General features: G+C 60.0%; 40 protein-coding genes (1 of these 40 running past the window's edge). 24 read left to right on the top strand and 16 right to left on the bottom strand.

What is annotated here, in order from left to right:
- Window positions 1-1377: the 3' portion of a multiheme c-type cytochrome gene (locus H1B37_RS20585; RefSeq protein WP_182868533.1), read on the top strand. It extends 408 nt beyond the left edge of the window; the window shows 1377 of its 1785 coding nt (coding positions 409-1785); the start codon falls outside the window, past its left edge; it ends in the stop codon at window positions 1375-1377.
- Window positions 1378-1395: 18 nt separating this feature from the next.
- On the opposite strand, the gene H1B37_RS20580 is transcribed toward H1B37_RS20585, so the two are convergent.
- The 4 genes from H1B37_RS20580 to H1B37_RS20565 form a co-directional block, all read right to left on the bottom strand.
- On the bottom strand, window positions 1396-3156 hold the full coding sequence (locus H1B37_RS20580) for a hypothetical protein (protein ID WP_182868532.1): 1761 nt from the start codon (window positions 3154-3156) through the stop codon (window positions 1396-1398).
- A complete protein-coding gene (locus H1B37_RS20575) occupies window positions 3156-4364 on the bottom strand; it encodes a WD40 repeat domain-containing protein (protein ID WP_182868531.1) in 1209 nt (402 codons plus the stop codon). Before H1B37_RS20575 ends, H1B37_RS20580 begins: the two co-directional genes overlap by 1 nt.
- On the bottom strand, window positions 4343-4834 hold the full coding sequence (locus H1B37_RS20570; protein ID WP_182868530.1) for a hypothetical protein: 492 nt from the start codon (window positions 4832-4834) through the stop codon (window positions 4343-4345). The genes H1B37_RS20575 and H1B37_RS20570 overlap by 22 nt, the downstream gene beginning before the upstream one ends.
- Window positions 4835-5019: 185 nt before the next feature.
- Window positions 5020-6099 carry a Gfo/Idh/MocA family protein gene (locus H1B37_RS20565; protein WP_182868529.1) on the bottom strand — a complete coding sequence of 360 codons (1080 nt, stop codon included), beginning with the start codon at window positions 6097-6099 and terminating at the stop codon, window positions 5020-5022.
- Between the two features lie 192 nt (window positions 6100-6291).
- Between H1B37_RS20565 and H1B37_RS20560 the strand changes: the two genes are divergently transcribed.
- The 6 genes from H1B37_RS20560 to H1B37_RS20535 all read left to right on the top strand — a co-directional run bounded on the left by H1B37_RS20560 (window position 6292) and on the right by H1B37_RS20535 (window position 14498).
- Window positions 6292-6750, top strand: coding sequence for a MarR family winged helix-turn-helix transcriptional regulator (locus tag H1B37_RS20560; protein ID WP_182868528.1), 459 nt, complete (start codon window positions 6292-6294; stop codon window positions 6748-6750).
- 171 nt (window positions 6751-6921) lie between these two features.
- Complete coding sequence (locus H1B37_RS20555; RefSeq protein WP_182868527.1) at window positions 6922-8241, top strand: efflux RND transporter periplasmic adaptor subunit; 1320 nt, start codon at window positions 6922-6924, stop codon at window positions 8239-8241.
- The gene (locus H1B37_RS20550) at window positions 8228-11947 is read left to right on the top strand and encodes an efflux RND transporter permease subunit (RefSeq protein WP_182868526.1); all 3720 of its coding nucleotides are present in this window, start codon (window positions 8228-8230) and stop codon (window positions 11945-11947) included. The genes H1B37_RS20555 and H1B37_RS20550 overlap by 14 nt, the downstream gene beginning before the upstream one ends.
- 20 nt (window positions 11948-11967) lie before the next feature.
- Window positions 11968-12822: a lysophospholipid acyltransferase family protein gene (locus tag H1B37_RS20545; protein WP_182868525.1), complete on the top strand. Its 855-nt coding sequence runs from the start codon at window positions 11968-11970 to the stop codon at window positions 12820-12822.
- 574 nt (window positions 12823-13396) lie between these two features.
- The gene (locus tag H1B37_RS20540; RefSeq protein WP_182868524.1) at window positions 13397-13699 is read left to right on the top strand and encodes a hypothetical protein; all 303 of its coding nucleotides are present in this window, start codon (window positions 13397-13399) and stop codon (window positions 13697-13699) included.
- 112 nt (window positions 13700-13811) lie between these two features.
- A complete protein-coding gene (locus H1B37_RS20535; protein WP_182868523.1) occupies window positions 13812-14498 on the top strand; it encodes a lysophospholipid acyltransferase family protein in 687 nt (228 codons plus the stop codon).
- 176 nt (window positions 14499-14674) lie between these two features.
- On the opposite strand, the gene H1B37_RS20530 is transcribed toward H1B37_RS20535, so the two are convergent.
- Complete coding sequence (locus H1B37_RS20530; RefSeq protein ID WP_286177957.1) at window positions 14675-15601, bottom strand: TraB/GumN family protein; 927 nt, start codon at window positions 15599-15601, stop codon at window positions 14675-14677.
- Window positions 15602-15824: 223 nt separating this feature from the next.
- Between H1B37_RS20530 and H1B37_RS20525 the strand changes: the two genes are divergently transcribed.
- The gene (locus H1B37_RS20525) at window positions 15825-16052 is read left to right on the top strand and encodes a hypothetical protein (protein ID WP_147870208.1); all 228 of its coding nucleotides are present in this window, start codon (window positions 15825-15827) and stop codon (window positions 16050-16052) included.
- A gap of 127 nt (window positions 16053-16179) precedes the next feature.
- Here the strand turns inward: H1B37_RS20525 and H1B37_RS20520 are convergent, their stop codons facing one another.
- The gene (locus tag H1B37_RS20520) at window positions 16180-16953 is read right to left on the bottom strand and encodes a (5-formylfuran-3-yl)methyl phosphate synthase (protein WP_182868522.1); all 774 of its coding nucleotides are present in this window, start codon (window positions 16951-16953) and stop codon (window positions 16180-16182) included.
- 127 nt (window positions 16954-17080) lie between these two features.
- Between H1B37_RS20520 and H1B37_RS20515 the strand changes: the two genes are divergently transcribed.
- The gene (locus tag H1B37_RS20515; RefSeq protein WP_182868521.1) at window positions 17081-18259 is read left to right on the top strand and encodes a ribonuclease D; all 1179 of its coding nucleotides are present in this window, start codon (window positions 17081-17083) and stop codon (window positions 18257-18259) included.
- Complete coding sequence (locus tag H1B37_RS20510) at window positions 18256-18963, top strand: CPBP family intramembrane glutamic endopeptidase (protein ID WP_182868520.1); 708 nt, start codon at window positions 18256-18258, stop codon at window positions 18961-18963. Before H1B37_RS20515 ends, H1B37_RS20510 begins: the two co-directional genes overlap by 4 nt.
- A 12-nt stretch (window positions 18964-18975) precedes the next feature.
- On the opposite strand, the gene H1B37_RS20505 is transcribed toward H1B37_RS20510, so the two are convergent.
- The 5 genes from H1B37_RS20505 to H1B37_RS20485 form a co-directional block, all read right to left on the bottom strand.
- On the bottom strand, window positions 18976-19380 hold the full coding sequence (locus H1B37_RS20505; protein WP_182868519.1) for a DUF2784 domain-containing protein: 405 nt from the start codon (window positions 19378-19380) through the stop codon (window positions 18976-18978).
- Between the two features lie 389 nt (window positions 19381-19769).
- Window positions 19770-21206 carry a tetratricopeptide repeat protein gene (locus tag H1B37_RS20500; protein WP_182868518.1) on the bottom strand — a complete coding sequence of 479 codons (1437 nt, stop codon included), beginning with the start codon at window positions 21204-21206 and terminating at the stop codon, window positions 19770-19772.
- Window positions 21203-22354 (bottom strand): multiheme c-type cytochrome, encoded by a 1152-nt coding sequence (locus H1B37_RS20495; protein ID WP_182868517.1) that lies wholly within the window; start codon window positions 22352-22354, stop codon window positions 21203-21205. Before H1B37_RS20495 ends, H1B37_RS20500 begins: the two co-directional genes overlap by 4 nt.
- 125 nt (window positions 22355-22479) lie before the next feature.
- Window positions 22480-22662 carry a hypothetical protein gene (locus tag H1B37_RS20490; RefSeq protein ID WP_182868573.1) on the bottom strand — a complete coding sequence of 61 codons (183 nt, stop codon included), beginning with the start codon at window positions 22660-22662 and terminating at the stop codon, window positions 22480-22482.
- Window positions 22663-22840: 178 nt separating this feature from the next.
- On the bottom strand, window positions 22841-24109 hold the full coding sequence (locus H1B37_RS20485) for a DUF1559 domain-containing protein (RefSeq protein ID WP_182868516.1): 1269 nt from the start codon (window positions 24107-24109) through the stop codon (window positions 22841-22843).
- Between the two features lie 514 nt (window positions 24110-24623).
- Between H1B37_RS20485 and H1B37_RS20480 the strand changes: the two genes are divergently transcribed.
- The 3 genes from H1B37_RS20480 to H1B37_RS20470 all read left to right on the top strand — a co-directional run bounded on the left by H1B37_RS20480 (window position 24624) and on the right by H1B37_RS20470 (window position 30951).
- Window positions 24624-27623 carry an FG-GAP-like repeat-containing protein gene (locus H1B37_RS20480; protein WP_182868515.1) on the top strand — a complete coding sequence of 1000 codons (3000 nt, stop codon included), beginning with the start codon at window positions 24624-24626 and terminating at the stop codon, window positions 27621-27623.
- Between the two features lie 8 nt (window positions 27624-27631).
- Window positions 27632-29911, top strand: a complete 2280-nt coding sequence (locus H1B37_RS20475) for a CRTAC1 family protein (RefSeq protein ID WP_182868514.1) — start codon at window positions 27632-27634, stop codon at window positions 29909-29911.
- A gap of 176 nt (window positions 29912-30087) precedes the next feature.
- The gene (locus H1B37_RS20470) at window positions 30088-30951 is read left to right on the top strand and encodes a hypothetical protein (protein WP_182868513.1); all 864 of its coding nucleotides are present in this window, start codon (window positions 30088-30090) and stop codon (window positions 30949-30951) included.
- 338 nt (window positions 30952-31289) lie between these two features.
- Here H1B37_RS20470 and H1B37_RS20465 read toward each other — a convergent pair whose 3' ends face one another.
- Complete coding sequence (locus tag H1B37_RS20465; protein ID WP_286177956.1) at window positions 31290-33785, bottom strand: DNA gyrase subunit B; 2496 nt, start codon at window positions 33783-33785, stop codon at window positions 31290-31292.
- Window positions 33691-34326, bottom strand: coding sequence for a thymidine kinase (locus H1B37_RS34780; RefSeq protein ID WP_286177955.1), 636 nt, complete (start codon window positions 34324-34326; stop codon window positions 33691-33693). Before H1B37_RS34780 ends, H1B37_RS20465 begins: the two co-directional genes overlap by 95 nt.
- 119 nt (window positions 34327-34445) lie before the next feature.
- On the opposite strand from H1B37_RS34780, the gene leuS reads away from it, so the two are divergent.
- Window positions 34446-37277: a leucine--tRNA ligase gene (gene leuS, locus H1B37_RS20455; RefSeq protein WP_182868511.1), complete on the top strand. Its 2832-nt coding sequence runs from the start codon at window positions 34446-34448 to the stop codon at window positions 37275-37277.
- 609 nt (window positions 37278-37886) lie between these two features.
- Here the strand turns inward: leuS and H1B37_RS20450 are convergent.
- Window positions 37887-38660: a gamma-glutamyl-gamma-aminobutyrate hydrolase family protein gene (locus tag H1B37_RS20450; protein WP_286177954.1), complete on the bottom strand. Its 774-nt coding sequence runs from the start codon at window positions 38658-38660 to the stop codon at window positions 37887-37889.
- Between the two features lie 1233 nt (window positions 38661-39893).
- Between H1B37_RS20450 and H1B37_RS20445 the strand changes: the two genes are divergently transcribed.
- From H1B37_RS20445 to H1B37_RS20420, 6 genes are all read left to right on the top strand, one after another.
- On the top strand, window positions 39894-41006 hold the full coding sequence (locus tag H1B37_RS20445) for a 3-oxoacyl-ACP synthase III (RefSeq protein WP_182868510.1): 1113 nt from the start codon (window positions 39894-39896) through the stop codon (window positions 41004-41006).
- Between the two features lie 195 nt (window positions 41007-41201).
- Window positions 41202-41810: a 30S ribosomal protein S4 gene (gene rpsD, locus H1B37_RS20440; RefSeq protein ID WP_147870255.1), complete on the top strand. Its 609-nt coding sequence runs from the start codon at window positions 41202-41204 to the stop codon at window positions 41808-41810.
- A 330-nt stretch (window positions 41811-42140) separates the two neighbouring features.
- Window positions 42141-43583: a dihydrolipoyl dehydrogenase gene (gene lpdA, locus H1B37_RS20435; protein ID WP_182868509.1), complete on the top strand. Its 1443-nt coding sequence runs from the start codon at window positions 42141-42143 to the stop codon at window positions 43581-43583.
- 3 nt (window positions 43584-43586) lie between these two features.
- Complete coding sequence (gene miaB, locus H1B37_RS20430; RefSeq protein WP_182868508.1) at window positions 43587-44996, top strand: tRNA (N6-isopentenyl adenosine(37)-C2)-methylthiotransferase MiaB; 1410 nt, start codon at window positions 43587-43589, stop codon at window positions 44994-44996.
- 400 nt (window positions 44997-45396) lie between these two features.
- Window positions 45397-46674 carry a M16 family metallopeptidase gene (locus H1B37_RS20425; protein ID WP_182868507.1) on the top strand — a complete coding sequence of 426 codons (1278 nt, stop codon included), beginning with the start codon at window positions 45397-45399 and terminating at the stop codon, window positions 46672-46674.
- A 101-nt stretch (window positions 46675-46775) separates the two neighbouring features.
- Window positions 46776-48008 (top strand): M16 family metallopeptidase, encoded by a 1233-nt coding sequence (locus tag H1B37_RS20420; protein ID WP_182868506.1) that lies wholly within the window; start codon window positions 46776-46778, stop codon window positions 48006-48008.
- A 186-nt stretch (window positions 48009-48194) separates the two neighbouring features.
- On the opposite strand, the gene H1B37_RS20415 is transcribed toward H1B37_RS20420, so the two are convergent.
- Both H1B37_RS20415 and hrpA read right to left on the bottom strand, forming a co-directional pair.
- On the bottom strand, window positions 48195-48404 hold the full coding sequence (locus H1B37_RS20415; RefSeq protein ID WP_182868505.1) for a hypothetical protein: 210 nt from the start codon (window positions 48402-48404) through the stop codon (window positions 48195-48197).
- A gap of 482 nt (window positions 48405-48886) precedes the next feature.
- Window positions 48887-53068, bottom strand: a complete 4182-nt coding sequence (hrpA, locus tag H1B37_RS20410) for an ATP-dependent RNA helicase HrpA (RefSeq protein WP_286177953.1) — start codon at window positions 53066-53068, stop codon at window positions 48887-48889.
- A 430-nt stretch (window positions 53069-53498) separates the two neighbouring features.
- Here hrpA and H1B37_RS20405 point away from each other — a divergent pair, with 430 nt between their 5' ends.
- The 4 genes from H1B37_RS20405 to H1B37_RS20390 are packed head-to-tail and all read left to right on the top strand — an operon-like array spanning window position 53499 to window position 57660.
- A complete protein-coding gene (locus tag H1B37_RS20405) occupies window positions 53499-54005 on the top strand; it encodes a sigma-70 family RNA polymerase sigma factor (RefSeq protein ID WP_182868504.1) in 507 nt (168 codons plus the stop codon).
- On the top strand, window positions 54002-54661 hold the full coding sequence (locus H1B37_RS20400) for a hypothetical protein (protein ID WP_182868503.1): 660 nt from the start codon (window positions 54002-54004) through the stop codon (window positions 54659-54661). The genes H1B37_RS20405 and H1B37_RS20400 overlap by 4 nt, the downstream gene beginning before the upstream one ends.
- Window positions 54658-56151 carry a hypothetical protein gene (locus H1B37_RS20395; RefSeq protein ID WP_182868502.1) on the top strand — a complete coding sequence of 498 codons (1494 nt, stop codon included), beginning with the start codon at window positions 54658-54660 and terminating at the stop codon, window positions 56149-56151. The genes H1B37_RS20400 and H1B37_RS20395 overlap by 4 nt, the downstream gene beginning before the upstream one ends.
- Window positions 56152-57660, top strand: coding sequence for a DUF1559 family PulG-like putative transporter (locus tag H1B37_RS20390; protein ID WP_182868501.1), 1509 nt, complete (start codon window positions 56152-56154; stop codon window positions 57658-57660).
- Window positions 57661-57671 lie beyond the last annotated feature (11 nt).

Genomic DNA, 57671 nt, shown 5'->3' with positions numbered 1-57671 from the left:
TCACCGTTGTCGTGGTATGAAGACACCGGGAAATGGTCGATGTCGCCCGGCTATGACGTGCCGTTTCATCCCGGTTTTGGACGCAAACTCAGTACGGAATGTTTTTTCTGTCACGTCGGCGCCGTCGATCGAAAACGTGGCAACCCGAATGAGTTTTCGATTCTGGAAGAAAAGATCGGCTGCGAACGCTGCCACGGTCCGGGTGAAAAACACGTTGCCCGTTACCGCGAAAACCCCAAGTTCACCGGAGCGGACCACACGATCGTCAATCCATCCAAACTTTCCCGCGAACTTTCCGAAGCCATTTGCCAACAATGCCACTTGCAGGCCGCCGGCAAAGCGATGCGGGCGAACCAAGACGAATGGGATTATCGGCCGGGCCTGCCGCTGACCGACTTTCGGATCGACTACCAATATCGCCTCGGTGATGACACGATGCGAGTGGTCGGACATGTCGAACAGTTGCACCAGAGCAAGTGTTATCAACAGACCGAATCGCTGACCTGCATCACCTGTCACAATCCACACCAGACCGTCTCGGCGGCAGCGACGATCGACCACTATCGCAAGATTTGCTTGTCCTGTCACACCGATGACTCCTGCGGCAAACCACACGCCGATCGGATTGCGGAAGCACAAAACGACTGCAGCCATTGTCACATGCCGGCCCAAGGGACGGAGGTTCCCCACACGGCGTTTCATCACCACCGCATCGGCATCCACAGCGAGGCGGCAACCGAGAGTGAGCCTGCGGTCGGGCTGAGCCCCGTCTTGGATGTCGCCCGGTTGCCCGAGACGGTGCGAAAACGCTGCGAAGCACTCGCCAAGTTCCAGGTCGCCCAAGAAAATCCGGGCAACGCAAATTTTCGAGACTACGGCATCGAGGCGGCCAAGGCGTTGATCGAAGTCAAAAACACTGGCAAGTCCGATCCCGATGCGACAACCATCCTGGCCATGTTGGCGCGTTCCCAAGGCCAGGCTTCGATCGCCGCAGACCTTGCCGGAGAAGTGTTGGCGAGAGAATTGATCCCCTCGCGCCCGCGACTCGAATCGCTTCGTCTACTCGCCGGCCTGGCCTACCAACGCCGCGAATTTGCCAAAGCCGCCGAGTATTACCGCGAAGTCACCCAGCTCCAATCCGAGCCGTTTGACTACTTTCAACTCGGCGTCGCCGAACAGAACTCCGGCAACACGGAGGCGTCGATCAACGCCCTAAAAAAGACGGTCGAATTGGCACCCCACCACGTCAATGCGCACCGTTTCCTGGCTGCGATCTATCAATCACAGGGACGTGCCGACGAAGCCGCCCGCCACTCGCAACTGGCCCAGGCACATGCGATGCGTCTGCAGCAACTGCAGCAACAGACGCTGAAATGATCGGTCGCTCGAAGGTCCCTAAAGGCGTCTCAAGAAATTCCGTCCGAACCGCCCGTAATCCTGGCCATCCACGTCGCCATCGCCGTCTGAATCCAACGGTGCATTGAAGCCGTCGGAGCCGAAGGTCGACAGGAACGCCAGACCGAAACGTCCATAGTCCTGGCCGTCGACATCGCGATCACCATCACTGTCGCCATAGAGGCGAAAGAGACGGTCGGCCGCCTGATCACCGAACACTTCGTCCTCACGCATTTCCAATCCGCGTGTCGAACGGATCTTGGACGCTTCGATGTGCAATCGGTAATCCCCGTCGGCCAACGAGTTCCCGAGGGTTCCGGTGCCGGCCCGAGCCACGGTGCTGTCGCCGTCGAACGTCACCTTCACCACCGTCGTCCCCGCCATGACGCTGGCAGCCACATCGACCACACCGACGGGCGTTGCGGTCGTCGTGTTGACAAGGGTGAACGCCGATTGCAAGGGTGCGACCTCCAACGTTTGGCCAAACGTCACCTCGATCGAAGTGACTTGCGATCGACTGCTGGCCCCACCGTTGACGACGACTTGGTGGACCGTCGGATTGGCGGTGACCAACGTCACCCTGGCATCGTCATCCAACGCAACCGCATCCGGCGGAACCACTTCGTCCTCGCCGAAAAGCAGCAGCGGGTCGACACCTTCGCTCGGGTTGACGTCGACCACCAACGGCGACCGCAAGTCATCGGCCAGGAAGACTTCGATCCGAAACACGTCAAACGGTTCGATGAATTGCCCGTTCTGGCTCAGCCCCGGAATCCCTCCGGACGCCGCCGGGATCAGCCCCGTGCCGCCGACATCGATGAACCCTGCCGACAGGTCATAGCTGCCACGATTCAAGAGCGAATAGAAGCGTTGATTGTCATTGAAGGTTCGGCTGCGCGTGTCCAGATTGAAACGCAACGCGTCGCCGTTGGGCGTCACGCCATCGGCCAGGAACGGGCTGAATTCTTCGACGGCCGCGGGGACATCAACGTCCAAGTTTGTAGCGACGATGAAGTTTGGCAAATCCAGATTGCCCAGCGAGGGGTCGACAAAACGAATTTCCAACCTGAGATCATCCGACGTCAATCCCGCGACCTGGTATTGCGACCGTTGGTATCCGAAGTGATCGAGTGCGGCTTGGATTTCGCTGATCGGTTCTGTGGCAAAATCCGCCAGATCGGCGATGTAGGTTCGCGACAGTCCTTGCATGCCAAAGGTGATCGAACCCGAGGTGGCGTTGTAGATCTGCTCGCCAAAAACGATGTGCTGGGTTTCACGCAACACGGGGCGAAGCAGATTCGGCTGGCTGAGCCCCAGGTCCACATGAACGCTGAATGCCCCGATGTCGTCGCCGAAAGTGCGCAAATCCGAATACGCGACTTCCAGAAAGAAGGCGTTTTCAATCCCGACACCGACTTCCACCGTGCCGTCGACCACCGGCAGCGGCTGGTCCTCCGAATCGCGTGCCGTCAGAAAATACTCCGCCATCGGTGCGGCGGTGGAGGCCAGAACGAGCCGGTGTTCCAAGGCTTCGCAACCCAAGCGGCGTGGCCTGACTTTCGGATGCCAGCTGTTGCCGGTCACTCGAGACGACGTTCGCTGCCCGCCGCCGCGTCCAGCCTTGTTCGAGCGGTTTGCCCGTTTGCGATCCTGTTGCGTCAAACTTCCCAATCCTCGGTTTCGTACGATGTCCCGCAAATCCTGCGAGGATTGTAGCGTCAACGCGATGCTTCCGCACACGTCGATGACGCTCGCGGGCATCAGTTGCGGATGCGGTTGGGATCGAGCGAATCGAGCACCCACTGGAGCATGGAAAACGTGTAGGCGCGTTGCATGGTGTCGATGTCCCATTCATAAATCGAGCCACCGGAATCCCATGAATACAGCGTCTGGCCGGACGACGCGAACCCCACGATCGGGCACTCATGGCCGGCGAACACCCCTCGTTCCCGCCCGGTTTGGACGTCACGGATGATGATCACGTGTGTTTCGTTGCGATACACGGCCGTCGCCGCCCAGGAGCCCTGCCCGCCGACGGCCACCACCGGAACGGAGACGCGTTGTGTCCAGAGGCGAGCGTCTGGGTGGCGTGGGTCGGCGGAAAAGGCATGCAGCGAAACCTCGTGCGGCGTCCCGTTGGTCGCGACGGCCAGCAATCGATCTTCCTCCGACAGGTCGGCTTCAAACAGAGAGCGTTCATCGGACAAGCCTCGCTTGAGGACCTTTCCCGAATCGAGATCACGAATCGCGATCCCACCGTTGCTATCGGCGGCGATGATGCACTGCGAATCTCGGGTGAACGCGAGCACCTTGTGAATACCGTGTTTGGCGCTGCCGCGATGTTCGTGATGTCCGTGATGATGCTGGTGCAACAGTCGGTTTTCCGACAAGCTCCAGACCCAAACGGATTGTTCATTGAGCGCCGCCAGCTTGTCACCATCGGGCGAGAACAGCATACGGGTGGGGTGATCAAATCGGGCGTCATCAATCGTTTCGATTTCGGCCATCAACTTGGCCGTCGACATCGGCGTCACATCCTTAATCAAGCGGACGGCGGCGTCGTCGCCGATCACCGCGACCGTCGACGCGTCTGGAGAGAGCGCCACGGCGATCGGATTCAGGTGAGAGGCGTCCAGGGACATCGTTCGACGCGTGACCAAATCCATCAGCACGATATCGGATTTGACACCCTCGGCGAGCGCGTTCTGTCGGAAACAGACCACGGCGGCCGCCATGCGTTTTGATCGCTGGAATGACAGGTCGTCAAACCAAACCGATCGTGTTTGCGTATCGGGTTGGTAGCGAAACCCGCTGCCCCAAATCACAACGGCTTCCGCACCGGCGAGCAGGAAGATTCCGCCGAGCAGCAACCCCCACAACGCGAAGAAGTCGGTGACCTGCTTCCAAACCTTCCAACGCCTCGGTGATCGCAGCAGTTCCAACACGATCACGCGACCGTTAAATAACACAACAGCGAAAGCTGGAAGCAAACCAGGCTGGCCGCCACCGTCATCGCGATGCGTCGTTGGTGCTTGTACAACGTGATCAGCACGGCACAAACCAACGCCGTACTGACCAGTTTGACCGTGACAAACAACCAGACCTGACCGTCTTGCAGATCAAGCAGCCAGACCCCGATCGGATTCTGTTCCACTTCATGAATCACTTCATGATTCGTGACGACCAATGCCGCATCGTGCACCGAGACGAACGCGATCAGCAGGCAACAGACCCCGAGGGTGACGGGGCCGCAGCCGCGTAGTCGCTGGACGATCGCGGGCAAGGGATTGAGCCACACATCGGCGATCACCGCCCCCTGGCTGATTCGCCCCTGGCTGACCCGCCATCGCTTTGGCAGAAGGATTTCCATTGCTACGGTCTTCTCTTGCGTTTGAAGATTGATTCCGCCTCGTTCGTAGATCGCTCTACGTTTCAACACGATTTAAATCGCGTTGGTAGATCAAAACAATGCGGGAATCGTGCCGTTTCGGGGACCGGCGGAATAACCGCCGTCAGTCAAAGATTGCGGGCCGTGCCTGACGTGGAATCCCTGGGAAATAGGCCTTTATGAAGATCAGTCGAGCATTGTTGCATGTCCGCCAAAGTGTCCAAACCGACCGCCCCTCACTGCAACAGCGGCACCGTTCGCTGCTCCCTCGCACTCCGCACGGCCGCATCGACGATCTGTTGCCCGATGCGACTGATATGGGTGGAGAGCGGACCGTCGATCTGGCGGTCGTTCTGAATCACGTCCACCATGTATTGGATCGGGTTCTCTAGCGGCGGTGCCAGGGGGGTCGGCTGGATCTGCCGCCCCTCGGGACAATCACGCGTTTGAATTCGCATCGACGTTTCATAGTCGTAGCTGGAAATCGTGCCCTCGGTGCCGACCAGCACAAACCCGCATTTGGGTTGCGGTTGATGGGTCCACGGATCGGTGAACGTGCCCCAGCGGGTTTCAAATTTGGACAGACCGGTTTCATAACGCGCCACCACGATGCTGTGTTCATCGACCTCCAATCCGTCCGGCCGATCGACCATCGCGGTCACTTCGATCGGCCGTCGTCCGTCCATGTACCACGTCCCCAGTGTCGTGCCGTAACCGAGATAGTCCAACAAAGATCCGCCGCCGTGACTTTGTTTGTAGAACCAGCTGGTCGGTTTCTCTCGCTGCACTTCTTCGGCAGTCCGTTCCACCTTGTCGGCCACGTGCCACAGCGGTCCGCGGTTTCCGCCGTAGTAGTGCACTTCGATGCATTGACCGATCTGGCCATCGTCGACCAAACGCTTGGCCATGCGATGCGACGCCACCCAGGCCAACGGCCAGTTGATCGCCAATCGCACGCCGGCGCTGCGAGCGGCCGCGATCATCCGATCGGCTTCGGCCAACGACCCGGCAAACGGTTTTTCGACCAACAAGTCTGATCCGAACGGGGCGATCCGCTCGACCCAATCACCATGCTTGGACGCGGCCGGACACAGGATCGCCAAATCAGCCGAAGTCGAATCGAACAATGATTGCGGATCGGTGTGCACCCTGTCGGCCGGAATCCCAAAGGCGTTGATCGCATCCTGCATTCGGTTCGGATCTTGGTCACAGATCCCGACCAGATCCACCGCGGGATGCTCGTGCGCCATTCGCAACAGATCGCCCATGTGAAAATGATCAAAATTGATGCCGACAACCTTCAAGCGATCGCCCATCTCCCTGCTCCTTGTTGAATTCGGAATGTTGTTTGGGGCAGGATTGTAACGCACCGCATCATCCCTCAGGCGACCGAGCCCCTGGATCGATCCGGGTCAACGCGATCGGGGAAAGACTTGACAAGCGATTGCCCCCCAACGCTAATGGTTAGTGGGCTAACGAATTGTGTTGTTCCCCGGAGAGGACGGCTCGTGCTGGACTATGACTTTGACGAGAGCATCGGCTATTGGCTGACCATCACCACGCAGCGATACCATCGTGCCTTCAACGATGAACTGGTGCCCTATGGCATCACGTTTCGGCAATCTCAGGTGCTCGGATGGTTGGCGCTCGAGGGCGATCTTTCGCAATCCGAGTTGGCCGGCAAGATGATGATCGAACCGCCGACACTGGTGCGGATTCTTGACCGCATGCAGCGTGACGGATTGATCACCCGCCGCCCCTGTCCCGAGGATCGTCGGCGAAAGTTAATCCGCGCGACCGCCAAGAGCAAACCGGTGTGGGGCAAGATCATCCAGTGTGCCAAACGGATTCGCGCGCGGGCCACCGACGGATTGACCGACCGGCAACAAGCCACCCTCAAAACGCTGCTCGGCCGCGTCCACGAAAACTTGATGCCCGACATCGCGACCGCACCGTCGGACCACTAGCCGCTCCACTCCTCCACTCCTCCACTCCTCCACTCCTCCACTCCTCCACTCCTCCACTCCTCCACTCCTTCACTCCTTCACTCCTCCACTCCTCCACTCCTCCACTCCTCCACTCCTTCACTCCTCCACTCCTTCACTCCTTCCCCCCTGACGTCGCACCGGACTTGCCCCATGAACCAACCGACCATTCGCCCAACCCGATGTGTGTTGCCGTTGATCGTCGCGACGGTCTGCGTGTCGACCACACAGGCTCAGCAACAACCGCCGGCCCCGGTCGCCGTCGCCGAAACGGTCCAGATGGACGTCGCCGCCGGCCAGACCTTTGTCGCCACCGTGATGCCGCTCAAACGCGCCGTCGTGGGCAGCGCGGTGGACGGCCGGGTGGTGGAGTTGGTGGTTCACGAAGGTGAACGCGTCGCCCAGGGGGGGACGCTGGCCAAGCTGTTGACCGCGACAATTGAATTGGAACTCGCCGCCGCCCAGGCCGAACTGGACCTGCGGAATCAAGAACTCGCCGAACTCGAAGCGGGGTCGCGGCCGAACGAAATCGAACAAGCCAAGGCGAAGATGCTCGCTGCCAAAGCCGAGATGGAATTCGGTCAGGCGCAACTGCTCCGATTGCAGCAACTCCGCAAGTCGAACTCTGCATCCCCCGAAGAATTCGAATTGGTCAAGTCACAAGCGAGCCAGAGGGAACAGGTCTATCTGGAATTGAAGGCGGCGTACGACTTAATGGTCGAAGGTCCGCGAACCGAACGGATCGCCCAGGCGCGCGCCCAGGTTGCGTTTCAACAAGCGATGGTCGATCGCATCCAGGACCGGATCAAGAAGTACACGATCATGTCGCGGTTTGACGGCTATGTCGTCACCGAACACGTTGACGAGGGAACGTGGGTCCAGAGCGGCGATCCGGTGATGGAGGTGGTGGCGCTTGACGAAGTCGAAGTCTACGCGTATGTCGTCGAACAACATGCCGCGCACATCACGCCCGGCATGACGGTTCGCGTCGATGTCCCCGCCCTGCCCGACGAACTGTTCACCGGCCAGATCACCACCGTGATCCCGCAAGCCGACGCCAAGGCGCGGACCTTTCCCGTCAAGATCCGCGTGCCCAACACGATCACCGATTCGGGGCCGCTGCTCAAAGCGGGGATGTACGCCCGCGTCCAACTGCCCGTCGGCCCGCCACAACGAGCCGTGATGGTGCCCAAGAATGCGTTGGTCTTGGGTGGTCCCCAGCCGTTGGTCTACGTCGTCGAAAACGGCGAGGGCAACAGCCACAGCGTCCGCCCGGTCCCGATCCGAGTCGGGGTTGCGATGCCGAATCTGATCCAAGCCATCGGTCCGCTGGAAGCAGGCCAACTGGTCGTCGTGGAAGGCAACGAACGTCTGCGGCCCGGACAAAGTGTCCGGATCTCCCGTGTCGTCAAGCCTGCATCGACGCCTGAAACCGACCAGCAAACCGAAGGGGCAAGCGATGGCACTGATTGAATCCTTCGTCAAAAATCCGGTCAAGGTCAGCGTCGCCGTCCTGTTGGTCTCGCTGTTCGGCGTCGTCGCGCTGACGCGGATGCCGATGCAACTGACCCCGGAGGTCCAGATCCCCACGATCACCGTGGCGACGACCTGGCCCGGTGCCAGCCCACAGGAGGTGGAGCAGGAGATCACGATGGAGCAGGAGGAACAGCTCAAGAGTGTCGAAGGCGTCACGAAGATGACGTCCGAGAGCGCCGATTCCAAAAGCACGATCACGCTGGAGTTCGTCGTCGGCACGAACATGGAGGAGGCCTTGCTGAAGGTCAACAGCCGACTGCAGCAAGTGCCGGAGTACCCCGAGGATTCCGACGAACCGGTGATCACAACCTCCAACGCCTCGGACCGCCCGATCGCCTGGTTCATTTTAAGCACGCGGCGGCCGACCGACGATCAATTCGCAGCGTTCCAATCGCGACACCCCGAGCTGGCCGACAAAATCGCCCCGGCTCGCAACGCCCACAACGTCGGTTTGGCGATGCTGCGGCTGCGGATGCTGGCCAAAGAGCACTCCGAGGTCAACGAACTGTTGCCGCCAGACGACTTGGACGTGACCCAGTTGCGGCGGTTTGCCGAAGATGAAATCGAAGCCCGCTTTGAACGTGTCCCCGGCGTTTCCCAATCCAACGTCATCGGCGGATTGGAAGACGAACTACAGGTCATCGTGGACCCCGAAAAATTAGCCGCCAGACAACTGACCCTGGCCGACGTCCGCAGCGTCTTGCAGGGGCAAAACAAGGACACGTCGGCGGGCGATTTCTGGGAAGGCAAACGGCGCTGGGTCGTGCGGGCGATGGGACAATTCCGCAGTCCCGAACAGGTCGAGCAACAATTGTTGTCGGTCAACAACGGCGCCCCGGTCTACGTCCGCGACGTCGCCACCGTCGAATTGGGTTACAAAAAGCCGGACGGATTGGTGCGACGATTTGGTGAATCGAGTATCGCGATCAATTGCTTGCGGGAAACCGACGCCAACGTGCTGGACGTGATGGAGGGTTTGCGGATCGCCAGCCGCGACATCGACGAAAACATCTTGGCCCCGCGTGGATTGCAACTGATGCAAGTTTACGACGAAACAGAATACATCTATTCGTCCATCGACTTGGTGCAACAGAACATTTTCATCGGCGGGGCGCTGACGATGATCGTGTTGATGCTGTTCTTGCACCTGGGCGTGCGGACGATTCTGACGATCCCCCTGATCATCGCCAGCTCCCTGGCGGCGGCCTATCTTTCGCCGTTTTTCTTTCTGATTTGCATCGCGATCATTCTGACCGCGGGGTTTTGGTTCGCCCGCGGCGCCTTGGTGGTGGCGTTGGCGATCCCGACCAGCATCATCGCGTCGTTCTTGGTGTTGGGAGTGCTGGGACGGTCGTTGAACGTGATCAGTCTGGCCGGCCTGGCGTTCGCCGTCGGCATGTTGGTCGACAACGCGGTGGTCGTGCTGGAAAACGTTTACCGTCATTTTCGATCCGGCGATTCACCGCTTGCCGCCGCGGTTCGCGGAACGCAGGAGGTCTGGGGCGCGATCGCGGCATCGACGATCACGACCGTCGCCGTGTTCTTGCCGATCGTTTTTGTTCAGGAAGAAGCCGGTCAACTGTTTCGTGACATCGCGCTGGCGATCAGCGCGGCGGTGGCGCTATCGTTGGTGATCTCGATGTCGGTGATCCCGACCGCGGCGTCACGGTTATTCGATTCCCGGCGCGAGCAGTCGCCCGATCATCCAGACGACCGAACGGCATCCCCCGGGGCACCGACGAACCGAATCACACGATTCTTCCTGTGGCCGATCCACACCTTTGCCGCCGCCTTTGTCCGCGCCACCGTCGGCTTCAACGACTGGGTCCAACGCGGCACGCTGCGCCGCATCGTCGTCGCGGCGACGCTGGTCCTGTTGGCCGTCGGCATCAGTTGGTCGTTCTGGCCGAAGGTGGAATACCTGCCGACAGGAAATCGCAACCTGGTCTTCGGCATCCTGTTGCCGCCGCCCGGATACAACCTGGACCAATTGACGGCGGCCGGCAAAACCGTGGAAAGCGAATTGCGCCCGTACTGGGACGTGGAACCGGACAGCCCCGAAGCCGCCGCGTTGGACTTCCCCGCGATCGGTGATTTTTTCTTCGTCGCTCGGGGCCGCCAGGTGTTCATGGGCATCCGCGCCCACGACGGTCAGCGTGCCGGTGAACTCGTTCCGCTGGTGCAGCAGGTCGGCGCGAAGATGCCGGGGACCTTTGCCGTCGCAAAGCAATCCAGCCTGTTCGAACAGGGGCTGACCGCCGGGCGGACGATCGAGATCGAAATCACCGGCCCCGATTTGATCAAGCTGGTCGGGCTGGGCGGGCAAACGATCGGCAAGGTCAAACAGATCATGCCGACCGCCCAGGCCCGACCGATTCCCAGCCTGGATTTGTCCAGTCCCGAAATCCACATCACGCCCAAGTTGGTCCAAGCGGCCGAGATGGGCGTCAGCAGTCGCGACCTGGGGTTCGCCGCCAACTGTCTGATCGACGGTGCGTACGCCGGTGATTACTACTTGGACGGCAATAAGATCGACTTGACGATCGTCGGTGAATCCAAGTACGCCGACACGACGCAAGAGATCGAGGCATTGCCGATCGCGACCCCCGGCGGCCATCTGGTCCCGCTGGCGGCCCTGGCCGAAGTCGCCTTGGCCAGCGGCCCCGAACAGGTCAATCACCGCGAACGCGTCCGCGCGATCACGATCGAGGTTTCTCCGCCGCCGGAAGTCGCGCTGGAGGATGCGATGGCCCAGATCCGTCGCGAGATCGTCCAGCCGCTGATCGAAAGCGGTCAACTGGGCGGCGGATACCACGTCAACCTGGCCGGCACCGCCGACAAACTGAGCAAGATGCAGACGACGTTCCTGGGCCGATGGTCGGGTTGGAATCTGGACAGTTTGCTCAGCCTGTTGACCAGCCAATTCGTCCTGGTCGTCCTGATCACGTACCTGTTGATGGCGGCGCTGTTCGAATCGTGGTTGTATCCGCTGGTGATCATCTTGACCGTGCCGCTGGGCGCGGTCGGCGGCATCTTGGGGCTGAACCTGTTGAACGTCTATTTGGGGATGACCGGCCAACTGACGCAGCAACTGGACATCCTGACCATGCTGGGTTTCGTGATCTTGATCGGTACCGTGGTCAACAATCCGATCTTGATCGTGCACCAATCGCTCAATCACATGCGCGAGGACTCCATGCCGCCGCGGGCGGCGATTTTGGAAAGCGTCCGGACTCGGATTCGCCCCATCTTTATGACCACGATGACCACCGTGCTGGGGCTGTTTCCGTTGGTCCTGTTCCCCGGTGCCGGCAGCGAACTGTACCGGGGTCTGGGAAGCGTGGTGCTGGGCGGGTTGTTGGTCTCGACGGTGTTCACGTTGATCTTGGTGCCAACGCTGTTCAGTTTGCTGCTGGACGCCAAAGCCCGATTGACGCGGTTGGTCTTTGGCACGCGGCAAGTCTTCGGCACGCGGCAGGGGCCGGACCGTCGGCCGACCGAGTTGCCAAACCGACAACCAGCGGTTCAACTGGGCAGGTCGGAGGAACCGATGCCGCGTGACTCGCATCAGTCACGCGGCACGAAAACGAACGAGGGTGCTCCAGCCCCCGCTTCGTCGGCTCCGGCGTCACAGGATGATTGATCGCCGTTTGCGTTGGTGCCATGACAGGAAATGAATCCCCACACTGCAACGAATTGCTGGCCGACATCGATGGACGCTACCTGACCGAGTCCCATCCGGCAGGCTGGTTTTCAACACGGTTTCCGACCTTCACCTTCTACCGCCAGTTCCTCGGCAATGTGTTCCGTTCCAGCGCGGTCGCTCGCCGAGGACAGTACGACAGCCTGCGGTGGAGCCAAACCAGTTTCGAAGTGCTGCGGTCGTTGGAATCGGTCGGCGTCCGATTCGAAATCAGCGGACTGGAACACCTGGCAAACCTGACAACACCCTGTGTGTTGGTCGGCAATCACATGAGCATGCTGGAAACGATCGTGCTGCCCGCGATCATCCAACCGGTCTGCGATGTGACCTTCGTCGTCAAACAAAGCCTGATGGACTATCCCGTTTTTCGGCACATCCTCCGCGCCCGCGATCCGATTGCGGTCTCGCGAGACAACCCGCGTGAAGATTTAAAGCAAGTGATGAGCATGGGGGCCGAACGACTCGGCAAAGGCATCTCGATCGTCGTGTTCCCCCAAACGACGCGCAGCGAGACCTTTGATCCCGAAGCGTTCAATACGATCGGGGTTAAACTGGCGGCGCGAACCAAAGTCCCCGTGCTGCCGATCGCGCTCAAGACCGATGCCTGGGGGAACGGGACGTGGATCAAAGACCTGGGGCCGATCCGTCCAGACAAAAAGGTGCGGTTTGAGTTCGGTGAGCCGATGGAAATCGAAGGCCGCGGGAGCCAGCAACAGCAAGCGATCGTCAACTTCATCGCATCCAGGTTGGATCAGTGGAAGGATGTCGATCGGGAGTCTGGAGGTGAGGGGAAAGATGAGTTGGTCAAAAGATGAGTTGGTCAAAAGATGGGGCGGCCGGGGGTGGAAACTCAACGGCAATCAGTCGGTCACGCGAGCGGGCCGTATTCTTGGCCGGCGCGGAGATCGGGTAAGAAGATTTTGGGGGTAAGAAAATGATGAGATGCACCATCCGTTCGATTGGCCCAATTTTCCTACCTCCCAAATTTCCCTACCGCTCCCGATCCGCCGTGCCCTGTCACGTCGGTGGGGATCAGGAAAAGGATGGCAGAATGATTGGATCCCCGTGCAGCGCCAAACGGCTGCCTCCAAGAGAATTGGACGAAATTGAAATCCCTGAAAAACCACGAACGATAAACTCACAATCAGCGAGAGGATTTGCCCGGTCCGGGCAAGGCCCGACCGACGCCTTCATTTTTTGACCACCCCATTTTTTGACCAACATTCACTCCCCCACTCCCCCACTCCCCCACTCCCCCACTCCCCCACTCCCCTGCTGCCGCTCGTTCGCCGCGTGCCCGGCAGCGCACATGCCGTGCAGGCCGATCGGTTATACTGGACATCGCGGCACGCCCCTCTCGTCTTCCACTCATCGAATCGAGCCTGTGTGATGGATGAATTCGATTCCGATCCGCCCGGTCTGTGCGATCGATGCCTGAAGGAACTGATCGGCGGGCGGGGCGAGTTCTATGAGATTGACATACAGGCCACCGTCGACTCCTCGCCGCCGATTCTCGATTCCCCCGGAACACTCGATCCTGACGAGATGGATGCCGAGTGGGGGCGGGTGATCAAACAACTCGAATCGACGCCGCAGGTCGACGCGGAAAACCAGGTGCATTGTCGCCGCAGAATCCTGCTCTGTTCGCCCTGTTTTCAGGTCTGGATCGAAAACCCCGCCGGCGGCGAATAAGCCACTCCGTCGTAATCGATCTTGTCTCCAAACGCCGGCAAGCTTATCTACGTGCATGCCGAGTTTCACGCCCGGCGAAATGAATTGACAGCAAACGGAACGGAATCTGGGAATGAATCGAGTGCTGCCCTTCTTGGTGACGGGATTTATCCGACTGTTGCGCGCCACCTGTCGCGTCAACGCGATCAACGATTCACGAGATCGCTTGCGCGCCGACGGCCAGCCGTATGTTTACGCCGGCTTGCACGGGCACCAGATTGCGATGGTCATCTTGGCCGAAGAAAAAGAAAGCGCCGGCGCGATGGTTTCGCGCAGTAAAGACGGTGACTTGATCGCTCGGACGCTCAACAAGCTTGGGGTGATTCCGATTCGTGGCAGTGGTGGTGCCCGTCGCAAGGGTGGGATGACGGCGCTGCGAGCGATGGTCAATCATGTCTGCAGCGGCAAACCGGCGTGCTTGGCCGTCGACGGGCCCAAAGGACCACGCGGGGTCGTCAATCCTGGGATCGCGATGCTGTCGCAAAAAACGGGCGCGCCCGTGTTGCCGATGTCGTTGGTCCCCCGACGCCGAATCGTGCTGTCGCGGACCTGGGACCGCACGCAAATCCCACTTCCGTTCTGCCGCATTGACGGCGTGTTCGGCGATCCGATGTACCCGCGTGAGGGAGAGTCGGTGGCGGAGTTCACGCGCCGCATCCAGGACACGTTGTTGCGGATGGAGGCCGAGTATGATCCGAAGGAAGCAGCGATCGCCCACGCCGCGATCCCGCAAGAACCGGCGATGAAGCAGGCGGCTTAGCAGCGTGGACCTCCGCTCGCTACTACGTAGCGGAACTCGCCAAGAGTTTCGCTCCGTAGGTAGCGGAACTCGCCAAGAGTTTCGCTCCCGGCGGTGAAGCCGCCCACGTTCCGAAAGCCTCCGCGGCTTCCGCTACCGAAAGCCTCCGCGGCTTCCGCTACCGAAGGGCTCGGCGCTCACTTACCGGCCAGATCCCAGGCGTTCAACCAGGTCGTCTTGCCGGCTTTCATGCCGAAGTCCTTTTCCAGCCGCTCGGCCATGTCGGCCAGGTGCCCGGCACCGTAGAACACGGCCAGCGTTTCTTTGCCGGCGGCAAGCTCTTCGCGGAGGACTTGGAACGCCTTGGCGTTGCGTCCCTTGATCAGCGTGTTCTCGCCGTTGGCGTCGTTCAACCCGACCGTGACCGCTTCCATGTCGATCAACTGGGTGGCCATGGCATTTTTCATCGCGGTGGAACGGTCGTCGCTGAACAGCGCCATCAACACGCCCAAATCACCGCCGTTCTTTGATTGCGTGGCCAAGCCGGCGCCCATCATCCGCGCGATCATCTTCAACACGCTATCGCCGCGTCGCTGCAAGTCTTCGCTGAACTCTTCCGGACTCATGTCCGCGTGGCGGAAATTCTCGGCCATGTAGTCGACCAGTTCCAACTGGTACTCCAGTTCCAGCATGTCCTTCATGCCGGTCTGCATCGATGCGACCAGTGACCGCCGTTTCTTCAAATCCTCCGGACGGATCCGCGTGCCGTCGGGGGCGACCAACTCGTACAGCACCGAATCGTATTTCGACAGACGCTGGTTCAGATCCTTGTAGTACGCTTTTTCACCGATGTGCACGACGCCGACCAAGTCAACGATGGCACCGTCGTAACGCGTGCCGGGCTTGCCGTGGAAACGCACGATCGCCGTTTGCAACGCGACCTTCTTCCCGTTCTCGTCTTTCTTGATCCGCAGGTAGGACTCGTCGGCCGCATCCTCGGAGGACGTTTTCGATTCGGTCACCGGAGTGTCCGCCGTCGCCGACTGAGCCACACTGACCGCCGACTCGAGCAGCACGTTGGCTAGCGCGATGACGACGATGAAGGCGAAGAGGATCAAACGCATGGGTAAAGCCCTGGATTGGATGCGACTGGTGGTTCGCTCGATGCTCACCATCCACCGGCTTGAGGTGGCAAGCGATCTACCCCTGTAGCATAGCGCTCGATCGCGAACGCGGCAACTGTTGACTATGCTTGTCGAAGCCCCGCCGACTGCTTAGAAAGTGGATCGCATAGAAAATGGGCGGGCGTCGATCGCAATTGTCCAGCCGCAGGCTGAGAAGGGAGCCATGGAATTCATTGAACTGACCGGAAAAACGTTGCTGGATGTGGTCAACGAGGGTGAAGTCGATTTCAAGCAGCTGCATCAGGCCGGCGTGACCAGCGATTCGATCATTCGGATCAACCGATTCGGTGAGATCGAGTTACGGAAGAAAGGCGAGTGGATGCTCGTGGGGGGGTTGATCGGCAACTTCGAGGAGCGTCTGCAAAAGCTGACCGGACTGGATTGGGTCTAGGGCTTGTATCGCGCTGTTCACTCATCGAAAACGATTCAAGCATCAGGCCGCCCAAGGCTTTCGCAAGCCGCGGACCCTCTCTGGCGTTTGCTTGCTGCGCAAACGCCGTCTCTGAGAGGGAGCGAGTTTAATTGGACCGCAATGCCCGTTGCCACTGCCGCATCTTCGCCTCGCACAACGTCCCGGTGCGTCCACCGCCGCACACCCCCCCGCGGACCGCATAACAATCGGGGCGATCGTCGCGATCCCGAATCAGCTCACCCAGCCGTTGGACGTCGCCCAGCGTGATCGAACCGGCCAGCGACCACCACAACCGTTGCTGATGGGCCAGGCGGCCGAGACGCGACAACCGCGTCGGTCCCAAAACGTCGATCGCTGAACGCCCGTTCTTTTCGAACGTGTCCAGCAGCACGCGGCGAAATCCGCTCGCGGCGGCCAAGGCCACGATTCTCTCTGCCTCCACGCACCGCGCCGCACGATGGTCGGCATAAGCGACGGCGACCAATTCGACCTGCCCCGGCAACCGCCCTCGGACCCTGTCCCACAGTCTTCTGAGTTGGGAGTCGCGATCGCATCCGCTGGGGCCGGCTTTGGCGAACGCGAACCGCGGCGGCACCTGATCGGCCAACTCGGTCGCTTCGCAGGATTCACCCAAGGCCGCCGACAATCGTGCCGCCGGCAACATCGCCACATGGTCGGCGACCTGTCGCCAAACTTGGGCGGAAACGGGTGCCAGCGGGCCGCGGCGCGGTTCTTTCAGGTCTAAAATATCGACGTCGCACCGAACCGCCAGCTCGGCCTCGGCAAGGCTGCGGACGCTGACCAGCCACTGCGGCTTGGCGATTGCGGACGGTGTTTCCGGGGCCGCGATCGGCTCGTCGGAGGGAGTGTTGGTGGGCATGCAGGATGGTCGCGCCGGTGCCGGGCGGTTAGAGTGTGGGCCGATCACGAAAGACTGTCCGATGTTGCCGTTTTGGCAGTCGAAGCCGAATCTCCCTCCCATTTTGATGCAGCGAGTCTAACGACCCTTGGAATACGAATCGATCAGTGCGATCGGCGATCTTCGTCAATTCTGCGATGAACTGGCTGATGCGCCGATCATTGCCTTCGACACCGAGTTTGTTTCCGAAGACCGCTATCGACCACAATTGTGCCTCATTCAAGTCGCCGCCGGTGATCGATTGGCGATCATTGACCCGTTGGCGATGCACACCACCGCGCCGTTCTGGGATCTGTTGGTCCAACCCGGACGGACGGTGATCGCACACGCGGCCCGTGAAGAATGTCGATTTTGTTTCCAATTCACCAACCGGCCGATCGAGGGGCTTTTTGACACCCAACTGGCAGCCGGGTTCAGCGGGATGGAATTCCCGATCTCGCTGGGAAACCTGGTCAATCGGCTGACCGGCAAAACGCTGGCCAAGGGTGAATCACGAACCAATTGGCGGCACCGGCCGCTCTCGCGCGACCAGCTCAATTATGCCTTGCAGGACGTGACGGATCTGCAAGCGATGTACCAGACGCAGCGCGAGGCGATCGAGAAACTCGGTCGCATGGTTTGGCTGGAAGAAGAAACCGAGATCCGGCAGCGGAAGGTCATTCAGCAAGAAACCAGCGAGAATTGGCGACGCGTCAGCGGTTGTGCCGGGATGACGCCGCGGCAGCTGGAAATCATCCGCCACCTGTGGCGCTGGCGCGACCAACGCGCCGCCACGCTGGACCGCCCGGTGCGGCGGGTGATGCGAGACGATCTGATGGTCGAGCTTGCCAAACGCGGCTCGGCGGACATCAAAAAAATCCGCAACATCCGCGGCATGGACTGGCGCGGGTACAGCGCCCACTACGAAGACATTTCCGCGGCCATTCGGGCGGCGTTGCAGGTCCCGGACGATCAGCTTCCGCGGCGGACCCGAAAATCACGCAGCGTGATCTCGCCGATGCTCAGCCAGTTCCTCTCGACCTCGATGGCCTGCATCAGTCGACAAAACAAACTCGCGCCGTCGATCGTTGGCAACGCCGACGACGTCAAAGAAGTGCTGGGTTATGAATTGGATCCCAAGGAAGGAGACCAGGTGCCGGCGCTGTTGACCGGATGGCGCGGTGAAATCGTTGGAAAAACCTTTCGCAAGCTACTCAGCGGTGACGCGGCCATCCGGGTTGCGAACGTTCGCAAGGAACAACCGCTGGAATTCGTCGAACTGGATTGAACTGGATTGAATTGAACGAAGACACGCCTCCCCAAGAAGAAGCCTCCGACGAGTTCTTGTTCGTCTGGGCCTGCGGATTTGAACTGGCGATCGGCCTGGCCGGCCTGCTGCTCGCCTGGCTGCTGGGGATCGACGCGCGAGCCTACCTCGGGCGGATCGACAAACTGGCGTGGAAAAGTGTCGCCGTCGAATTGGGAATCGGCGTGGTCGCGTCGATCCCGATGCTGATCGCGATCACGTTGCTGATGAAAATCCCGCACGACGCGATCGACGCCATCAAACGGCTCAGCGATGCGCCGACGATGAAGGCCCTGCTGTCACTGTCCCACGGCGAACTGCTGACGCTCAGCCTCTGTGCGGGGATCGGCGAAGAACTGGCCTTTCGCGGCTGCCTGTTGCCCTGGTTGACCGCGGCCGGCGGCAGCGACGGTCCACTGTCCAATCCGTTCCAAGTCGGCGACAGTTTCAGCGAGGCCGTCCCCGGCCTGCTGGCCGCAGCCGTCCTGGTGTCCTCGATCGGTTTCGGGTTGCTGCATCCGATCACCAAACTCTACGTGCTGGTCGCCTCGCTGATGGGCATCTACTTCGCCGCCCTAATGATCGCCACCGACAGTCTGTTGGTCCCGATCGTCACCCATGCCGCTTATGATGCGGCCCAATTTCTGATCGCCAAACGAGAGCTGGACGCCGAATCCGTGGGATAGGCTTCCAGCCTGTCATCTCCCCTGATCCCCGCCCCGCCAGCGCGGCGGCACGAACACTAAATTGGCGACAACCAGGGCGCCGAACAACGTGTAACCGACCGTGAAGGCCCAGGGATCCAGGTCAAAGAACATCACCTCGTGCATCCAGTTGGCGATGAAGTCACCCTGGTACGTCTGCTCACCGGCAGCCGACCGAAAGTCCTGTTCCAGCGTCGTCAACGGACACGTCATGCCCACCCAGGCCTCCAGCACGACGACCAAGATCATCGCCAGATGGATACCCCGAAACCAGCGGTTGCGAATCCAACGCCAGCCCCGCATCGCACCGACCAGCGTCGCGATCGCTCCCACCACCACGAACGCAACGTAGCCAAAGTGGATCGCCACCGTGATGTCAGCCAGATACCGATAGATCACCACACACCTCACTTCCAGATCAACGTAGCTACCTTCGCCAGAAGGTGGATCCCCAAGGCCATCCACGCTCACACCGAGCGTTGCAATCAAATACAAGCACGCGGCGCCAGCAAGTGCGCCTGAACGCAAGTGACTCTCTCGCTAGCGTTTCGAGCTTGCATCGATCGAAACGCGGCGCTGTCAAACTAGACATTTCCATTCCCGGGCGAAGCCCGAAAATGAGGTCTACGTCGCCGCGTTTCCCCAACAGAAAGACGATCGAGCCACGCTGAGGGATTGCGTTGCTCGGATTTTTTTTGAAAAGAAATGGGGGAGGCCAGCCAACGGTTCACGGATCCATTGGTTGCTACACAGGTCGGCTGCCAAATTTGGACAGGGCTCCCCAGTGATCACTCAGCTGCCGAGAGCGATTCCAGATCCACGCCGCAGCGAATGAATGAATCGTCGGGACCAAACGCCCCGGACTGACTGAGTTGCCTTCGGCGCCGGTTGATCTGCTCCATCCGCTCGATCGCTTGCTGCTTCGTCAGCACCGCCTGCCCGTGCATCACCTGCATACTCTGCCACGCCAGCGATTCGTCGTGTCGTTGAAGCTGATCCAGGATCGGAACCAATTCGTCGATCAAACCGAAACGATCCCCGGGTGACTGATATAATTCCGCGGCGATTTGATGGGTCCGCTGAATCCACTTCCAGCGTTGCGTGGCGGCGCGGGCCGCTTCGTCACGCCCCAGTCGCGCGAGCGTCTCGCTGAGCATGCGATAGGCATGGTCGTCGGTTGCGTCTTGCATCACGGCGCGGCAAAGGTGTCGCGTCGCCGATTCGTCGTCGCCCGACTCGATCTGCTTCGCCGCCAACGCGAACTCGACGTGCCCGCGATGACGTTGCGTTTGTTCCCGCGGGCGCCAACCGGCCAACGCGTCGCTGTCACCAAGCAGCGCGGCCAATCGCCCCCGCAGCGCGTGCTGCAGATCGTCTGGTTGCTCGATCGCCAACAATCGCTGCCGTGCTTCTTCCAGTCGCCCCTCGCCGATCAAAGACAAAACGGCTGCCGAGTCGGAAAAGGGCCCGATCGCGCTGCCGACTGGCAATGGCGATGACATGCGAAGCAACGAGACCAGTTCCAATTCGTTGACGTCCCCCATGCGACAGAGTCGACGCAGATGATCGGCCGCTTCGCCGCGTCGCCCCAATTCCAGTAACAGCCGCGCGAGTGCCCGGTGCGGCATCGCCATGGTCGGCACCTCATCCAGGATCGTTCGCAGTCGTGACTCCGCACCGGCGTAGTCACCGTGCAAAACCAGCCACTCGGACGATTGCCCCAAACCGGGCAACCGAGTCTCGGGATGCGTCTCGGCCAAGCGGTCCAGCATCCGCACCGCTTCGGGGAAACGCTGGCGCTGCCCCAGCACGCGGGCCATCAAGAAAATCACCTGGGGATCTTCGGGGGTTCGAAACATCGCTTCGCGGGCGTACCGATACGCCGCATCGACGTCGCCGCGGCGCAACGCTTCGGCAGCATGCTTGGCGGGATCGACGATCGTCGCCACCGGGGGATCATTTGGCTCGACCGCCGGTCCGATGGGAGCTTCCTGCTGGACCGGTGCTGACTCTGGCTCCGAAGCCGAGGGCTCTGGCGGAGGTTCCTCGACAACGGGGGCTGGGTCGGAAAGACCCTCGATCGTGTCATGGCCGGAGCGGTCACATCCAACCGACAAAACCGCCAACGCGAGGGCGATGCCGCCGATCACGCCGGTGCAAGTCACCGGGCGCATCGGCCGACTCTGTCGGCAATCACAGCTGTCGCGAAAACGAAGCACACTCATTCGGCGTCTCGGATGCGGATCCAATGATCGTGAAACACCATCCCCTGTTCAAACTTCGTCGCCGGCATATGGCATTCGATACAGCCGCTGGTCGGGGAAACACTGCAAGCGACGTGCGCGTCCGAATCGCTCTGGTGACAGGCAAGACAGTCTTGTTCGTAGGCTGCTGTTGATTTCGCCTTGGAATCCTGATGTGGGTTGTGACAGGTCGAACACATGAACTGACCGTCCGATTCCAGATAACACTCGCTTCGCAGCATGCCGACGGGCTGGAACCGCAGCAGTTCGGCCGAATACTCACGCAGCGCGGCCGGATCGATGTTGCGAGGCAATCGGTGGCAATCACCACACAGCTGCAACTCCGCTTCGAAGTCCCAGCGATCGCGGCCGACCGAAAACGGCGGCGGCGTTTCGGATTGTCTGGCTTGCTGGACATGTTCGCTGCCCGGTCCGTGACACTTTTCGCAGTTCACGTCAGCAACCAAATCGACAATTTCCGTGCCCACGATCGTGCCGGTGGTGGTGTGACAATAAACGCATTGCTGAACGCTGTTGTCACGCACGACGTTTCCCAGCAACTCCGTTTCATTCTGGGGCGTCAGGCCGACGTGACCCGGTGTCAGGCCGAAATCGCCATGGGAACCGAACCAAGAAATCCGGTGTTCGATTCCTGCCGCATCCGCTTCCGTGTCGTCGATCAGTGTCAGCAGCGTCATCGCGTTGCGGCCAGAACCGACGGCGTACTGAAGCGAAAAGGGATCTTGATTTAATCCTGCGGCACGGCGCGTTTGCAACCCATCGCTACCCCACTCGTAATGAAATACACCGTAGGGGTTTCCCGCATCGAGCGCTTTGCCGGCAAACTTCTTTGCAATCTCCGAATCGACGGACCGAGAAAACGTGTCCGCATGGCCGGAGTGTTGATGGAGCTCAAAATTCTGCGGGTGACATTCCCGACAGACTTGTTTTCCGACATAGGTTGGCGCACCTGCCGACGCGGCTGAGCCGCTATCCTCCGATCGACGAACGCGACTTGCATGCCCGGCAGCCTGATCCACGGCGATACAACGGGCGCACACGATCACGAAGCAGAAGCCCGAAGCCACTGCCAGCATCATTGCCAGGAAACGTTTCCCAGATCGAATCATTTGGTTCGGTGCGACTGCAGCGGCCACAGATCAACCGCGCTGAACGGATTGCCGGGAATCATGATCCCCGGCAATCCGGCACAAACTGTCGGCATGATAATCAAGATCAATCGTGCAGGCCTCACTTATTGCTGCATCGACTTTTCCATCTCACGAGCATACTCTTCGTCGCTCATCCCCTCCATGGGCACGTCATCCGTAGCTTCATTTTCAGGTGCCGCGACGATGGTGTTCTCTCCCGAGCCTCCGCAACCGAAGATGGGACAGAAACCAAGGATACAGATGGATGCCATCAAGAACTTTTTCACTTTAGAACCTTGATAAAGTATTGGTAATCAAAAACACTCGAACGCGTGCACTTCACGCGCCAATCAGGTCCCTTGCCAAGAATGAAGCGATCGCAAGGGAATCTGATGCAATGGATGTCCCGCCTAAATCGAAATGATTGAGACGGGACGGGATGCATCATCGATGGTGCCGAAGAACTTATTGGTTCAGCTGTTCATCGATCACTTCGCTGGCGGCCTTGCTGCCCAAGGCGCCCCACAATCCATAGGGGCTTTCACCGCCGGGGCGTGACTGGTTCTGGTCATACCAGATTCCCGGTGCGTTTTGATTGCCCGCCTCGATCGAGTCGGTGATGAAGGTGACCGCGCCATCGCCCATCAAGACGTGGCATCCGCCCTGGTGGAAACTACTCGGCGAGAAGTTGCCCAGGTTGTCCGCCCATTGTCCGATACAAAGTTCGCTGTTGGGCGGACGGACGGTGAAGACCGCCTGGATGGACGTCCGAAACGCCGACGCCCAACTCATCCCGCGGCCATTGGTTTCGTTCACGACCACACGCACCGGCGGTGTGCAACCGGTGCTTTGAGAATCGCACCAGAACCGTGGCCGGTCGGGATCGATCTCACCCGATTCCACGCAGTGCAACGGGTTGAAGAAGTGGTCATCGCCGTTGCCTCCGTTGTCCCATGAAAGCGATCCGTTGACCGCTTTGTCGCCCTGGTCAGAGACAATCTCACCACAGGCGATTGTGTTGGAAAGCCCGTCTTTGACGTCACGAAACGCAAACTTGGTGTACGGAGCGAACATGCCGCGGTGAAGTGCCTTGGCATTGCGAGCGTTCCCGGCACTGGTCGTCGGGACCATTTGAGCCGTGTCGAAGTGCGAGATGATCTGATTCTTTGGTGAATCGCCCAAACAGGCTCCGTAGTTCACTCGTCCGCGGCCCGGCAATCCCGTTCCACCATCGCTCGGGCAACGCAGCGTCGGAATCTCCGACTGCCAGGGAATGTAGCCCGGGTTGGTCGAATACGACTTGGGGCTCGGTCCCATCGCCGGCCAGTAATTGAGCGGTCCCGGTGGCGTGGCGCCGGTGACCGTCTGGATGCTGCGATTAGAGATGTGGTCCCACAATCCTTGCTGTTCGAAATAGGGCGTCAGCGGAACCCAAATGCTCAGGCTTTTGCGGTTTGCCGTGTTGCTGGCACGCCACCATGCCGGTGGCGTCTCCAGGCCCTTTCCCGTTCCGCCGCCATAAGGAGGAAGCTGCTTGAACGCGGAATGATAATTGTGAATGGCCAAGCCGAGTTGCTTGAAATTATTGCTGCAACTCATCCGCCGAGCTGCTTCGCGTGCCGCCTGAACAGCCGGTAACAAGAGACCGACCAAAATGCCGATGATCGCAATGACCACCAATAACTCAACGAGAGTAAAACCGGCAGAACGTCCTGCCGCATGCTTTCGAACCATGCTGTGCTCCAGTGAAACGAACAAGGAAGAGATAACGAAAATGAAAACGATGATGATCGTGAATCAATCGAAAAGATAAATTCGATTCACGATCGATCGTCGTTCAACGCTTGATCACTGCAATGCCACACCACCAAAACAGCGGCCGGCGAAAACCAAAGGTAGGGTGCCGGCTCGATTCTATGAATGGAGCGCGGAGATGATGGCATCAGGCGGGCAACGACTTTGAATCAATCGCCTTCGTTGAACCCCGGTCGCTTCTCAGGGTTCCGGAATCTTTTGGCAATTGGTTCGATTACTTTTGTACGCAACGTGAACGCGTCGAAGTGACTAACGAACTCACACTGCTAGCATGCACAAGAAAAGTAACATAACCACTCGTAACGCGCGTGTGTGGTTTTAGTACAATTCTAAGCGAAATGTTTTCGATCGACCGACGGTGTCAGGTCGAAGGGCTTCATGATGAAGTGAACGAGTGTTGTCCATCGCGTTTTTTTGATGACGGCTTGATCCCTTGTTTCGCCGACTCCGACTTCTTTGCGTCATCGTTACACTCGCCTTCCAGCCCGGTTGCAGCGACGACCTGCCCACCGACTCGCCACGGCAACACGTCGCCGATGGTGAACAAACGTCGGATCCGGTCAGTGAAATGCGTCGCGCGGTTTCCGATGGCCACTGGAATTTGGCTTGGGAACAAACCAAACACGTGCTGATTGCCCACCCCAATGACGCGGACTTGATAGCCGAAGTGGCTACGGTGGCCGCGATGACCGGACGCAAGCCCCAAGCCGTTGACTTGATGGTCGAAGCGGCACGCCGCGACACCTACGATCCGCTGCGGGTCGACCAAGCCATTCGTGCGCTGATCGAAGTCGGACGACTGTACGATGTCATCGCACTGTTGGAGAACGCCGTCGACGCGAACCCGTCAGATCGTTCCCTGCGCGTCAAACTGGTCGGATTTCTCAAAGAGGCTCAACTCCATCACCGGATCGATCCGCATTACGAATCACTGATTCGGTCGCGAAACTTTGACCTGCAATTGTTGGTGGCTTTTACCGACGCCCAACGCCGCACGTTTTCTGCGCCGATGCTGGAATTGTTGCTTCAGCGGAATCCCGATGACCTGCGGATCCGATTGGGGCAAGCGATTGATTCGATGGACAATCGCGAATACGAAGTGGCGGAAGAGGTTTGCCGCAACATTTTGGATCGGCATGCTGATTTTGCGCCCGCCCAAGCCGTTTTGGGTTACGCACTCGCCGCGCAGGGCAAATTCTCGCAGATCGGTGCGTGGGCCGCCGGCGTGTCGGCCGACTGTCGCGACGATGCGTACTATTGGCTCGCCTTGGGCAGCTGGGCTGAGTCTCAAAACCGTCTCCCGCAGGCTGCCCGCGCGTTCTACGAAGCGACGCGGTGCGATCCGAACAACGGTGTCGCATGGACTCGTTTGGCGGGCTCGATTCGCCGGGGCCGAAGTCGTAACACCACGCAGACACCCACGCTGGGGAAACAGCAGCTTGAGGCCATTGATGCCAGGATCGAGAATCTGCTGGCGATGCGTGATCACTTAACCGCGTTTGTGTGGAGCGGGCATGCCAGCCAGCGAAACGCGATCGATATCGCCAACGCCTTGTCGCAGCTGGGCAGAAATTGGGAGGCCGAGGCGTGGGCGGCCGTCGCGACGAACTTAAAAGACGACGGGGTGAAGAATGCTACGGAGGCTCGCGTCGAAATTGTCGGAAAACTAAAGCGGGATCAAAACTGGCAATCGACCACCTGGAATCCCGAGTTGTGGATCGATCTGTCGCACTTGCCGGCGCCCACGCCCGATGCCCGCAACGACAATGAAGGTGACGTTATCGCTGCGGCCGTTGCCGGGTCTCTCCATGGTCCATCGAGTGTTCCGTTGCGGATGAGTGAAGAGAGTGCGTCATGGGGACTGGTGGACGTCGGCATCGGAAGCGACCCCCACGACGAGCGCCGCGGCGCGCTGACACGTTCGACCGGCGCCGGTGGCGGGGCGATCGATTTCGACCTTGACGGTCGTTGCGATGTGATCGTGTTGGGGGCCGGCGGGACGATGCTGAAATCCGATTCCAACTCCAACGTGCTGATGCGCAACCTTGGCAGCAAGCTGCAGTCTGTCTCGGCCGCAGCAAGGTTCGCGGACACGGACTTTGGCCAAGGGTGTTGTGTCGGCGACTTTAACGAAGATGGTTTCCCCGATGTGTTCTTGGCCAATCTGGGACGCAATCGATTGCTGCGCAACAACGGCGACGGGACGTTTGCGGATTGCAGCGACCTTTTGAACGATCGCCGACCGCCGCGCTGGACGACTTGCGCCGCATTCATCGATCTCAATCAAGACGGCATCGCGGATCTGGTCGTCGGCAACTACTGCACGACCGACGGAGCCCCCGATCGCCCCTGTCCCAACGAATCGGGTGAAATGGGAACCTGCCATCCGCTCCGATTCCAAGCCCAGGCCAATGAGTTGTACCTGGCCAGTCGCGAAGGCCGGTTCCACGATCAAACGCAACGGTTGATCGGCAACACCACGCCCGGTCGAACGATGGGCATTTTGGCGGGCGCCCTGTTGCGTGACGAAGTCGGGGTCCTGCTCGCCAACGACATGTCCCCCAACGAGTTCTTTGCGCACACCGATTCCGAAACCGGCAAGTTGGTACAAAGCGCGGTGGCACGGGGAGTGGCCGTCGATGGCGGCACGCGTCCCCAAGCATCGATGGGTATCGCGGCTAGCGATTTTGATGGCGATGGCGACCTGGATTTCTATGTGACCGGTTTCGCGAACGAGCACAACATTTATTACGAACAGACCGCCCCGGGTTGCTGGAGTGACATGACGATCACCGTCGGATTGTTGAAACCGACGCTGCCGGTCGTGGGATTCGGAACCGAAGCAATCGATCTGGACGATGATGGAATCGACGAGATCGTGGTGACCAACGGCCACATCGGAGAATTCGATGACGGCGATTATGCCTACGAACAACCGTTCCAACTGTTTCGTCGCCAAGCCGACGGGCGATTTGATGTCGTCGATGATGACGGGTGGGGCGACTACTTTGCACACCCACATGTCGGCCGCGCATTGTGGACCGTCGACATCAACGCCGACGACCGAAACGATTTGATGGTGACCCACACCCGCGAACAAGTACGACTGCTGGTCAACCGCACCGCAGACGAGAACCATCGCGTCTCATTTCGCTTGGTCGGAACAACCTGTTCCCGCGATGCGACCGGCGCGGTGTTGCGTTTTTCACATGATGGACGGACCCGGTCGTTGTGGTGCCTGTCCGGCGACGGGTACCTGTGCAGCAACGAACGGATCCTGCGTGCCGGTGTGGGATCGTCGGACAAAGTGAACGACGTCCAAGTGTTTTGGCCCGACGGTTCGATCGACTCGATCGGCACCCTGGACGCGGGCGCCCGCTACTTGATCATCCAAGGCCAGGACGCGGCAACCAAGATGTCTCTCGGTCGGTAATCTACGGTATGCGAAACAGATTCTCGATTGTCCCTCCCAACCCTCGGCCGCTGATCGCTTGCCTCACGCTTGCATTGGCGATGGGCGTCGGTTGCGATCGAAACGCCACCGATGAATCCCGGCCGGCGCGCCCCGAAGCCCAACAATGGGAAAGTGCCCATGACCGCATGCTGAGCGTGCTGGAACAAATCAAGTCGCGGATTCCCCAAGACAATTACTTCCTCGGGGACGCTGATCTGGTCGATTTGAAACGTCAACTGGCCGCCCAGCCGCAGCATGCCCATGCGATGCGTGGGGCGTTGATGTTTGAAATCGGGACCAAGAACGTGTTTCTAGGGAACACGACCCTGGGGATCGAAGAACAGAAGGCGGCGTTCGAACACCTTCGCCAAGCCGGCGTGCCGCAAAGTGTGTTCGACAAACTGTTCTTTTCCATCGGCGTGTCGCATCTTCGTAAAGCCGAAAACGACAACTGCATTCAGGCCCACAGCGCCGGGAGCTGCATTTTCCCGATCCGCGAAGACGGCGTGCATGTCGATCCCGAGCAAGCCACTCGCGCGATCGCATACTTTTCGCGTGTCTTGGAGTCACAGCCCGGGCACCTGCCGTCGCGATGGTTGCTGAACCTTTCCTACATGGCCCTCGGTCGCTATCCCGACGATGTCCCGCCATCGTTTTTGATTCCGCCGGAAGCGTTCGAGTCGGAACAGCCGTTCCCCCGGTTCATCGACTGCGGGTCGAATCTGGGTCTGGATACTTTCAGCCTTGCCGGCGGCGTGATCACCGATGATTTTGATGATGACGGGTTTCTGGACATCGTGGTTTCATCGTGGAGTCCGGCGGACCAGATTCGCATGTTCCACAACGATGGCGACGGAACGTTCAGCGACTGGACCGAGCGGGCGGGGCTGACGGGTATCTACGGAGGACTGAATCTGATCCACGCCGACTATGACAATGATGGCAACTTGGACATCCTGGTGCTGCGTGGCGGTTGGCTGGGTGATGCCGGGCGTCACCCCAACTCGCTGCTGCGCAATGACGGTCACGGCCATTTTCGCGATGTGACGTTTGACGCCGGGCTGGGCGACGAACACTATCCGACGCAAACGGCTTGCTGGGCCGACTATGACAACGACGGCGACCTGGATCTGTACGTCGGCAACGAAGGCTTTGCCAACCAACTGTTTGAGAATCAGTCGGACGGGACGTTTGTCGACGTCGCCGCAAAAGCCGGTGTCGCCGACGGCGGGTTCACCAAAGGCGTCATCTGGGGCGACTTCGATGCCGATCGTTTCCCCGATCTCTATGTGTCTAATTTGAATGGCCCCAACCGGCTGTTTCGCAATCTGGGCAACGGCCGCTTTGAAGAGGTCGCCGGCCCACGAGGCGTGACCGGGCCGCAGGACAGTTTTCCGACCTGGTTTTGGGATTTCAATAACGACGGGGCACTAGACCTGTTCGTCGCCAGTTTTTCGCAGAGCGTCGATCCGGTCGCCGCCGACTTCATGAACCTGCCCCACGGCACCGAAATGGATTGCCTGTACCAAGGCGACGGCAAGGGCGGGTTCGTCGAAGTCGCCGAGCAGATGAACCTGCGCCGGGCCACCCAGCCGATGGGGTCCAACTTCGGCGATTTGGACAACGACGGATTCCTGGATTTTTATTTGGGAACCGGCTTTCCTGATTTCGACGCCCTGGTGCCCAACCAAATGTTTCGAAATGATGGCGGCCGTAGGTTCCTGAACGTGACGACCGCGGGCGGATTCGGCCATCTTCAAAAAGGTCACGGGGTCGCGATAGCGGATCTGGACAACGATGGCGACCAAGACGTCTTTCATGAACTCGGCGGCTGGTTTGCCGGTGACGCCTATGGTGACGCACTGTTCGAAAACCCCGGCTTCGAGAACCACTGGATCGTGATCAAACTGGTCGGACGCCAATCCAATGCCTGTGCGATCGGTGCCCGAATCCGCGTCGATTTGAAAAACAACTCGGCGACGCGATCGGTCTACCGTTGGGTCAACAGCGGCGGCAGCTTCGGCGGCAATCCGCTGCGACAGCACATCGGCTTGGGCCAACACGACCAAATCGATCGCATCGAAATCCGCTGGCCAACGACTGGCACCACCCAAGTGTTCGAAAACGTCCCGGCAGACCAATGCCTCCGCATCACCGAAGGCCGTTCCGAATTCGAATCGCTGCCCTACCCAAAGGTGACGTTCTCCAAGTCGCCGCCGCCCACTTCAGGTCACTCGCACCATCATCACCACGCCGGCGACCGATAACGTCTCGCCAATCACGAGCCACCCACCAACGCCGCGACCGGTGCACCAAGCTGAGCCGGGCCGCGGGCGTTTGCCCTTCGAGGGCAGACCGTCGCAATCAGCCTTGCGACCGCGGATGGATTCTGCGAGTTTCACGGTCGTTTCTGACCCGATTTCAGTGTATGGAGACCGAAACCGTGACCCGCCTTTGCCTCGCCGTCGCCTTTGTCGTCGCCGCCAACGCCCACTTTGCCACCGCCGCCGATGATGCCCCCGATAAGTACCTGCTGCGCTACTCGCTTTCCGGCGGGCAAAAACTGAGCTACGAAGTCACGCATGTGGCCAAGACCAAGACCCGGCTGAAGGGCGACGAAGAGATCTCGCAGGTTCACACCGTCAGCAATCGCCATTGGGATGTCGTCGGCGTCGAAGGCGAGGAAATGACGTTCAATCACGTCGTCGATTCCGTCGAAATGACTCAGCAACAAGGCGACAAAGACGAGATCCGTTGGTCCAGCCGATCCGGTGAGGAACCGCCGCGTGTATTTTCCAAGGTCGCCGAACAGATCGGCAAGACGCTCTCGACCGTGACGATCAATCCCCGCGGCCAGGAAACCGATCGTGAAGACAACGGCGGCAGCAAAGCCTCGCTGGGCATGGGATCGCTGTCGCTGGCGCTGCCCGAAGAAGCGATCGCGATCGGAGATTCATGGTCGATCCCCCGTGAGATCAAAACACGTACCGAAGACGGGCTGGTCAAGCCGATCAAGATCCGCGAGCTGTACACGTTGGAGAAAGTAAAATCGGGCGTTGCGACGCTCTCGGTCCGCAGCGAACCGCTGACGCCGATCGACGAAGAATCCGTCCGTGCCCAAGTGGTCCAGCAGCTCAGCAACGGCACGATCAAGTTCGATCTGGACGCCGGCCACATGATCAGCAAGGAACTCAACTGGGACGAGACGGTGGTCGGGTTCCAGGGGCCCAACAGCATGATGGAATACCGGGCCCGGATGACCGAGCAGCTGATCGACAGTGTCGTTCGGACCGCACGTCGGCCGTAGTGCTTGGTCGTGTTGCTCGGAGGCTGACAGTTTCGCGTCGAGACGCCGCAAAACAGTTGGCGGCTTATTTGATTAATCCCGATGCAGGGTGCCGATGCGAGACGCGACGCGTGAGCGAGGTTTTTAACCTCTGATTTAACAGGCGTTTAAGCCTTCACCCTCCCTCTGGGAGGGTGAAGTCCTAACTTGGCGCCTATGCCCCCCGCTGCGCTCGACCTTCCCTGCCAGGAGGGTGAATTCCCCAAAAACGCGCGACCTGTTGCGCGTCGGGCCAGTAGGAGCAGCGATTCGATGCCGCAACCGAAACTCTTGGCGAGTTCCGCTACGGGTGTGTTCCGCTAGACGTCCAGGTTACGGACGTCCAGGGCGTGCTTTTCGATGAATTCGCGGCGCGGTTCGACTTTGTCGCCCATCAACAGGCGGAACATTTCGTCGGCCGCCCCGGCGTCCTTCATGTTGACTTTGACCAGCGTTCGGTTGGCCGGATCGAGCGTGGTTTCGCGAAGTTCTTCGGCGTTCATTTCGCCCAGCCCTTTAAAGCGGGTCACTTGTAGGCCCTTTTCACCGGCCGCTCGGACTTCGGGCAACAATTCGCGGAGATCGGCCATCGGTCGGCGGATGTCTTCGCCGCGGACCAATTCGAAACGGGGTGTGGTCATCCCGGTTCGGTCGGCGGGAATCAGGTCTTCCAAGGAGAACACCAGTTCGGCCAGTTCCTTGAGCCCGCTGTTGATCGTCCGCACCTCGTGCAGTTCGGCCAAGTGGGCGATTGACTTCGCCGGTTCGGCGTCTTCGGCTGGCGTCGCCGCGGCCTGGGCGTCGGCCGCAGCGGTGTCGTCCGATTCGGCTTCTTGCTCGGCGGCCGCCTCGTCATCGAGCACCAGATTGTGCTCGTTGAGATGCGTTTCGACTTCGTCGGTGCTGTGGAACCAGTGTTCTTCGTTGCCGTAGGTCAGCAACCACGAGGGCAGTTTGTTGGTGACCGGGTCGATGCGTTCGGCGTGGGCGCGAAGGCTGACGCCGCGTCGCTCGAGAGCCAGGATCGCGTCTTCCATGGAGGCGAGCGAGCTGCACAGTTTTCGCATGTCGTCGCCTTCGACGCGTCGCCCGTCTTCGGCTTCAAAGACGGTGTCCTTCAGACCGCGTTCGAGCAACTGGCTCTTCATCTCTTCGTCGGTCTGGACGTAGTAGCGATTACGGCCGTGGGTGACACGGAACAACGGCGGCTGGGCGACGTAGACGTGACCGTCGGCGACCAACTGGTACATTTGGCGATAGAAGAAGCACAGCAACAGCGTGCGGATGTGGCTGCCATCGACGTCGGCGTCGGTCATGACCACGATTTTGTTGTAGCGGCGTTTGGAGATGTCTTGATCGCCGCCGATGCCGGTCCCGATCGCCTGGATCATCGAGCGTACTTCTTCGTTGGCCAGCACCTTGTCTTCGCGGCTCTTGTAGGCGTTGATGATCTTACCGCGTAGCGGCAGGATGGCCTGGAAGTCGCGCATTCGCCCGCCTTCGGCCGATCCGCCTGCCGAGTCACCTTCGACCAGGTACAGTTCGCAGCGTTCCATTTCTTTGCTGATGCAATCCCGGAGCTTGCCGGGCAGCCCGCCGCCGCCGAGGGCGTCTTTGCGTTTTCGCAGCAGATCCTTGGCCTTGCGAGCTGCCTCGCGTGCTTCGGAGGCGAGCAATCCTTTGCGGACGATCGATTTGGCGACGCGCGGATTTTCTTCCAGGTATTTTGCCAGCTGTTCGCCGACGCCGCCGCTGACGATGCCTTCGACTTCACTGTTGCCAAGTTTGGTTTTCGTTTGGCCTTCGAACTGAGGGTGCGGCACGCGCACGCTGATCACCGCGGTGATGCCTTCGCGGATATCGTCTCCGCCCAGGGTGGCATTTTTGAGCAGGTTTTCTTTCTTGCCGTAGTTGTTCAGCGTCCGTGTCAGCGCCGATCGAAATCCGGACACGTGCGTTCCGCCTTCGATGGTGTGAATGTTGTTGACGTAGGATTGGACGTTCTCGGTGTACTCGGTGCTGTACTGCAGTGCGATTTCGTACTGGCAGCCGTCTTTTTCGCCGACGATTGAAATCACGTCACTGTGCAGCGGATCGCTGGCGCGGTTGAGGTGCTCGACAAACTCGGTGATCCCGCGTTCGTATTTGAAATCACCGCCTTCGCCGTTGCGTTCGTCCAGGAACGTGATCCGCACGCCGCTGTTGAGAAACGCGAGTTCTTGGAGTCGTTTGTAGAGGGTGTCGAAGCTGTACTTGGTGACCGAGAAGATTTGTGCGTCGGCCTTGAACGTGGTGCGGGTGCCGGTCTTGCTGGTCGTGCGCCCTTTCTTGACCGGCCCGGTGGCGACGCCGCGTTCGTACTCTTGGGTCCAGGTGAACCCGTCTCGGCTGACTTCGGCTTCGGCCCACTGGCTGAGGAAATTGACGACGGTGACGCCGACACCATGCAGACCGCCGGAGGTTTGGTAGGCACCTTTTTCGAACTTGCCGCCGAATTTCAGGACCGTCATCACGCCTTCGAGCGTGCTGACCTCGCGATCCAATTCGGCCGAAAGCTCTTGGTGCTTGGTCACCGGGATGCCGCGGCCGTCGTCTTCGACCGTCACGCTGCCGTCGGTGTGGACGACGACGGACACCTTGCTGGCGAACCCCGCCATCGCTTCGTCGATCGAATTGTCGACGACTTCATAGACCAAGTGGTGCAAACCGCGCGTGGACGTGTCACCGATGTACATCCCCGGACGCTTGCGGACGTGATCCAAGTCCGAAAGGTGTTTCAGGTCTTCGTCGGTGTATTTCTGGTTCGCGGCGGGCATCGAGGAGACCGGAACGTCGGGGCTCGCTGCGTCCGAACCGGTTTCCTGGGAGGCCGCTTCCTGCGATTCGGGGGCGTCGGATTCCGGGAGATCTGAAGAGGGGGCGTCGCTCATTGAGACCTGAAACGGGGCGTAAAAGTAGGCCGCATTTCGAGGGATGTTTCCCAATCCTGGTCATCCCAGAACCGCTTGCGGCAGAATGCGGAATTCTAACATTCCCGGGCGACTTTCGCGAGGCGTCCGGGTTGCCGGCCGGGTGGTTGTTGAGCTCTGGGATAATCAGTCGGTTTTGCGTTTCATTCGCGCCGGCGGGGAGCTTTTTTTCTTGAGCTAGGGCGGCTGGGATAGAGGTCAGGGGGCAGGGGGGAATCGAAAAGGCCCACCGATGGCAGCGCGAATCATCGATCCGCAGCACCATCGTCGCCTTGCGTCCGCAATGGCAAATCGCCTTGATTTCGGTCAGCGTGTCGGCCCAGGCCAACGAAACCTCGCTGCCGGTGAACAAGTTGCCTTGGAAATCGGTCCTCAACCCATAGGCCATCCGCCGGCACCACTTATTTTTCGGCCAAGACTTACGCCCGGTCCGTCAATCCTTAGAATTTCGCTCTGCCCGCGTCTGAGACGTATCCCCCCCCAACACACATATTTGCTCGACCTCCAATGCCGCGTTACAACCCAGCCGATCTTGAGCCGCGATGGCAAGCTTATTGGGAAGAACACAAGACGTTCGCCACGCCCGAGAAACCGGGCCCCAAAAAACGCTACGTCTTGGACATGTTCCCCTACCCCAGCGGCGACGGGCTGCACGTCGGCCACCCGGAGGGTTACACGGCGACGGACATCGTTTGCCGCTACGCCCGACTATGTGGTGAAAGCGTGCTGCACCCGATGGGATTCGACGCGTTCGGATTGCCCGCCGAAGAACACGCGATCAAAACCGGCGAACACCCGCGGATCCAAACCCAACGCAACATCGACAACTTCACGCGGCAGCTGAAAATGCTCGGTTTCAGCTATGACTGGGACCGTGTGCTGGCGACCACCGACGAAGACTACTTCCGCTGGACGCAATACATTTTCTTGGTCCTGTTTGATACCTGGTTCGATCACGAGACACAAAAGGGACGCCCGATCGCCGAGCTGCCGATTCCCGAGGAGGTTCAATCGCAGGGCGAGTCCGCGGTCGCCGATTACATCGACGCCCACCGGTTGGCCTACCTGGACGATGCCTTGGTCAATTGGTGCCCCAAGCTGGGGACCGTGCTGGCCAACGAAGAAGTCATCGACGGAAAGAGCGAACGCGGCGGGCACCCCGTCAAACGAATTCCGCTGCGCCAGTGGATGTTGCGGATCACCGACTATGCGGAACGATTGCTTGACGGACTGGAGGACCTGGACTGGCCGGCGGGGATCAAGAAACTGCAATCGGATTGGATCGGACGCAGCACCGGCGCGGAAGTCGACTTTTATATCGGCGATCAAGCATCGTTTGACGCATGGAAGGCGAGCCGGGCGGGGACGCCGCTGCCGGCCAGCCCCGGCCAGGACGCGCTGCGCGTCTACACGACGCGTCCCGACACGCTGTTCGGCGCGACCTACATGGTCGTTTCACCCGAGCACCCGATGCTGGATCGGTTGACCACCGCGGAGCAATCCGACGTGGTCAAAGTGTATTGCGAAAAGGCGTCGTTCAAGTCCGATCGCGAGCGAACCGAGGGAGACCGAGAGAAAACGGGTGTATTCACCGGCAGCCATGCGATCAACCCCGTCAACGGAACTCCGATCCCGGTGTGGGTCGCCGACTATGTCTTGGCCGGCTATGGAACCGGCGCGATCATGGCCGTTCCGGCCCACGACGAACGCGACTTTGAATTCGCGGTCAAATACGAATTGCCAGTCATTGCCGTCGTCGATCCCCCCGCCGACGCCGACGACCGCGATGACATCCTGGCCGGAAAAGCGTGCTATGTCGCGGTCGGAAACGCGATCAACAGCGGCCCGATGAACGGTAAGCCGACCGAAGAGGTCAAACGGCAAATCACCGAGTCGCTCGCGTCGGACGGGCTTGGCAAGGCCGCGGTCAATTACAAACTGCGCGACTGGTTGTTCAGCCGACAACGGTTCTGGGGCGAGCCCTTCCCGATCCTTCACGAAGTCGACGCAGACGGCAAGCCGACCGGGCGGATGCGTGGCGTCGATCCGGCCGAGTTGCCGGTGCGTTTGCCCGAGCTGGATGATTTTAAACCGCACGGAAAACCCGAGCCGCCGCTGGGCAAGGCCGGGGACGATTGGTTGTACGTCCAGATCGACGGCAAGTGTTATCGCCGAGAAACCAACACCATGCCGCAGTGGGCCGGTTCGTGCTGGTATTACCTTCGCTACATCGATCCCAAAAACGACCAGGCTCTGGTCGACCCGCAAAAGCAAGCCGAATGGATGCCGGTCGACTTGTACGTCGGCGGTGCCGAACACGCGGTGTTGCACTTGCTGTACTCGCGGTTTTGGCACAAGGTGCTGTTCGATCGCGGCCACGTGACGACGCCCGAACCGTTCGTCCGCTTGGTCAATCAAGGCATGATCTTGGGAGATGTCGAGTACACGGCGTTCTTTGACGAAGATGGCCAACCGGTGTCAGCCGGTGAGATTCGAAAGAGTCCCGATGGCGGGCGTCAATCCAAAGACGGTCGCGCCGTCACGGCCAAAACCGTTGCGGAAGAGGACGTGCAAAAGAAGGGCGAAGGGTTCGTGCTGAAGGCCGACCCGAAGATCAAGGTCGATAGCCGCGCCCACAAGATGTCCAAGGCACGTGGCAACGTGATCAACCCCGATGTCGTCGTCAGCGAATACGGCGCCGACTCGTTGCGATTGTACGAGATGTTCATGGGGCCGTTGGAAGCGACCAAGCCCTGGTCGATGGCCGGCGTCGGCGGCGTCCGCAACTTCTTGGATCGCGTCTGGCGGATGATCGTGGACGATCAACAAGAGGAGTTGGTGTTGCAGCCCGCGCTGACGGAGCAGCCGTGCGATGAAGAGCAAAACCGAATGCTGCACGCGACGATCAAAAAGGTCACCGAAGACACCGATGCGATGAGCTTTAACACCGCGATCGCGCGGATGATGGAATTCACGAATTACTTCACGCGTGCCGAAAAACGACCGATCGACGCGATGAAGTCGTTCCTGATCCTGTTGTCACCCTACGCACCGCACCTGTGCGAAGAGCTCTGGAAGATCCTGGGACAGGAAGGCGTGATCGCGCATCAGAGTTGGCCGCAGTGGGACGAGTCGGCGCTGGTGCAAAGCTCGATCGAAGTGCCGGTTCAATTCAACGGCAAGGTCAAGTCCAAGATTCACGTGCCGCCGGATGCCAAACCCGATCAGATGATCGAAGCGGCGTTGTCGGACGAACGCGTGCAATCGATGCTCGCGGGCAAGAACGTCGTCAAGAAGATCGCCGTCCCCGGCCGCTTGGTGAACCTGGTGGTGAAGTAGCGGCCGGCTGATCGCTGGGTTGAATGGACCCTGTCACGATGCACTGGTGTCTACGTAAGCCGACCAGCAAATTAGGGCATGGCTCCCCTCTCCCTAAAACAGATCTCGCAAATCGACGTCGATTGTAGAGCGTCGTTGACTGCGATCTGTTTTGGGGAGAGGGGCCGGGGGGGCCTGATGAAAAGTACCTGGCGTCGAAAACTGGTGAACCGGCAACGATTGAAAATTGCAAAATGAACAGTGCAAATCGCGAAATGATTTGAGCGACGATTCTCGGCAAATTTGCACTTTGCAATGAACAGTTTGCAATTCGCAATCGAGGGATCCAGCAGAATCGCTGAACGTCCCCGAACCTATCCCAACGTTCCAAGTTCCATTGATTTTCGCCAGCCCTTCTCCCCCGCAAGGCCGAGGGAGAAGGGAGCCTTGGTAAGTTGCCTAGACAGCAATGTCCCCAGGAAGCCGATCGGAGCGGCGAGGGTTCGTTGTGGCTCGAAAGTACTCAGCCACCACCAATCGACCCTCCCTGTCAGGGAGGGTTGCTTTGGAAAACCGCACGACCTCGCCAGGGAGGGTGAAGTCGTAAGCGGGTGCCCGATCGCCAATCGGCTAGGCGACCAGACGCAGGTTTTCGGCTTCTTGTGTTTTGGCCGCGCAGATGCCTTCGATGAATTCTTCGAAGATGCGGACGTCCAGTGCCGAGGCGGCGGCGCATTCGGGGTGGAACTGGGTGCCGATCGCAAACCAGTCCATCATTTCGCTTTCGATCGCTTCGATCACACCATCGGGGCAACGGGCCGTCACGCGGAAACCCGGTGCGACTTCGTCGATCGCCATGTGGTGGCGGCTGCTGACGCGAATTTCGCCGTCGCCGAAGACGCGGCCGACCAGTGAATCGCTTTCGACTTCCAGCGTGTGGCGGTGGTTGGGGTCGTGGGGGTCCTGGTGCGGAACCGCCATCGGCAGGTCTTCTTTGATGTGCAGGAACAGGTTTCCGCCTTGCTGGATGTTCAGCAGTTGCATGCCCGCTCCGATCGCCAGCAGCGGGATGCGGCGTTCGGCGATTTCGGCGACCAGCAGTCGATCGCTGGTTTCGCGAACCGGATCCATCGGACGCACGCTCGAATGCAACATGAAGCCGTCGTTGCGCGGGTCCAGGTCGGCGCCCCCGATCATCATGAAGCCTTCGACGTGATCCAGCACGCGGGCGATCGAATCCGGATCGTCCATCGGCGGCACGACCACCGGGATTCCGCCGGCCGAGAGGATCGATTGGAAGTAGCCCGACGCCAAATAAGCGAACCCGGGCTTGCTGCGGTCGGCAGCTTTGAAGTCACAATTGATACCAATGATCGGCTTGCTAACCAAAGCTTCGCTTGACATCCGACGTTTCCTCATAAAAGTCGCAAAATGCAAGAATGAAACGCAGCAGCGTGCTGCGTGAGTGAAAATGCACGGTCACCTCGAATGACGCCCCAGCACCAACATGCAATCTTGCCGCTGGTGCGGCGGGCGTTGCGGTTGTCGCAGTGGGGCAGAAAGAGAAGCGATAGAACGCAGCAGCAAGCCGGTCGCGAACGGACCATAATTGCCATGCCGAACATCCGAGTCGGGTCCAGACTGTTGGACTCGATGAGAAGAAGTGCAACAAGAATCCATCTTGGAATCCCATTTGAATCATCCTTGAATCAGGACCGCCCCGATACTGTTCGGCTCTGTGTTAAGAGGCCGGCGACGGTGTCGCAGGTCTCTCCGAGCGAGCGGAAAAGTAGCGGGTGTTTTCACCCGATCCAAACATTCCCCACATCTTGTGCAAATCGACATCTGCTAGCACGACAGGCAGTGCTAGCAAAGCGTTTTTTTGCTAGCAATATCGCGTGAAGTTGACGCAGGCGTGCCTTTTTTGCCGCATCACCCTCGCTGCCGAGGTCGTGCGTTTTTTAACAATTCACCCTCCCTGGCAGGGGCGTGCGGTTTTAACAATTCACCCTCCCTGGCAGGGAGGGTCGAGCGCAGCGAGGGGAGGGTCGATTTGTGGTGTTTGAGTGAATCCGAGCGACAACAAACCCTCCCCGCGGGAGGGTGAAGGCCTAAACTCCTGTTATTTCAGAGGTTGAAAACCGCACGACCTCTGGAAGAGAGGGTGTCTAATAGGAGTTCGGCGACTTGCGTTTTAACTTGGTGCGTATGGCTGGTTCCCAGGTTCTGCCGGGAAATCCGCAGAGAAGCCGAGAATTGGCAGAATGATACGGGGCAGAATGATGAGGGCCTCGTGGGCTGGATAGATCGCCACGTCATGAAAGAACCGCGTGAATTGGCGTGCGAACGTCGCTACCTTGTAACGGCTAGCGGAAAAAGGCGAATCCGCCGACAATCGGCCGTTCGGCTGGGTTAGGCAGCTGCCGGGCTCTCTGCGGTCGGCGCGGAGCAACGCTTCGCTTTTGGGTCGCCGAGTTCGGTGAACACGGCGACTGTCCGAATGCATGGTCGACTGCATCGTCTACCCGAAATCTGAGCTGCGTTTGGAACAGTCTTGGCGACTTCCGCTACGTTTGCCGCATCGGAAATGACGTTCCCCTCGGATCAAATCCCTTCATCCCTTTTAGGAATCCCCGCGTGAAATTCGAAAACGTTCGGCTGGCGGCGATCGGTGCGTTGGTCCCCGACGAGGTCTGGTCGAGCGATGAGATTGAGCATCGGCTGGAGCCTTTGTATCAGCGGCTGAAGCTGCCCGAAGGCCGTTTGGAGCTGATGTCCGGGATCGCCCAGCGGCGTGTCTGGCCGGTGGGGACTGTCCCCAGCGGTCCGAGTATCCAGGCGGGCAAGCAGGCATTGGCCGCGGCGGGATTGCCGGCCGAATCGATCGGCTGTTTGATTCACGCCAGCGTGTGTCGCGATTTTCTGGAGCCGGCGACGGCATCGCGTGTCCATCACGGGATCGGCCTGTCGTCAAATTGCTGGGTCTACGACGTGTCCAACGCCTGTTTGGGGCTGATCAATGGTGCGATTCAGATCGCGATGATGATCCAAAGCGGCGCGATCGACGCGGGGATTGTTGTCGGCACCGAGAACAGCCGGATGTTGTTGGAATCGACGATCCAGTCCCTCAACGGCGACACGACGCTACGCCGCAAGGACATCAAGGGCGCATTTGCGTCGTTGACGATCGGTTCGGGCAGTTGTGCGTGGTTGTTGGCCCATGAGCGGCTGGCGCCCGAGGCGACTTGCATTGACGTGGGGATTGCCGAGGCCCGCACCCGGTTCCACGACTTGTGCGTCAGCGACAGCGATTCGGCGGGGGCGTCGATGCAGCCATTGATGGAAACGGATTCGGAACAGTTGATGGCCGAGGGGATCGCGACGGGGGTGGCGGCGTTTGAGAAGTTGCTGGCCGAAAGCGGTTGGACTCGCGACGCGATCGACCGAACGGTTTGTCACCAGGTTGGCACGCGTCATCGCGTGGCGATGTTGCAGTCGATGGGGTTGTCGACCGAGCGGGACAGCGTCTCGTTCCCTCAATTGGGCAACACGGGGTCGGTGGCATTGCCGTTGACGGTGGCGTCGGCGGCCGACCAGGGCGATCTGTCCGGGGGGGATCGCGTGGCGATGTTGGGGATCGGTTCGGGGATCAACAGCGTGATGCTCGCAGCCCGCTGGGGACAGACCCCGGTAGCGGGGAATATCAAAGCGATTCAAAATGCCCCGTTGGCCTTGAAAATCCCGAGCTGAGCGGCGACACTCTGCCGCTTTCCCAAAACCGACGCGCGACCGCCCTCGGAGAATCGTCTCTCGGAGCGAATTTCGCGGATCGCGCCGGCAGCGAATCGACGGGCAATGATGCCCGATCCGGTCGCCGCCCACCCCTTATTTGATCTGTAGCGGTCCACGGGACCGGTTGCAGGCACCCCAGGAGAATCACCGCCCATGGCTCGTTACACCGGCCCCAAAGCACGCGTCAACCGTCGTCTCGGCACCCTGATTTACGAAACCGCGGGTGCCGCCCGTGCGCTCGACCGCCGCAACACGCCTCCGGGGATGCACGTCCGCGGTCGTCGCCCCAGCAACTACGGTGCGGCGTTGCAAGAGAAGCAAAAGATCAAGCACTACTACGGGTTGGGCGAACGCCAGCTGCGGCGTTACTTCGATGCCGTGGGTCGAAAATCGGGCAACACCGGTGAACTGTTGCTGTTGATGTGCGAGCGACGGCTGGACAACGTGGTCCGCCGCGTCGGGTTCACCAAGACGCGTCCCCAGGCTCGCCAAGGCGTCGCGCACGGTCACTTCTTGGTCAACGGCGTGAAGGTCGACAAGCCCAGCTACATCTTGCGTCCGGGCGACATCGTTGAAGTCCGCGGCCGCGAAAATTTGAAAAACCTGTACCGGGGTGTGATCGCCAACGCGGCCCCCGATGCACTGGACTGGGTGGCGTTTGACAGCGAGAACCTGAAGGCGACGATGCTGGGCTTGCCCGGGGCCAGCGACATCAGTTTGCCGGTCGACGCCAACGCCGTCGTCGAATTCCTGTCTCGCTAATCGATGGGTGGGGCGTCCAGCCTGCCGTCACCGCGATTCACGCCCCGAAAGCATACGCCCAGGGGCGGATTCAAAGTACAATTCGATTCCCGTCGCGGACGACTCGTGCTCTGCCAGCATTAAATTCTCGGGTTGCGTTTCTCAAGCGGAAAAGGGGTCAGGTACCAAAAACCAAATGGCCCGAAGGGTGCTTCGCATTTTTGGTACCTGGCCCCTTTTCCGCGGCACCCTGAGTTTAAAAGTTGACGCAGCACTCGGCGTCCGTTCTTTTTTGGGGCTGACGGTCGTTTCTAAAACACAAATCCTTTCTCGCCAATCGAAATAGAAAAAATGCATTGTCCCGTAGTTGTCTTGGGCGGTGGTCCCGGTGGTTATGCGGCGGCGTTCTTGGCCGCCGATGAGGGATTGGACGTCACCATTGTCGAAGCGGAACCACGGCTCGGCGGCACGTGTTTGTTGCGCGGCTGTATCCCCAGCAAGGCATTGCTGCACGTGGCCAAGGTGATCCATGAGGTGGACGACCTGCGGGCCAATTGGGGCGTCGAGTACCCGGGCAAGCCCTCGATCGACATCGACAAGGTGCGTGCCCGCAAGGACCAAGTGATCTCCAATTTGACCGGCGGGCTGGGGAATCTGGCCAAGCGTCGAAACGTGACCGTGATTCAAGCCCGCGGCACGTTCGTCAATTCCACGACGTTGCAGTTGGAAGGTGATCACGATTCGATCCCCGTCGGCGGCCAGCTGACGTTCGACCATTGCATCCTGGCCACCGGCAGCGTTCCGGCGATGCCGCCGGCGTTCAACATCGGCAGCGACCGCGTGATGGACAGCACCGGCGCGTTGGCCTTGGCGGACATCCCCGAGACGATGCTGGTCGTCGGCGGCGGCTACATCGGTTTGGAAATGGGCAGCGTTTACGCTCACCTGGGTTCCAAGGTCACCGTGGTCGAATTGGCCGAGGGGCTGTTGCCCGGTGCGGACCGGGACTTGGTCAAGCCGCTGGCCAAACGCATCGACAAACTTTGCGAGGGCCGCGTGTTGACCAATACCAAGGTCGGATCGATGACCGAGGTCGGCGACAAGGTCCAGGTCACGTTCGAAGGCCCGGCGCACTTCGGGCACGAACAATTCGACCGCGTGCTGGTCAGTATCGGCAGGCGTCCGGTCACCCGCGGTCTGGGATTGGAAAACACCTCCGTCGTCGTCACCGAGCGTGGGTTCGTCCAGGTCGATGATCGGCAACGCACGGCCGACCCGCACATCCTGGCCATCGGCGATGTCGCCGGTGATCCGATGTTGGCACACAAAGCGACGCACGAAGGCCGTGTGGCCGCCGAGGTCATCGCCGGCAAACCCGCCGCGTTCGACAAGAAAGCGATCCCGGCGGTCGTCTTCACCGACCCCGAGATCGCCTGGGCCGGCATCACCGAAACCGAAGCCAAACGGGACGGCGTGAAGGTCGCGGTCGAAGTTTACCCCTGGGCGGCCAGCGGTCGCGCCCAAGCACTGGGGATCACCGAAGGCTTGACCAAGTGGTTGGTCGATCCGGATACCGGACGTGTCGTCGGCTGCGGCATCGTCGGGTCCGGTGCCGGTGAACTGATCGCCGAAGCGGTTTTGGCGATCGAGATGGGATGTGAAGTCCACGACGTCACCGAGAGCGTTCACCCCCACCCGACGCTCAGCGAAACGTTGATGAACGCCGGTGAAGTGCACTTCGGCACGGCCACCGAGATTTTCAAACCCAAACGAAAGCCCGCGTCGGTGGGTTAATCCATGACACAACGCGTCTACATCAAAACCGTCGGCTGCCAGATGAACGTGCTGGACAGCGAAATGGTCATCGCCGACCTGAAGCGTCACGGCTACACCGTGGTCGACAGCCATGAAGATGCGGACTGCGTGCTCTACAACACGTGCAGCGTCCGCGAACACGCCGAGGAAAAGGTCTACAGCGCGCTGGGAAAAATCCGCGAGTCCAAAAAGAACCAGCCGGACAAGCTGATCGGCGTGATGGGCTGCATGGCCCAAAAGGACCAAGAGATCATTTTCAAGCGGGCGCCCTACGTCGATTTGGTCGTCGGCCCCGGTCAGCTGCACACGATCCCGGACTTACTGGCGAAAATTCGCGGCGGCGAAGGCCGTCAGATGGCGATTTCGTTGGGCCGCAAAGACGACAAACAAGCCGTCGTCGCGCGGAGCCACGAAACGTTCGACCCGCTGCGCGACCCCACGATGCGGCCGACGCCGTTCCAGGCCTACCTGCGGATTCAAATCGGTTGCGACAAGTTCTGCACGTATTGTGTCGTCCCCAACACGCGTGGCCCCGAGCAAGGGCGGCGGCCGGAGCAAATCGTTTCCGAAGCCCGCGTGTTGGCCGAACAAGGTTGCCGCGAGATCACGTTGCTCGGGCAAACCGTCAACAGTTACAAATACACCGCCGACGGCACGACGACCGACATGACGGCGCTGTTGGAAATGTTGCACGAGGTCGAGGGGATCGATCGAATCAAGTTCGTCACCAATTACCCCAAAGACATGACCGAGCGGTTGCTGGTCGCCGTTCGAGATCTGCCCAAGGTCTCGCCGTACCTGCACGTCCCGGCCCAAAGCGGCAGCGATGAAGTTCTGAAGCGGATGAAACGCGGCTACACGATCGCCGACTACATGGAGATGTTCGAGCGGATCGAACGGATCTTGCCCGAGGCGGCCGTCAGCAGTGACTTCATCGTCGGCTTTTGCGGCGAGACCGATGAAGACTTTGAAAAATCGCTCGCGCTGGTCGAACGTTGCCGGTTCAAGAACAGCTTCATTTTCCAGTACAGCGTGCGGCCCGGCACCAAGGCGGCCGAGCGTTTGGAAGACGACGTGCCGCGGGAGGTCAAAGCCGAACGCAATCATCGGTTGCTGGAAGTCCAAAACAGGATCGCCAAAGAAGAAAACGCCAAGATGATCGGTCGCGATGTCGAGGTCTTGGTGGAAGGTCCGAGCAAGAAGGCGGCCGACGCGGACCCCGACAGCCCCGTCGTCCAGATGACCGGCCGCACGCCTTGCGATCGCATCGTGGTGTTCGACGGGAACCGTCGCCAGGCCGGACAACTGCTGGACATCCACGTCGACGACGTCAGCAGCCACACGCTGATCGGCCGGGTCAAAACCGTCGATGTCGTTTCGATCGGGTTGTAGCGGTCTACCGCGGCTTTGTTTTCGGGTTGGGCTGGATAGTCGCCGTCCTCTCCGAGGTCGGCGCGGGACAAAGCTTCGCTTTTCGCGTGCGCCGAGTTCGGAGAACACGGCGACCCCGAGAACGCATCAGCAACCCGAAAATTGGACCGCGGTAAACTGCAAGCGGCGATTCAATGTTCCACTTCCTTCAATTTGCTAAATCATCCAACGCACAGGCTGATTTCACTCTGTCGTTTGGGCACGTTTGAAATGGCCGAAATGGCGAGAAGCACGGGCGGTCGTGAGGGAAATCCACCTTCTGGCCAAGGTCGCTACCTTTTATCCTGCAATGACTCCGCCCCTGTGCGAAACCGCCCATCTTCGTGACAATTCGGCACTCTTTCCTCCCCAGATCTTGCCTATGTCCACCTCCACCGATGCTGCTGCGGGACAATCTTCCCAAAGCGAAATCACGACGCACCGCTTGCCCAACGGGATGACCGTTCTGGTGCAGCCAATGCCCTGGCTCCGCACCGCGGCGTTCACGCTTTCACTGCGCGGCGGCATCCAGAACGAAGCGGCCGAACGATCGGGGCTGGCGTCGATGGTTTGCGAGATGGTCCAGCGCGGCGCCGGCAGCTACAGCAGCCGCGATCTGGTCGCGATGCAGGACAACTTGGGCATGGACCGCAACAGCGGGGTCTCCACCGCCACGGTTTCCTTTGGTGCCGCGATGCCCGCCGAATCGTTCGCCGAAGCGCTCCGGTTGTACGCCGACATCGTGCGTCGACCGCACCTGCCGGGCGACCAGATCGAAGACGCCCGGATGATGATGATCCAGGAATTGCGAGCGATCGAAGACGAACCGACGCAGCGTGTGATGAAACGCGTTCGCGAATTGCACTACGGCCCCCGGCTCGGACGCGGCAGCCAGGGGACGATGGAGTCGTTGGCGGCGATCGACAGCGATGACATCCGCCAGTTCTATCAGACCAACTACCACGCCGGCGGCGCGATTCTGACGGTTGCCGGCCGCGTCGAAGCGGACTCGGTCGTCAACTTGACCGAACAGGTGTTCGGCGACTGGCGGACCGAAGCCTTCGACGCCGCCCCGCTGCCGGTCGGCACCGGGGTCTATGAACACATCCAAGCGACCAGCAGCCAGACGCACATCGCGTTCGCCTTTCCGAGTATCCCCTACGGCCACCCCGATTACTTTGCCATGCGTGCGGGGATCGGAATTCTAAGTGACGGGATGAGCAGCCGTCTGTTTGATCGTGTACGCGAAAAACGCGGACTCTGCTACACGGTCTCGGCCAGCTGCCACTCGCTGATCAACGCCGGCGGCGTGTTCGGATACGCCGGAACGACTCCGGCCCGCGCCCAAGAAACACTGGATGTGACGCTGGGTGAAATCCGAAAACTGCCCAGCGACTTGGAACAGAGCGAGCTGGATCGTTGGAAGGTTCGCATCGAAAGCGGTCTGATCATGGAACAGGAATCGAGCGCCTCGCGGGCCAGTTCGCTCGCCAGCGATTTCTATCAGATCGGCCGGGCGATGCCGACGGCCGAGCTAAGCGAGATCATCGAGTCGTTGACGTTGGAGGATGTCAGGGGCTACTGGGAAAACCATCCACCGTCGGATTACCGCATCGTCACGCTGGGGCCGGAGAAGCTGGCGGTGGAGTCCGGGACGTGATCACGGGCTGGAAGCCTGTCCCACGTGCATTGACAGGCTGGAGGCCTATCCCACTTTCTTGCCAGATCTGATGATACGACGTTACTCGTTTGAGTTTTGAGATGCCTGAGTTTCAACAAGCCACTCTTCCCAGCGGACTGCGGATCGTTGCCGAGACCGATCCGCGCAACTATTCGATGTCGCTGGGCTATTTCGTCCAGGCCGGGGCCCGCAACGAGCTCGATCCGCAATCGGGACTGAGTCACTTTCTGGAACACATGATGTTCAAGGGGACCGAGCGTCGCAGTGCCGAGGACGTCAATCGTGAACTCGACGAGTTGGGCGGCCAGTCCAACGCCTACACGTCCGAAGAACAAACCGTTTACTACGCGACCGTGCTGCCCAAGTTTCAAGACCGGATCGTCGACCTGTTGACCGACATGATGTCCCCGGTCCTGGATGACGACGAGTTCGAAACCGAGCGCAAGGTGATTCTGGAAGAGATCGCCAAGTACGAAGACCAACCTCCCTTTGGCGGTTTCGAACGGGCGATGGAAGTCTACTTTTCACCGCGTGGCCTGGGACGTCGCGTGCTGGGCACCAGCGAGTCGATTCAGGGGATGACGGCGGCGCGGATGCGTGATTATTTTAATCTCCGCTATCGCCCCGAAAACATCGTGCTGGCCGCGTCGGGCAATGTTGACTTCGACGGCCTGGTCGCCGAAATCGAACAACGGACGGCGACGTGGAGCGACCGCACCGCGGACGAGTCCCTGGCCGCCGACGACACCGACTCGATTCCCGAGGGAATCGAATTGTCCCGCCGCGTCCCGATTTCCGATGCCGTTCAAGCCTACTGCATCCAGATCGGAAACGGCCCCTCGTCGGCCTGCGGCGAGCGTCATGCGGCGCGTCTGTTGGCGTCGATCTTGGGCGATGAGGGCGGCAGCCGATTTTTCTGGGACCTGATCGACACCGGCCGCGCCGAGGTGGCGACGTGTTGGCCCCAGGAATTCAGTGATCGAGGGGCCTGGTTCAACTACCTGGTTTGCGCGCCCGAGGACCTGGAAGGCAACAAACGGTTCATGCGTGAAATCATCGACAGTGTCGTCGACAAGGGCGTCACCGACGAAGAACTGCAGCAGGCGATCAACAAGACCGCCGCCGGCTACATCATGCAGAGCGAACGGCCGAGCAATCGGTTGTTCAGCATCGGCAGCCGCTGGCTGGTCCACAACGAGTATGTTGATCTGGATCAATCGTTGGCAAAAACCCGCGCGGTCGACCAAGCCGCCATCGCCCAGGTCGCCAAGAAGTACTTGTCGGAAGAGCCGACGGAGATTTTGGCGATGTAATGGCAGAGCGCCCGTAGCGGAAGCCGCCAAGGCTTTCGGCAGGGGCGAAATTCTTGGCGAATTCCGCTACACGACAGAGCGAAATTGTTGGCCAATTCCGCTACACGACAGAGCGAAATTCTTGGCGAATTCCGCTACGAGATGGGGGCGATATCCTTGGCGGGAGGCGGGCGATGAGAGTTCAGCCTACCGACGACCGCTATACCGGGACCGGCTGGTCACGAACTGGTCGAGATCTTTCTCCAGTTTGATCAGCTCTTCGTCGAGCCAGATGGCAAACTCCGCCCGAGAGACGTCTTCGACCAACGCGGTGAACTGATCCCAATGGCTCGTGCTCACCTGCTTGGCCGATTCGCTCTTCAAACTTGGCGTTTGTTTGTCGCTGGATGTCGACATCTTGAACCCTCCGGTTGGGGGTGGTTTGGATCGGATCAACTCTGGAAACTGACTCGCAGTTCCTCGTCTGCTCTGTCAGTTAGACGCGCCACCGTGCCGGGGGTTCATCGAATTAACAAAGGTTCTTTGGGGAACGTTCTTTCAGTCGTTGCAAGCTGCATGCCTTTTTTCGTGCCTGCAGCCGTTTTCTTGTCTCCTGACCGTGGATTTTCTCCTCATTTCACACGAAAAACCGCTCGGAATTTTATTTCTGACAATTTCGGTTTGGTTCGTGGGAAACGCGGAGTGTGTCGTTCTGGCGACCATTCGTCGCGAAACTGCCACTTCTTCACGCAATCGAGTGCTTCGGCTGCCTAAAGAGATCGCACCGCCATAGAATACTCCGTTATCGTCTTTTAAGGGAGGCCGTTTCGTCTTTAAGTGAATTTTTGTCCGATTTGCGTCACGCTTTGCCCGGATCAGCCAGGGGGTGCCGGTCACGGTCACTTTTCCGCAAGCAACTTTTCGCAACGTTTGGCGGAGACTTTGACGGCGGTTCCGAGCGGCTGGGCGAACAGGCTGACGCGCAGTTCTTCGATCATCCAGCGGATTTCATCGGCCGCTCGCAGCTTGGGCGTCTGGTCCGGTTCGGGGAATCTGGAAATCCATTGCTGCCACAACCCGGCCACGGTCTCGGTCCCACTCTGGTCACGTGGTCCCGCCCCGCTGCGAAGTTTGTCCAGACGGTACGAGATCGCCGACAGATACCTCGGGTAGTGTTGCAGCCAAGTCCAAGGGGTGACGGACAGGAAATCCGGATGGATCAGCCAGCGGAGTTGTTCCTGCACGTCACCGGCTGCAGCGGGAAACCGGGACGCCGACAGGGATTCGATTTCGCCGCGCATGCCCAAGTAGGACTGACCGAGCTGGGTCAGCCACTTCGCCACATCGGCGGCGGCCAGGGCGATCCGTTCGCCGCGGTCGCCCAGCCGGGCCTGGAATTCGTCTCGGCTGCGCACCAAGGGTTGTTTTTCGACGAACGCGACACGGGCCAACAGGTCGATCAGCGACGGTTCGAACTGGGCCGCGGGCACGGCGCCGGCGAGTCGGATTTTGGTTTCGTTCAACTCCGGCAACCAGCGGACTTGACGTCTCAGTTCGGCGCGCTGGCTGATCGCATACAGTCGAGTCAACCCTTGCCGCATGACGGATTCAGCGGACGTTTGATCGGGATAGAGCGCGAGGGTGACGTGATCGCCTTGGTCGGCCAGCGCGGGGTATTGTGCGACCCGGACGCCACCTCTTTCACGGATCACATCGACGGGCAGCTGGTCCAGGTCAAACGACCGCATCGGCTCGCTGGGCAGATCGGCATCGGCCTGCGGTGTGACTTCGCCGGACGGTTGGTCGTGACGCTGCGCCAATCGCTGGACCAACGGATCGACCGATCGGCCTTGGGCGACCAGATTGCCGTCGTCGTCGACAACCGAAACCAAAAACCTCAAGTGGTCTTCCATCTTCTCGTCTTGGAAATCCGATTCGCTGATCGGCATTTCCGCGTGCCGCGACATCGCTTGGCAGACGGCCGGCATGAAGGGGACTTGGCCGTACTGGGGCAACAATTCGTCATAGATCTGGCGGGCGACATCGGCGGCCGGGACCAGGTTGCGGCGAATCCGCTTGGGCAGCGATTTGATCATCGCCACGATCTTTCCGGGCAGCAGCCCTGGGACGAGCCAACCGAGTCGATCGTCGCTGATTTGCGAAACCGCGGCTTGATGGATCCGCAAACTGACTCCATCGTCCTCCGCACCGGGTTCGTAACGATACCGCAGCGGCAATTCGGTTTTGCCGATCGATAGCCGATCGGGAAACTCATCGGCCGAGATTTGATCGGTGGTGATGTCGATCAAATCCGACGGCATCATGAACAACGAGCTCGCGTCGGATTCGACCGTCGGCGGATCATGCAACCAGGCCGACAGTGCGGCCGAGTCGGTCAAACGTTCGACCCAATCGGGCACGGGCATCGACTTGGAAAGTTTCTCCAGTCGGCCCTTGTCACAAACGTCGGCCGGCAGACGATGTTGATAGAACTGCTGGACGACATAGTCATCGACGACCATGTCGCGTCGCCGCGTTTTCGCGGCAAGCACTTCAAACGATTCACGCAGGGCTCGGTTGTGGCGTATGAAACGCGCGTTGGTCTTGAGTTGTTGTTCGACCAACCCGTGTTGGATCAACAGATCGCGCGCGGTGGTCGGATCGACCGGTGGCAGCGGGACGCGGCGGCGGACAACGATCGGCAATCCGAACAGCGATTGGCGCTGGTAACAAAAGGCGCCGCCGCCCTTTTGACTCCAGTGGGGATCGCTGTAAGACGCTTTGAGCAAATGAGCGCCGATCGATTCGATCCATTGCGGCTGAATCCGGGCGACCGTGCGGGCGTATTGTTTACTCGTCTCGACCAACTCCGCGGCGACAATCCATTTGGGTTTGGCGTCGAACACGCCGCTGCCCGGCCACAGGAACAGTTTCAAGTTGCGTGGCCCCAAATAGACGTTCTTTTCGCCCGCCATCGCGACGCCGGACATGAAACCGCTCAACAGCGCCTGGTGAACCGCCGCATAACGATCTTTGTCGATCGTCCGTTTGGATTGGTCTTCGGCGAACCGGATCGCCCCGATTTGACGCCGCGGCGTGGACTTGCGTGAGTCGCGCGAGCGATTCAGGTCCAACGCGATTTCACGAAGCTGGCGAAACGTATCGGACCATTCCCGCATCCGCGTGGGCGAGAGGAATCGCTTGCGAAGCTGGCGGGTGAGTTTGCTTCGCGAGTGATCGGCGCGGGCCTGTTCGTAGTAGCGCCACAATCGCAGGTAGGACAGGAAATCGCTTTCCCCGTCACGGAATTCGGCATGCGCCTGGTCGGCGGCCTGCTGTTGGTCCTGCGGTCGTTGTCGCGGGTCGGGAATCTCCATCGCCGCGGCGATCGGCAAGATCTCCGGCAGCACGCCAAGATCGTCGGCGGCCAGGATGATGCGACCGATCCGCGGGTCGACCGGCATCCGTCCGAGCGACTTTCCGATCGGCGTCAATTCTTGACGCTCGTCGATCGCGCCGAGCTCCAACAACGTCTGCACGCCTTCGCGGATCGATTCGGGGCGTGGCACATCCAGCAGCGGCAACGAGTCGAGCGAACCGAATCCCAACATTTTGCTTTGCAGCACCACCGAGGCGAGGTTGGTGCGACGAATCTCCGGCGTCGTGAAGGCGTCGCGGGTCTCGTAGTCGGTGGTCGAATACAGCCGCACACAGACGCCTGGACCGACGCGGCCACAGCGTCCGGCACGCTGGTCCGCGCTGGCACGGCTGACCGGTTCGATCGGCAGCCGTTGCAGTTTGCTGCGTGGGCTGTAGCGGCTGATCCGCGCCGTCCCGGAGTCGATCACGGCGCGGATGCCTGGCACCGTCAGCGAACTTTCCGCGACATTGGTTGCAAAGATCAAACGCTGTTTTTGACCCGTGGGATGAAAGATCCGTTGCTGGTCTTTTTGCGGCAACCGCGCGTACAGCGGCAGGATCTCCACGCGGCCTTCCGATCCCATGCGTTTGTAGTGTCCGGCGACGCGATGGGACACCAAGCGGATATCGCGTTCGGTGGGCAAGAAGACCAGGGTATCCCCACCGCCGCCGGTTCCACGGGCCAAGTCTTTCAGCCCCGCGATCACGTGATGGGCCAGGTCATACGAACGGTTCTCGTCGGCGACATCTTCCCAGGGCAAGTACCGCATCTCGACCGGATAACCGCGGCCTTCGACGTTCAAGATCGGTGCCGGGCCGTGTTCGTCGCTGAAGTGTTCGGCGAAACGCTCGGCGTCGATCGTGGCGCTGGTGATGATCAATTTCAGATCGGGGCGTTTTTGTTGCAGCCCACGCAGGTACGCCAGCAGGAAATCGATGTTCAGCGATCGCTCGTGCGCCTCGTCGATGATGATCGTGTCGTATTGATCCAGGAAGCGATCCGAACCGGTTTCCGCCAGCAAGATCCCGTCGGTCATCAATTTGATCATCGTCTCGGGGCCGGTCTGGTCCCCGAAACGGACTTGGTAGCCGACTTGTTTTCCGAGCGGGCACTGCATTTCCTCGCACAGCCGCGTGGCGATGCTGCGGGCAGCCAGTCGTCGCGGCTGGGTGTGCCCGATCATGGCGGCGCGCCCGCGTCCGGCTTCCAGACAGAACTTTGGCAACTGGGTACTCTTGCCGCTGCCGGTTTCGCCACACACGACGATCACTTGACGCGTCTGAATCAGTTCGATGATCTGGTCCTTGTAGCCGGTGATCGGTAATTCGGGCGGGTAGTCCAGCAGCGGCGCGTACGATTCACGCTCGCGGCGACGGGCGATCGATTTTGCCAGACGCGACTGGAATTCTTCGTCGGAAAGACGCTTACGCTGGCGACGGAGCCGGAATTGGTCGGCCCGCATCGCGTTGTCGATCACCAATTCGTCGGGAGCGATGTCGGCGACATTGATCTCGCCGGCCGGCTCCGCTGGTCGGGATGGGACTGCCTTCTCAAGCTCGCCGGCGGGGGGCTCCCCATGGTCCGCGGCCGATTGATCGACTTGGCTGGGTTTCGGCTCGCGCTGGGGCTCCAGTCGGGGGCTGGATGGTTTGAAGTTCATGGACCGGGGAAGAAAGGGAAAGCAGCTGGAAAGTCGATTGGAAGCTATCACCCTACGAAATTTTCTGCGTCGTGACAGCGGCAGGTCGTCGTGGCGTAAAAGGTGTTGATTGCTTTCCTCGGCCGCCCCAACCACAAGGAGGTCTTTTTCGATTCCCCCAGAACTTCACCCCAAACGCACCACCCGAAGAAAAAATATCTGCCAGGGAGGGTGACAAGCTTTGGCACTTGATTCTCAGAGGTTGAAAATCGCAGGACCCCGATCGGGAAACAGGGTAAGAAGATGATTGGGTAGGAAGATTGAGGTCAGACCGGGGGGAAAGGATCGCGAGAATTTTTGGAAAATCCTGGGACGCACCGGGGGCGGTAACATCCTTGTTTCCGATGTGGCGTCTTCGGGCGTCGAAACAATCCCCACTCGATCGATGCCGATGCCTCCCCAAGAGCTCGCCGAAACGTGGAAACGCTGCTCGTCGCGGTTGTTGCTGATCGCGCGTGCGATCGGCGAACCGGCCGAGGACGCGGTGCAGGAAGCGTTCTTGCGGCTGGCACGACAAACGCCGCCGCCGGACGACCCCTTCGCCTGGTTGGTCACGGTGACGCGAAACCAACTGTTGCAGTGGCGACGCAGCGGAATCCGTCGCCGGCGACGCGAACGCGATTCCGACCAACAACCGGTTTGGTTCGACGGCGAATCGCAGCAGATGGAATCCGCGCTCGATGCCCAAGAGGTCACCGAGGCATTGAAACGTTTGGACGCCGACCAGAGGCAGGTCATTGTCATGCACTTGTGGGGTGAACTCAGTTTCCGACAAATCGCCGAGGTCATGGCGTGTTCCCAATCCACGGCACATCGGACCTTTCAATCCGGGATCCGAGCCATGCAACGCAAATTCAATCCGACGGCTGACCCGGTCGGTGGGAGGGATTCAAAATGAATCGCAGCAATGAAGATGACAGACAGCGAGAGGACGACGAGATCGACCAGGCGTTCATCGCTCGACTGCGTGGCCTGACGCCGGCGTCGGTTTCCGCCTCCGCAGACGACGGTCCCGAGCATTCGCTCGGCATCGAATCCATTCTGTATCGGGCGGGCTTCCAAGCCGGGCAGGATCATGTTCGCCGCGTGTCGATCGTCCGCAACGCCGACACGCGGCAATGGTTGTCGTTGCTGGCCGCCAGCGTTTTGACGGCCGTCGTCACGTTGCCGATCGCGCTGGGCATCGGGCGGCACTGGCGGTCGCCGAGCCCGACCCCGGTGGCGGGGCAGCACGATGTGACTCCAGCGGAAACCGTCAACGCGGCCCCGGTGCCCAGCGATGCGTCCTCGGAGGCGCCGGACGGTGCTGAAGCGACTCCATCGGTCAAGTCAAACAAGTGGCGAGACATTCATTCCGACTGGCACCTCACCACCCTCGCCGGTGGCACGCCGTTGGCAACACTGACTGCGTTTCACAGCCGGTCGCTAGAGACGCTTCCGAGGTCCAATTGGATTGCACTGCAAGACGACCTCTTTGACGCAGGCGACCCGATCTCTGCGGGAGATTTGGACACGCTCACCGCCACTTTCGATTTACAGGTTCAACCACGATGAAAATCACGACCGCGGTAATCTGTGCGGTGGCGTCGCTGTTGGTAGTGACGCCCTCGCGCGGCCAAGTCATGCTTTCGCCTGCATTTACGCAGGGCGACCAAGCTGCGACAGAAACGGAAACATCAACAACGGTGCGTCTGCACCCGCGCCGCCAATCGGATCCGATGCTGGAGTATCGATTGTGGCCGGCGCCGGAGAAACGTAGGCCCCGGCCGGTCATGGTGGCGGTCAATCGCGCCCTGATCCTCGTGGCCCAGGTTTCACCGACGAAAAAGCGTGAGTTTTTGGAACGCTACGACACCTGGACGTCGCTGCCAATCGATCAACTTCCCATCGACGAAGCGCGGGAGAGCTACGGGCCGTTCGAAACGGCGATCGGAGTCTTGCGGACGGGCGAGACCTGGATGGGGTTGGACTATGACCTGGGCATGGCAGAGATGTCGGCGGAGGACAGGGTTTCCACCTTGCTGCCGGAGTTCCAGGAGATGCGCGATTTGGCGCGACTGATTGCACTGCGGACACGCGTCGCGGCGGCTCAGGGACGCTGGGGGGATGCCGTGGCCGACCTGCGGCTCGGGTTTCGATTGTCCCAGGCCGCCAGTCACAGCACCGATACCTTGCTGGGGCGTTTGATCGGGACGGCGATCAGCGAAACGATGTTCAAGACGATCGAATCGATGATCCAACAACCCGAGTGCCCCAATCTGTACTGGGCGCTGGCGGGATTGCCGGCCGATCAGCTGTTCGATTTTCGTGAGGCGATGGAGTATGAATCGACGCTCAGCAGCCACCTGGGAATCATCGCGGGACTGGACGAATTGCCCGACAGCGTGATCGGCGAACAGGAAGCATTGCTCCGCTTGAAAAAGATCACTCATGCCTTTGCGACGATGTTTCACCCCAGCGGCGGCGCGACCGAAAACACGTCGCTGCGTCAGATGACAACCGGATTTCAAATCGCATTGATGGTCGGACCCGCACGACAGTTGTTGTCGAACGATCCCGACTGGTCCGACCGCGTCGATGAACTCTCCGACGCCGAGGCGGTGTTGCGTGCCAGCGACTTCGAATTGGCGCGGATCCGGGATGCCTGGCTGGCCTGGGCATTGCTGCCGCCGGAATTATGGGACGAAGCCGAGGCCCGACGTCGCAGCGCGATGACTGCCGCCGTCCAACCACGGACGCTCGGCGGACAACTGGCCCGGATGATGACGCCATCGGTTTCGGCCGCGATGAGTGTGCCGCTGGATGTGCGTCAACAACTGCACCGGTTACTGACGCTCGAAGCGCTGCGAATGCATGCCGCCGAGAACGCCGCCTTGCCCGAGACCCTGACGGACCTGACCCCCGTCCCCGCTTGGCACGACCCGCGGATTCGCCGCTCATTCCAATACGCTCGTCACTCGGAAACCGAGGCCACTTTGTCGATGGCCGAGGGACCGCGCTCGCGAGACGACATCACACTGAACATCAAGCTGGAGGTGAATTAGATGCTTTTGATCAAAACGCTGCGAACCGTGCCTTACGTCCTGGTCTTGATGGTTGCTGGCCCGGCGGGTGATTCAGCCAACGGGCAGGACCGCAAAGAAGGGCCGCCGCATGCCGTCCTGATCAATGACGTCGCCGAGACGCATCCCATCTCTGCTTACGTCGAACCGTCAACGATGTTGGTCGCCGAGATCGATTGGCAAACCATCGATGTCGATCCGCTGTTTGAATTGATCCAAGAGCTTACCGGCGACCGGCCGTCAGACGTGCCCACCGTGAAACAATTGTTTGGAGCCATGAAAGAGGCTCAGGCGGGGAAGGTCTATTTTCTTGCCGGGTTGGAGACCCCGGCTGACAAAATGCCCTTGATCGTGATCGAAACACCCCAGGCGACGAAGTTGCTTGCGGCGATCGAGAACACCCTGGGGAAACGTCCTGCTTCGGTCACAGCCCTGACCAGTAACCGAGGCATGATTCTAGGCACGACCGAACAGATCAAACGCGTTCAATCGTCGGCGCCGATCAAACGTGATGCGTTGCTGATGCCGCTCAAGGACGCCAATCGATTGGACCATACCGCGGTGATGGTTTTGCCGCCCCAAACCCGAGAGTTGTTGACAAGCGTTTGGCCGCAACGGATCCCGGGTGGATTGCCGCTGAAGCTATCCCCCAGCGAATTGGTGCAGGGGATCGACCGCGTGATTCTGACCTTTCGAACACCGCCGGATCCCTTGGTACGTCTGATGGTTGACGCCACCGACGAAGCATCGGCGGATCGATTTGCCAAACAGTTCGCGGGGGTCAAACAGGCCTTTGGCGAATCGCTTCAAAACGTTTCGCTCCGCCGCGAAAAACATCGTGTGATCTTGGAGGCCGGCGAAGACGTTTTCCGGCAGGGGCGATCGCTCGCAACCGATGCCCGCGAGCGTGCTCGCCAGTCTCAGCTGGTCGACAGCCTCAAACAACTCGGCTTGGCGTTCTACATCTACCATGATCGAGAAAAACATTTGCCGCCGCGCTGCTTTGTCGATCCCGATGGCAAACCGCTGCACAGCTGGTTGGTCGCCGTCCTGCCCGACCTGAACAACTTGGCGTTTTATCGTTCGATCCGATTGGATCTGCCTTGGGATGCAGCGGAAAATTCGCAGATGAAACGCACCGTCCCTGCCGGGATCGGTGATTCGAGTTTGCCGGTCGCACACACGGTGATCCGGGCTCCGGTCTTTCCCGGATCCCTCTGGCACGGCGATGGACCACCGAAGACGCTTCAGGACATCACCGACGATCGGTCACAAACGATTCTTCTGGTCGAGGCCGCACGTGAGGATGCGATCCACTGGGCCGATCCGACCCCTTGGGTGATTTCCGAGACGAATCCGATGGAGGACCTGTTCGCCGGCCGCGAAGCGATGCGAGTGCTGTTGGCCGACGGTTCGGTCCTGTTGCTGAAACGCTCGGACGTGGACAACGCCAAACTGAAGGCGATGCTGACGATCGCGGCGGGTGATTGAAACCTGAGCAA

The organism is Stieleria mannarensis (genome assembly GCF_014154935.1).
Lineage (GTDB): Bacteria > Planctomycetota > Planctomycetia > Pirellulales > Pirellulaceae > Stieleria > Stieleria mannarensis.
Note: the sequence above shows the minus strand (reverse complement) of the source record. Positions and strands in the feature narration are given on the sequence as shown.

Bases quoted from the DNA above. Each gene is read 5' to 3' on its own strand.
- H1B37_RS20580 (WP_182868532.1), bottom strand. From the start codon at position 3,156: ATGCCCGCGAGCGTCATCGACGTGTGCGGAAGCATCGCGTTGACGCTA.
- H1B37_RS20565 (WP_182868529.1), bottom strand. From the start codon at position 6,099: ATGGGCGATCGCTTGAAGGTTGTCGGCATCAATTTTGATCATTTTCAC.
- H1B37_RS20555 (WP_182868527.1), top strand. From the start codon at position 6,922: ATGAACCAACCGACCATTCGCCCAACCCGATGTGTGTTGCCGTTGATC.
- H1B37_RS20550 (WP_182868526.1), top strand. From the start codon at position 8,228: ATGGCACTGATTGAATCCTTCGTCAAAAATCCGGTCAAGGTCAGCGTC.
- H1B37_RS20545 (WP_182868525.1), top strand. From the start codon at position 11,968: ATGACAGGAAATGAATCCCCACACTGCAACGAATTGCTGGCCGACATC.
- H1B37_RS20540 (WP_182868524.1), top strand. From the start codon at position 13,397: ATGGATGAATTCGATTCCGATCCGCCCGGTCTGTGCGATCGATGCCTG.
- H1B37_RS20535 (WP_182868523.1), top strand. From the start codon at position 13,812: ATGAATCGAGTGCTGCCCTTCTTGGTGACGGGATTTATCCGACTGTTG.
- H1B37_RS20530 (WP_286177957.1), bottom strand. From the start codon at position 15,601: ATGCGTTTGATCCTCTTCGCCTTCATCGTCGTCATCGCGCTAGCCAAC.
- H1B37_RS20525 (WP_147870208.1), top strand. From the start codon at position 15,825: ATGGAATTCATTGAACTGACCGGAAAAACGTTGCTGGATGTGGTCAAC.
- H1B37_RS20520 (WP_182868522.1), bottom strand. From the start codon at position 16,953: ATGCCCACCAACACTCCCTCCGACGAGCCGATCGCGGCCCCGGAAACA.
- H1B37_RS20500 (WP_182868518.1), bottom strand. From the start codon at position 21,206: ATGAGTGTGCTTCGTTTTCGCGACAGCTGTGATTGCCGACAGAGTCGG.
- H1B37_RS20495 (WP_182868517.1), bottom strand. From the start codon at position 22,354: ATGATTCGATCTGGGAAACGTTTCCTGGCAATGATGCTGGCAGTGGCT.
- H1B37_RS20485 (WP_182868516.1), bottom strand. From the start codon at position 24,109: ATGGTTCGAAAGCATGCGGCAGGACGTTCTGCCGGTTTTACTCTCGTT.
- H1B37_RS20475 (WP_182868514.1), top strand. From the start codon at position 27,632: ATGCGAAACAGATTCTCGATTGTCCCTCCCAACCCTCGGCCGCTGATC.
- H1B37_RS20465 (WP_286177956.1), bottom strand. From the start codon at position 33,785: ATGCCCGCCGCGAACCAGAAATACACCGACGAAGACCTGAAACACCTT.
- H1B37_RS34780 (WP_286177955.1), bottom strand. From the start codon at position 34,326: ATGGCCTATGGGTTGAGGACCGATTTCCAAGGCAACTTGTTCACCGGC.
- leuS (WP_182868511.1), top strand. From the start codon at position 34,446: ATGCCGCGTTACAACCCAGCCGATCTTGAGCCGCGATGGCAAGCTTAT.
- H1B37_RS20450 (WP_286177954.1), bottom strand. From the start codon at position 38,660: ATGTCAAGCGAAGCTTTGGTTAGCAAGCCGATCATTGGTATCAATTGT.
- rpsD (WP_147870255.1), top strand. From the start codon at position 41,202: ATGGCTCGTTACACCGGCCCCAAAGCACGCGTCAACCGTCGTCTCGGC.
- lpdA (WP_182868509.1), top strand. From the start codon at position 42,141: ATGCATTGTCCCGTAGTTGTCTTGGGCGGTGGTCCCGGTGGTTATGCG.
- miaB (WP_182868508.1), top strand. From the start codon at position 43,587: ATGACACAACGCGTCTACATCAAAACCGTCGGCTGCCAGATGAACGTG.
- H1B37_RS20425 (WP_182868507.1), top strand. From the start codon at position 45,397: ATGTCCACCTCCACCGATGCTGCTGCGGGACAATCTTCCCAAAGCGAA.
- H1B37_RS20420 (WP_182868506.1), top strand. From the start codon at position 46,776: ATGCCTGAGTTTCAACAAGCCACTCTTCCCAGCGGACTGCGGATCGTT.
- H1B37_RS20415 (WP_182868505.1), bottom strand. From the start codon at position 48,404: ATGTCGACATCCAGCGACAAACAAACGCCAAGTTTGAAGAGCGAATCG.
- hrpA (WP_286177953.1), bottom strand. From the start codon at position 53,068: ATGAACTTCAAACCATCCAGCCCCCGACTGGAGCCCCAGCGCGAGCCG.
- H1B37_RS20405 (WP_182868504.1), top strand. From the start codon at position 53,499: ATGCCTCCCCAAGAGCTCGCCGAAACGTGGAAACGCTGCTCGTCGCGG.
- H1B37_RS20400 (WP_182868503.1), top strand. From the start codon at position 54,002: ATGAATCGCAGCAATGAAGATGACAGACAGCGAGAGGACGACGAGATC.
- H1B37_RS20395 (WP_182868502.1), top strand. From the start codon at position 54,658: ATGAAAATCACGACCGCGGTAATCTGTGCGGTGGCGTCGCTGTTGGTA.
- H1B37_RS20390 (WP_182868501.1), top strand. From the start codon at position 56,152: ATGCTTTTGATCAAAACGCTGCGAACCGTGCCTTACGTCCTGGTCTTG.